The 57,671-nt window shown below is 44.5% G+C and carries 55 protein-coding genes (1 of these 55 running past the window's edge); 37 read left to right on the top strand and 18 right to left on the bottom strand.

Annotation, left to right across the window (positions count from 1 at the left end):
- From KIH41_RS14385 to KIH41_RS14350, 8 genes are all read left to right on the top strand, one after another.
- Positions 1–195, top strand: partial view of a pyridoxal phosphate-dependent decarboxylase family protein gene (locus KIH41_RS14385; protein WP_214162829.1) — the end only. Its footprint begins 1,233 nt before the window's first position; the window shows 195 of its 1,428 coding nt (coding positions 1,234–1,428); the start codon falls outside the window, past its left edge; it ends in the stop codon at positions 193–195.
- Entirely contained in the window at positions 182–784 is a 603-nt protein-coding gene (locus KIH41_RS14380) for a hypothetical protein (RefSeq protein WP_213944297.1), read from the top strand. Before KIH41_RS14385 ends, KIH41_RS14380 begins: the two co-directional genes overlap by 14 nt.
- A gap of 5 nt (positions 785–789) precedes the next feature.
- The gene (locus KIH41_RS14375; RefSeq protein WP_214162828.1) at positions 790–1,245 is read left to right on the top strand and encodes a hypothetical protein; all 456 of its coding nucleotides are present in this window, start codon (positions 790–792) and stop codon (positions 1,243–1,245) included.
- A complete protein-coding gene (locus KIH41_RS14370) occupies positions 1,206–1,670 on the top strand; it encodes a PaaI family thioesterase (RefSeq protein WP_214162827.1) in 465 nt (154 codons plus the stop codon). Before KIH41_RS14375 ends, KIH41_RS14370 begins: the two co-directional genes overlap by 40 nt.
- Positions 1,671–1,688: 18 nt before the next feature.
- On the top strand, positions 1,689–2,546 hold the full coding sequence (gene nadC, locus KIH41_RS14365) for a carboxylating nicotinate-nucleotide diphosphorylase (protein ID WP_214162826.1): 858 nt from the start codon (positions 1,689–1,691) through the stop codon (positions 2,544–2,546).
- A 32-nt stretch (positions 2,547–2,578) separates the two neighbouring features.
- A complete protein-coding gene (locus KIH41_RS14360; protein ID WP_214162825.1) occupies positions 2,579–3,355 on the top strand; it encodes a LytR/AlgR family response regulator transcription factor in 777 nt (258 codons plus the stop codon).
- A 58-nt stretch (positions 3,356–3,413) separates the two neighbouring features.
- Positions 3,414–4,970, top strand: a complete 1,557-nt coding sequence (locus KIH41_RS14355) for an AbgT family transporter (protein ID WP_214162824.1) — start codon at positions 3,414–3,416, stop codon at positions 4,968–4,970.
- A 208-nt stretch (positions 4,971–5,178) separates the two neighbouring features.
- Positions 5,179–5,598 (top strand): LSm family protein, encoded by a 420-nt coding sequence (locus tag KIH41_RS14350; protein ID WP_214162823.1) that lies wholly within the window; start codon positions 5,179–5,181, stop codon positions 5,596–5,598.
- A 4-nt stretch (positions 5,599–5,602) separates the two neighbouring features.
- On the opposite strand, the gene KIH41_RS14345 is transcribed toward KIH41_RS14350, so the two are convergent.
- The 3 genes from KIH41_RS14345 to KIH41_RS14335 form a co-directional block, all read right to left on the bottom strand.
- Positions 5,603–6,919, bottom strand: coding sequence for an amidohydrolase (locus tag KIH41_RS14345; protein ID WP_214162822.1), 1,317 nt, complete (start codon positions 6,917–6,919; stop codon positions 5,603–5,605).
- Positions 6,920–7,191: 272 nt separating this feature from the next.
- The gene (locus KIH41_RS14340) at positions 7,192–8,982 is read right to left on the bottom strand and encodes an ABC transporter ATP-binding protein (protein WP_214162821.1); all 1,791 of its coding nucleotides are present in this window, start codon (positions 8,980–8,982) and stop codon (positions 7,192–7,194) included.
- Positions 8,983–9,029: 47 nt separating this feature from the next.
- On the bottom strand, positions 9,030–9,893 hold the full coding sequence (locus KIH41_RS14335) for a LysR substrate-binding domain-containing protein (protein WP_214162820.1): 864 nt from the start codon (positions 9,891–9,893) through the stop codon (positions 9,030–9,032).
- A 202-nt stretch (positions 9,894–10,095) separates the two neighbouring features.
- On the opposite strand from KIH41_RS14335, the gene hutH reads away from it, so the two are divergent.
- The 4 genes from hutH to KIH41_RS14315 all read left to right on the top strand — a co-directional run bounded on the left by hutH (position 10,096) and on the right by KIH41_RS14315 (position 15,620).
- Positions 10,096–11,622, top strand: coding sequence for a histidine ammonia-lyase (gene hutH, locus KIH41_RS14330; protein WP_214162819.1), 1,527 nt, complete (start codon positions 10,096–10,098; stop codon positions 11,620–11,622).
- A gap of 19 nt (positions 11,623–11,641) precedes the next feature.
- Complete coding sequence (gene hutU / locus KIH41_RS14325) at positions 11,642–13,318, top strand: urocanate hydratase (protein WP_213944308.1); 1,677 nt, start codon at positions 11,642–11,644, stop codon at positions 13,316–13,318.
- A gap of 1 nt (position 13,319) precedes the next feature.
- Positions 13,320–14,543, top strand: a complete 1,224-nt coding sequence (gene hutI, locus KIH41_RS14320) for an imidazolonepropionase (protein ID WP_214162818.1) — start codon at positions 13,320–13,322, stop codon at positions 14,541–14,543.
- A 78-nt stretch (positions 14,544–14,621) separates the two neighbouring features.
- On the top strand, positions 14,622–15,620 hold the full coding sequence (locus tag KIH41_RS14315; RefSeq protein WP_214162817.1) for a formimidoylglutamase: 999 nt from the start codon (positions 14,622–14,624) through the stop codon (positions 15,618–15,620).
- Here KIH41_RS14315 and gldD read toward each other — a convergent pair.
- Positions 15,610–16,182 carry a gliding motility lipoprotein GldD gene (gldD, locus tag KIH41_RS14310; RefSeq protein WP_213944311.1) on the bottom strand — a complete coding sequence of 191 codons (573 nt, stop codon included), beginning with the start codon at positions 16,180–16,182 and terminating at the stop codon, positions 15,610–15,612. The two genes, KIH41_RS14315 and gldD, sit on opposite strands and share 11 nt — an antisense overlap.
- A 162-nt stretch (positions 16,183–16,344) precedes the next feature.
- Between gldD and KIH41_RS14305 the strand changes: the two genes are divergently transcribed.
- Positions 16,345–17,655 carry a ferredoxin reductase family protein gene (locus KIH41_RS14305; protein WP_214162816.1) on the top strand — a complete coding sequence of 437 codons (1,311 nt, stop codon included), beginning with the start codon at positions 16,345–16,347 and terminating at the stop codon, positions 17,653–17,655.
- Between the two features lie 319 nt (positions 17,656–17,974).
- Here the strand turns inward: KIH41_RS14305 and purE are convergent, their stop codons facing one another.
- The 6 genes from purE to KIH41_RS14275 all read right to left on the bottom strand — a co-directional run bounded on the left by purE (position 17,975) and on the right by KIH41_RS14275 (position 22,536).
- Positions 17,975–18,490 (bottom strand): 5-(carboxyamino)imidazole ribonucleotide mutase, encoded by a 516-nt coding sequence (purE, locus tag KIH41_RS14300; RefSeq protein WP_213944313.1) that lies wholly within the window; start codon positions 18,488–18,490, stop codon positions 17,975–17,977.
- A complete protein-coding gene (locus tag KIH41_RS14295) occupies positions 18,487–19,632 on the bottom strand; it encodes a 5-(carboxyamino)imidazole ribonucleotide synthase (protein ID WP_213944314.1) in 1,146 nt (381 codons plus the stop codon). Before KIH41_RS14295 ends, purE begins: the two co-directional genes overlap by 4 nt.
- A gap of 301 nt (positions 19,633–19,933) precedes the next feature.
- Complete coding sequence (locus tag KIH41_RS14290; RefSeq protein ID WP_143959298.1) at positions 19,934–20,086, bottom strand: lmo0937 family membrane protein; 153 nt, start codon at positions 20,084–20,086, stop codon at positions 19,934–19,936.
- A 178-nt stretch (positions 20,087–20,264) separates the two neighbouring features.
- Positions 20,265–20,417 (bottom strand): lmo0937 family membrane protein, encoded by a 153-nt coding sequence (locus tag KIH41_RS14285; RefSeq protein WP_143959299.1) that lies wholly within the window; start codon positions 20,415–20,417, stop codon positions 20,265–20,267.
- Positions 20,418–20,561: 144 nt separating this feature from the next.
- Complete coding sequence (locus KIH41_RS14280; protein WP_213944315.1) at positions 20,562–20,714, bottom strand: lmo0937 family membrane protein; 153 nt, start codon at positions 20,712–20,714, stop codon at positions 20,562–20,564.
- 67 nt (positions 20,715–20,781) lie between these two features.
- Positions 20,782–22,536, bottom strand: a complete 1,755-nt coding sequence (locus tag KIH41_RS14275; RefSeq protein ID WP_214162815.1) for a MutS-related protein — start codon at positions 22,534–22,536, stop codon at positions 20,782–20,784.
- Positions 22,537–22,593: 57 nt separating this feature from the next.
- Here KIH41_RS14275 and KIH41_RS14270 point away from each other — a divergent pair, with 57 nt between their 5' ends.
- Positions 22,594–22,767 (top strand): hypothetical protein, encoded by a 174-nt coding sequence (locus KIH41_RS14270; RefSeq protein WP_213944317.1) that lies wholly within the window; start codon positions 22,594–22,596, stop codon positions 22,765–22,767.
- A 143-nt stretch (positions 22,768–22,910) separates the two neighbouring features.
- Here KIH41_RS14270 and KIH41_RS14265 read toward each other — a convergent pair whose 3' ends face one another.
- The 3 genes from KIH41_RS14265 to KIH41_RS14255 form a co-directional block, all read right to left on the bottom strand.
- Positions 22,911–23,783 carry a mechanosensitive ion channel family protein gene (locus KIH41_RS14265; RefSeq protein WP_213944318.1) on the bottom strand — a complete coding sequence of 291 codons (873 nt, stop codon included), beginning with the start codon at positions 23,781–23,783 and terminating at the stop codon, positions 22,911–22,913.
- 74 nt (positions 23,784–23,857) lie between these two features.
- A complete protein-coding gene (locus KIH41_RS14260) occupies positions 23,858–24,562 on the bottom strand; it encodes a methyltransferase domain-containing protein (RefSeq protein ID WP_213944319.1) in 705 nt (234 codons plus the stop codon).
- Positions 24,559–25,638 (bottom strand): type III polyketide synthase, encoded by a 1,080-nt coding sequence (locus tag KIH41_RS14255; protein ID WP_213944320.1) that lies wholly within the window; start codon positions 25,636–25,638, stop codon positions 24,559–24,561. The genes KIH41_RS14260 and KIH41_RS14255 overlap by 4 nt, the downstream gene beginning before the upstream one ends.
- A gap of 77 nt (positions 25,639–25,715) precedes the next feature.
- On the opposite strand from KIH41_RS14255, the gene KIH41_RS14250 reads away from it, so the two are divergent.
- Positions 25,716–26,606, top strand: coding sequence for a UbiA family prenyltransferase (locus tag KIH41_RS14250; RefSeq protein WP_214162814.1), 891 nt, complete (start codon positions 25,716–25,718; stop codon positions 26,604–26,606).
- 4 nt (positions 26,607–26,610) lie between these two features.
- On the opposite strand, the gene KIH41_RS14245 is transcribed toward KIH41_RS14250, so the two are convergent.
- Positions 26,611–27,729: an NAD(P)/FAD-dependent oxidoreductase gene (locus tag KIH41_RS14245; protein WP_214162813.1), complete on the bottom strand. Its 1,119-nt coding sequence runs from the start codon at positions 27,727–27,729 to the stop codon at positions 26,611–26,613.
- A gap of 121 nt (positions 27,730–27,850) precedes the next feature.
- Here KIH41_RS14245 and KIH41_RS14240 point away from each other — a divergent pair, with 121 nt between their 5' ends.
- Together KIH41_RS14240 and KIH41_RS14235 are read left to right on the top strand one after the other, a co-directional pair.
- Entirely contained in the window at positions 27,851–30,367 is a 2,517-nt protein-coding gene (locus KIH41_RS14240) for a zinc-dependent metalloprotease (protein WP_213944648.1), read from the top strand.
- Between the two features lie 203 nt (positions 30,368–30,570).
- Positions 30,571–30,999: a Fur family transcriptional regulator gene (locus KIH41_RS14235; RefSeq protein WP_213944323.1), complete on the top strand. Its 429-nt coding sequence runs from the start codon at positions 30,571–30,573 to the stop codon at positions 30,997–30,999.
- Between the two features lie 89 nt (positions 31,000–31,088).
- On the opposite strand, the gene KIH41_RS14230 is transcribed toward KIH41_RS14235, so the two are convergent.
- Entirely contained in the window at positions 31,089–31,313 is a 225-nt protein-coding gene (locus tag KIH41_RS14230) for a hypothetical protein (RefSeq protein ID WP_213944324.1), read from the bottom strand.
- Between the two features lie 162 nt (positions 31,314–31,475).
- Here KIH41_RS14230 and KIH41_RS14225 point away from each other — a divergent pair, with 162 nt between their 5' ends.
- Positions 31,476–31,961, top strand: a complete 486-nt coding sequence (locus tag KIH41_RS14225; protein ID WP_213944325.1) for a YcxB family protein — start codon at positions 31,476–31,478, stop codon at positions 31,959–31,961.
- 85 nt (positions 31,962–32,046) lie between these two features.
- Here the strand turns inward: KIH41_RS14225 and KIH41_RS14220 are convergent, their stop codons facing one another.
- Together KIH41_RS14220 and uvrA are read right to left on the bottom strand one after the other, a co-directional pair.
- Positions 32,047–33,093 carry a WD40/YVTN/BNR-like repeat-containing protein gene (locus KIH41_RS14220; protein WP_246539146.1) on the bottom strand — a complete coding sequence of 349 codons (1,047 nt, stop codon included), beginning with the start codon at positions 33,091–33,093 and terminating at the stop codon, positions 32,047–32,049.
- A 17-nt stretch (positions 33,094–33,110) separates the two neighbouring features.
- Positions 33,111–35,933 carry an excinuclease ABC subunit UvrA gene (uvrA, locus tag KIH41_RS14215; RefSeq protein WP_214162812.1) on the bottom strand — a complete coding sequence of 941 codons (2,823 nt, stop codon included), beginning with the start codon at positions 35,931–35,933 and terminating at the stop codon, positions 33,111–33,113.
- A gap of 476 nt (positions 35,934–36,409) precedes the next feature.
- Between uvrA and KIH41_RS14210 the strand changes: the two genes are divergently transcribed.
- From KIH41_RS14210 to KIH41_RS14190, 5 genes are all read left to right on the top strand, one after another.
- Positions 36,410–37,012 (top strand): RNA polymerase sigma factor, encoded by a 603-nt coding sequence (locus KIH41_RS14210; protein ID WP_143959313.1) that lies wholly within the window; start codon positions 36,410–36,412, stop codon positions 37,010–37,012.
- The gene (locus KIH41_RS14205; protein ID WP_213944328.1) at positions 36,987–37,214 is read left to right on the top strand and encodes an anti-sigma factor; all 228 of its coding nucleotides are present in this window, start codon (positions 36,987–36,989) and stop codon (positions 37,212–37,214) included. The genes KIH41_RS14210 and KIH41_RS14205 overlap by 26 nt, the downstream gene beginning before the upstream one ends.
- 338 nt (positions 37,215–37,552) lie before the next feature.
- Positions 37,553–38,239, top strand: coding sequence for an endonuclease III (gene nth / locus KIH41_RS14200; RefSeq protein WP_213944329.1), 687 nt, complete (start codon positions 37,553–37,555; stop codon positions 38,237–38,239).
- Positions 38,240–40,042 carry an asparagine synthase (glutamine-hydrolyzing) gene (gene asnB, locus KIH41_RS14195; RefSeq protein WP_214162811.1) on the top strand — a complete coding sequence of 601 codons (1,803 nt, stop codon included), beginning with the start codon at positions 38,240–38,242 and terminating at the stop codon, positions 40,040–40,042.
- Positions 40,039–41,247 (top strand): glycosyltransferase family 4 protein, encoded by a 1,209-nt coding sequence (locus tag KIH41_RS14190; protein WP_214162810.1) that lies wholly within the window; start codon positions 40,039–40,041, stop codon positions 41,245–41,247. Before asnB ends, KIH41_RS14190 begins: the two co-directional genes overlap by 4 nt.
- Here the strand turns inward: KIH41_RS14190 and gldB are convergent.
- Positions 41,216–42,217: a gliding motility lipoprotein GldB gene (gene gldB, locus KIH41_RS14185; protein ID WP_213944332.1), complete on the bottom strand. Its 1,002-nt coding sequence runs from the start codon at positions 42,215–42,217 to the stop codon at positions 41,216–41,218. The two genes, KIH41_RS14190 and gldB, sit on opposite strands and share 32 nt — an antisense overlap.
- Positions 42,218–42,426: 209 nt before the next feature.
- Here gldB and KIH41_RS14180 point away from each other — a divergent pair, with 209 nt between their 5' ends.
- The 14 genes from KIH41_RS14180 to KIH41_RS14115 form a co-directional block, all read left to right on the top strand.
- Positions 42,427–42,951, top strand: a complete 525-nt coding sequence (locus KIH41_RS14180) for a fasciclin domain-containing protein (RefSeq protein WP_214162809.1) — start codon at positions 42,427–42,429, stop codon at positions 42,949–42,951.
- A gap of 144 nt (positions 42,952–43,095) precedes the next feature.
- Positions 43,096–43,263: a hypothetical protein gene (locus KIH41_RS14175; RefSeq protein ID WP_213944334.1), complete on the top strand. Its 168-nt coding sequence runs from the start codon at positions 43,096–43,098 to the stop codon at positions 43,261–43,263.
- A complete protein-coding gene (locus tag KIH41_RS14170) occupies positions 43,256–43,579 on the top strand; it encodes a hypothetical protein (protein ID WP_214162808.1) in 324 nt (107 codons plus the stop codon). Before KIH41_RS14175 ends, KIH41_RS14170 begins: the two co-directional genes overlap by 8 nt.
- A gap of 506 nt (positions 43,580–44,085) precedes the next feature.
- Positions 44,086–45,093 (top strand): radical SAM/SPASM domain-containing protein, encoded by a 1,008-nt coding sequence (locus KIH41_RS14165; protein WP_214162807.1) that lies wholly within the window; start codon positions 44,086–44,088, stop codon positions 45,091–45,093.
- Between the two features lie 187 nt (positions 45,094–45,280).
- Positions 45,281–47,890: an SLBB domain-containing protein gene (locus tag KIH41_RS14160; RefSeq protein ID WP_317194956.1), complete on the top strand. Its 2,610-nt coding sequence runs from the start codon at positions 45,281–45,283 to the stop codon at positions 47,888–47,890.
- Positions 47,891–47,893: 3 nt separating this feature from the next.
- Positions 47,894–48,973, top strand: coding sequence for a GumC domain-containing protein (locus tag KIH41_RS14155; protein WP_213944338.1), 1,080 nt, complete (start codon positions 47,894–47,896; stop codon positions 48,971–48,973).
- 7 nt (positions 48,974–48,980) lie between these two features.
- Complete coding sequence (locus KIH41_RS14150; protein ID WP_214162806.1) at positions 48,981–50,288, top strand: oligosaccharide flippase family protein; 1,308 nt, start codon at positions 48,981–48,983, stop codon at positions 50,286–50,288.
- Positions 50,288–51,046: a methyltransferase domain-containing protein gene (locus KIH41_RS14145; RefSeq protein WP_246539149.1), complete on the top strand. Its 759-nt coding sequence runs from the start codon at positions 50,288–50,290 to the stop codon at positions 51,044–51,046. The genes KIH41_RS14150 and KIH41_RS14145 overlap by 1 nt, the downstream gene beginning before the upstream one ends.
- The gene (locus KIH41_RS14140; protein ID WP_214162804.1) at positions 51,043–51,960 is read left to right on the top strand and encodes a glycosyltransferase family 2 protein; all 918 of its coding nucleotides are present in this window, start codon (positions 51,043–51,045) and stop codon (positions 51,958–51,960) included. The genes KIH41_RS14145 and KIH41_RS14140 overlap by 4 nt, the downstream gene beginning before the upstream one ends.
- Positions 51,957–53,348 carry an O-antigen ligase family protein gene (locus tag KIH41_RS14135; protein ID WP_246539145.1) on the top strand — a complete coding sequence of 464 codons (1,392 nt, stop codon included), beginning with the start codon at positions 51,957–51,959 and terminating at the stop codon, positions 53,346–53,348. The genes KIH41_RS14140 and KIH41_RS14135 overlap by 4 nt, the downstream gene beginning before the upstream one ends.
- A complete protein-coding gene (locus KIH41_RS14130; RefSeq protein ID WP_214162803.1) occupies positions 53,345–54,478 on the top strand; it encodes a glycosyltransferase family 4 protein in 1,134 nt (377 codons plus the stop codon). Before KIH41_RS14135 ends, KIH41_RS14130 begins: the two co-directional genes overlap by 4 nt.
- A complete protein-coding gene (locus KIH41_RS14125; RefSeq protein WP_214162802.1) occupies positions 54,459–55,649 on the top strand; it encodes a glycosyltransferase family 4 protein in 1,191 nt (396 codons plus the stop codon). The genes KIH41_RS14130 and KIH41_RS14125 overlap by 20 nt, the downstream gene beginning before the upstream one ends.
- 190 nt (positions 55,650–55,839) lie before the next feature.
- A complete protein-coding gene (locus KIH41_RS14120) occupies positions 55,840–57,018 on the top strand; it encodes a DUF1972 domain-containing protein (RefSeq protein ID WP_214162801.1) in 1,179 nt (392 codons plus the stop codon).
- Positions 57,019–57,133: 115 nt separating this feature from the next.
- Positions 57,134–57,671 (top strand): DUF4249 family protein (locus tag KIH41_RS14115; RefSeq protein ID WP_214162800.1); only part of this gene is annotated, 538 nt, incomplete at its 3' end.

Raw genomic sequence — 57,671 nt, 5'->3', positions numbered from 1 at the left:
CTCAATCAGCTCAATGAAAAATGGATGGCTGAAGTGAACCAAACCGGCCTTGCATTTTTTACACATACAAAGCTTGACGGAAAATTTGTGATCCGCTGGGTGATCGGGCAGACGGACGTGGAAGAAACCCATATCAAAAATGCCTGGGAGTTGTTGTTAGAAAAGATGCCAAAAAAGGAAAATGTCCAAGGATAAATCATTTGACCCAGAACTTATAAAACTGTTCAAAATCTTTGGGATCGGAACGTTGATCTGGGTCTTTGCTTTATCATTTTTCAACACCAAAACGGTGGAACTGGAGGAAGGAGAAATAAGGACCTCCATCACGGCTGCGAGCCGCCTGTATTTCATGAATGTGCGGCAGCCTTTCTATGACCGAGAAAACCGCAACGATGCCAAAATGAACGTTTTCAGGTTGTCCAAAAGGGTGGTGGATGACAGCAGGCCTGTGATCAACCTTTCGATTATTCTAAATCGGGTGAAGGAAGATGCCTATATTTATTTGGAGCCATCCGAGGCAATATTGGATGGCAGGATTAATTTGAAGTATAGTTTTGATGAAAGTGACAGCTCGGGCATTATTCAATTTGGTGGTGGTGACAGGTTTGATCATTTCAGGTTTGTGGATCAGGTTTATCCTTTATTGCTTCAGGATGCCCATTTTGAGATAGAGACTTCCGATGGCTGGGAGCCCATTTTGGTGGAAAGAAAGGAAAGAGATGCTTTTAAAACCACCTCATTTGATTATTTTAGATTATTGGAACAAGAGGACAGGAACAAATGATGGAATTGAAGCGGATAGAAAACTTATGGAATTTTTGTAAAATCAAGACCAATCTGCCTTTTCAGAAGGAAGTGGGAAGTAAGGTCACCTATCGCTTTATCAAGTCCGGCATTACTTTAATCCATTCCTTTAATCCTAAATTTCTCCAGGACTCCACTCTGGAAATTCAGGAGCGGGGTTTTAATGACAGAATCGTTGGCCAAACCTATGGAAAGGTCAAAAAACAGTTTGGAATGAAAAACAGTCCAGTCAAAATGCCCCAACAGGTTTTTTTCCCGGAGGAAATTCTCAAACTGAAGGATAAGTACAGCCTCATTATCCAGCAGGACAAAAACCGGCATTATAAGGTTACCCTCTCCCCTTTTGTGCCCAAAAACATTTATGAAATTTTCGATACCGTCAATCTGATCAGCCTTTACCTATGGAAGACAATATATTTCTCAGAAATTACAAAAAACTAATCGGTACCACCATCAATCAATCCCCTTCCAAGGCCGGCAACTGGCTGGAAGGAGTCCTCAGAGAGGTAGAATACGGCTTATTGGTCATGGAGTACACCGTGAGGGAAGAATTTTGCAATCCCGGCAACATCTTGCATGGCGGGGTGGCCTCTCTTATGTTGGACGACGTGATCGGCGGGGCCAACTACGTGACCGGAAATGAATACCTGATGACTAGCATCAACCTGAACATCGACTTTTTGGCTGCGGCCCATGTAGGCGAAAAACTCACCGTAGAAGCCAAACTGGTGAGGGGTGGACGAAATGTGAACCACTGGAAAGCCAAAATCACCAATGCGGAAGGCAAGCTCATAGCCAAAGGAAGCAGCAACCTTATCGTGACGCAAGTGCCCATTTCCTCACTTAGTGACAATTCTTCCCGATAAAATTAGTAATATTGCAGGGTGAAAAATTCGTATTTGACCCAAGATAATTTACAAAAATTCATCAAATCTGCCCTGCTGGAAGACGTGGGGACAGGTGATCACTCTACTTTGGCCACCTTGCCTGAAAATGTGCAGGGTGCCGCCCAGCTATTGATCAAGGAAGAGGGCATCATTGCCGGTTTGGACTTGGCCAAGATGATTTTTGAGCATTATGATCCACATTTGCAGGTGGAGCTTTTACTCAAAGATGGCGACAAAGTCAAAGCTGGCGATATAGGTCTTAAAGTATCTGGAAGTGCAGCCTCGATTTTGACTACCGAGCGCCTGGTGCTCAACTGCATGCAGCGTATGAGCGCCATTGCCACCAAAACGTACAAGCTAAACCAGCTGATCAAGCACACCCGCACCAAATTATTGGATACCCGCAAAACCACACCAAATTTCCGCATGCTGGAAAAATGGGCCGTGGCGATCGGGGGTGGCCAAAATCATAGGTTTGCCCTTTATGACATGATCATGCTGAAGGATAACCATGTGGACTTTGCCGGTGGGATAGCCGCAGCCATTAAGGCCACTCAGGAATACCTGAAAGCCAATAAGCTGAAACTCAAGATTGAGGTGGAAACCCGAAATCTCGATGAAGTGAAGCAGGTGTTGAAAACTGGGGGTGTGGATGTGATCATGTTGGACAACATGGATTGTCCAACTATGAAGGAGGCTGTAAGACTCATCGGTGGAAAATATAAAACCGAGGCCTCTGGTGGAATTACAGAAGAAACGCTAAAAGATGTCGCAGAATGCGGCGTAGACTTTATTTCAGTGGGTGCTTTGACACATCATGTAAAAAGTCTTGATATTAGCCTGAAAGCTGTTTAGTTTTCGGACGGAAATTATCCAAGAGTAGCAAAATGGGAGTAGAAAACCAGTTCATTAATTGCATCATCGTACACCGGAGTGAGGATGGCTATAAATGGAGCCATAAATTCCAGAATGTTAACCCTTTTTTGAAAACTGTAGAAGTATTGGCCTCCTGGGAGGAAGCCTACAACTATGTAGAAAAGGGCAATAAGGTGGACCTGATTGTGGGGAGTTATGACCTGACAGATATGCATCCCTTTATATTTGAGAAACTGGACATGAGGATTCCGGTGATCTTCACTTCCCCAAAGCCTTTTATCACCGAAAAGGCTTTAAGTCTTAATTGCCTGGATTTCATCAATGAGAATGCGGATCAGGAAAGGATCCGAAAGAGCTTTGAAAAGTTTCAGGTGCTATATTCGATACAGACTGGCAGTTCCCCATCCGGTCCCTTCTCGAGTGAGCCCCAACTAAACAGCAACCAGAAATCTAGGTTTATGGTGAAATCCGGGGATTCCTTTTTGGCCAAAATGCCCTCAGAAGTGGCGTTTTTCCTTGCCGATAACGGTCAGACCTATCTGTACGAAATGGGCACGGGCGAAAGATTCACCATCAACCAAAAACTCATGGATCTGGAGGCCGATGTGCTCGATCCGAGAGAATTTTTTAGGATCAACCGCAGTGTGTTGATCAATATCAATGCTATAGGTCCCATTCAAAAACACATCAACAGCAGACTTAAAATTACCCCCAAAATCCAATTTCATGAAGAGCTTGTGGTAAGCAGGGAAAAGGTAACTGCTTTCAAGAAGTGGGTGAATCAATAGAGATTCCTTTTATATTTTAGTAGGGCTGCTTACATTTGGTTTTCCCAAATTTAAGCCCATGATTCCCACACAAGAAAAAAAGCAAAAATCCCTTCTAGACAGGTTTCTAGATGTAATCGAATATGCAGGCAATAAACTCCCTGACCCTGCTATCCTTTTCCTGATTCTAATGCTAGCCACCTGGGTGCTTTCCGCCATGTTGGCCCCCATCGACTTTGGTGAAATCGACCCCAGAACAGGCGAAGAACTTCGAGTTTTAAATTTACTTACCGGCACCCAGCTGGCTGCTTTCCTTTCTAACATGGTCAATGTGTTCATCACCTTCCCTCCTATGGGCGTAGTGTTGGTGGCCATGTTGGGTGTTGGTGTGGCGGAACATTCGGGTTACATCAATGCAGGGCTTAAATATTTGCTCAATTTTACCCCCCAAATGCTGCTCACGCCTATTTTGGTGTTGGTGGCCATTGTCAGCCATACCGCTGCTGATGCAGGGTATGTGTTGGTAATTCCCTTGGGAGGCGTGATATTTTATGCAGCAGGTCGTCACCCCTTGGCGGGAATTGCAGCGGCTTTTGCCGGGGTTTCCGGTGGTTTTAGCGCCAATTTTATTCCTTCAGGCATAGATCCCTTAATTCAAAGCTTCACCCAATCAGCAGCAAGAATTATTGACCCTACTATTAGCCTAAACCCATTAAATAACTGGTTTTTCACCGGTTCATCCAGTATTGTGGTGGTGGCGGTTGCTTGGTTTTTGACCGATAGGGTGATCGAGCCTAGGCTGAATAAAACAGCCAAAGTGGATGAAGACATGACCGATGCCCCCAAGATGGAAGAAATCGGCTCAAAGGAAAAGAAAGCTTTTTGGCTGGCTTCCCTAGTGATGATTTTGGGTTTGACAGGATTGGTAGTGTGGGCTTATCCACTGGATTCCGCGCTTAGGGATGCAGATGGAGAAATAACTTCTCTAGCCGCACCACTGATGAAATCTATCGTGCCCTTGATTTTCTTCCTTTTCTGGTTGCCAGGGCTTGTGTATGGGTTCGCTTCCGGTACTTATAAGGAAATGAAAGACGCCATAGCCTCCATGAGCAAAGCCATGGGAAGTATGGCCCACTATATCGTGATGGCATTTTTCTGCGCTTTATTTATAGATGCCTTTGCGAAGTCAAATATCGGCGCGATGACAGCCTTAAAAGGAGCTAATTTCTTAGAAAGCATGAATTTGCCTGGTCAGGTTACCATAGTGGGAATCGTATTTCTGACTGCATTTGTGAACCTTTTGGTGGGCTCGGCTTCCGCTAAATGGGCGCTGATTAGCCCCATATTTGTTCCGATGCTGATGCAGTTGGGTATTTCTCCAGATTTAACTCAAGCCGCCTATCGTGTTGGGGATTCCGTCTCGAATATCATCACACCTCTGTTGCCTTATTTCCCATTGGTGGTGGTCTTCTGCCAGCGTTATGTCAAGTCCACTGGTATCGGAACCCTCGTATCGATAATGATCCCATATTCAGTGGTTCTACTTATCGTCTGGACAATCTTCCTGCTTGGCTACTGGGCTGTGGGATACCCGCTGGGACTGCAGTCCTCGTATGAATATATCATGGTGAGATAAGCATTTAATCCTGCCAGGTTTTGAAAAAAATAGATCAAACCTGGCAGGTTTTCAAATTCAATTTGAAATTTGCAATCCTTATTTTTATCAAAATTAAATTCTATATAATAAAATCAAATACAGAAATAAATTTGTAAATTTAGATATAAAGTAGAGTATGAAGTGATAATCGTATTAATACCATTTACTTCACTTTGAAACTTTTATCGTGAAAAATGCTCTGTTTTGCTCGATCTTTAGCCTCATTTTGATTTTGAACTTGGGGTGTTCTGCTTATCAGAATGTCGGACCTCATAAGAGATCTGATCCTGAACATATTGATTGGACGGATAGGAGAAATTTGGATTTTTTAGAGATTGGGAAAAGGTATAAGATCACTATGAACAGTGGTAATACCATTCAAGCCAAAATCCTTTCCTTTGAAGAAAATTCTTTAAAGGTTGAAAGTGCGGATAACAAAGACCGCGCTTCACGTGGAATGGTTATAGACATTCCTTTCGAAAGAATTGTTGAAATACAGCAAAATAAAGTATCTCCAGGATTAACGATCGGGATACTTGGTGGCACAGCACTCTTGATTTATTTGGCTGGCAGAAACTTCAACTTAGCTTCAGGGTTCTCTTTTTAAGAAATTATCTTGTTGAATTGAAAATCTCCATCGCAAACAAACTCATTGCCTTAATCCCTGTTTTCAATGTGGGCTCTACTTCTGGAGCGAAAAGCGGACTGTGTAAGCCAGGGATTTCCTTGCCGTTTTCTTTAGCCTGCTTGAAAAGGTCATTTGGCGTAGCCCCCAAAAAAAACATAGATATCGGAACCGCTGGCTCTTGAATGCCATAGCGGCTAAAGTCCTCCCCTATCATTTCGGCTTCAATTTCCACTATCTTATTTTCTTCAAAATTGGCCTTAAATACCCCAACCATCAGCTCAGTGAGTTCATCATCGTTTATCAAAGGCGGTGTGTAGGGCTCCCTGATCCAGTAGGTGGGGAGTTTGTCCTCTGGCATTCCTGCTGATCGGGCTACATGTTCGCTGATTTTTTTGATGTTTTCAATTAAAGTTTCCCTGATTTCAGGATTGTAATACCTTAAGGTCAGCTGCATTTCCACTTCATCAGGAATAATGTTGTGCACATGGCCCCCGCGGATGGAGCCAACTGATACCACTGCTGGCTCAGTAGGAGCGATTCTTCGGCTTACGATGGATTGGTAAGCCTGAATCATCTGGGCACTCATCACCACAGGATCTATGGTCATATGGGGAGCTGCCCCATGGCCACCCTCACCGTGAACCTTCACATTCATCATATCCACACCCGCCATGAGCGGCCCGGCCTTGTATCCGATGCTTCCCGCAGGCAAATGGGGCGTATCATGCAGGGCGATGGCGTAATCGGGGTAAGGAAAACGCTCAAATAAACCGTCATTTAACATATTGTATGCACCCAATCCATTTTCCTCAGCTGGTTGGCCGATCATCATTAGCGTTCCCTGCCACTCGTTCTTGAAATTCATCAGCATGCGGGCCGTGCCCAAAAACACACTCATATGCACATCGTGACCGCAGGCCTGCATGATAAAGGTTTCCTTCCCATCACCGGTCACTCCCTTTTGCTTGCTAGCATAGGGAAGGCCGGTCTTTTCTTCCAAAGGCAAGGCGTCCATATCTGTCCTGACAAGCAGGGTTGGGCCTTCACCGTTTTCAAATATCCCCACTACACCATGACCGCCAATGCCCTCAGTGACCTCAAAACCTAAATTTTTCAGCTCCTCAGCTATCTTTGCGGCAGTTTTTTCCTCTTGTAGGGATAGCTCCGGATATTGGTGGAAATGCTTATAAAGCTCTTCTATTTCTGGAAAAATTTCTTCCAAATAAGACTCCTGTGTTTGGGCTTGGGTTTGATAACCGACCATTGTCAAACAGCCTATCAGAATGAAAAGATATTTCATGAGTGGATAAAGTTTGGTAGAACAAAGTAATAAATATAGCCTATTTACAATTGTAAGTAGAAGCTAATGCCCAAAAGTTGGAAAGGGTATGCTATTGCCAAATGAGGAATAGGCATTTGGGCACAATTTACTCAGGCTTCAGTTCGCCTGAAATATGTAAAAACCCATAGGGGACCCGACGAGGACCCGAAGGGGAGGCGACGAGGACCCGTGTTGGATGTATAATAAAAGTAAGGAATCCCATGCATTTGGGATTCGTTGTTCTGGGGATGCTATTCGGCAAACTGCAACCTTACCAAGTTGGCATAGAAGCCTTCATCCTTGTGCGCTAGAGAGTCATGGGTGCCTTCTTCCACGATCTGGCCTTCCTTCAATACATAAATTCGGTCTACCTTTCTGATGGTGGACAATCTGTGGGCGATAATGATGGTGGTCCGGCCTTTCATCAGTTCATCCATGGCTTCTTGAACCAGGGATTCGGATTCGGCATCCAGGGAGCTGGTGGCCTCGTCTAGGATCAATATGCTGGGATTTTTGAGAATGGCCCTGGCAATGGCAACTCTTTGACGCTGGCCTCCTGACAATTTTACGCCTCTTTCCCCTACCAATGTGTCCAAACCATCGGGGAAGCTTTGGATAAACTGCCAAGCGTTGGCTTTTTTGGCGGCAAGCATGATGTCTTCCTCTGTGGCGTCAGGTTTTGCATAGGCAATGTTTTCACGGATGCTCCCGCCAAAGAGCAATACCTCCTGGGGCACGATCCCCACGTTGGACCTCAACTGTTTCAAGTTCCACTTATCCACATTTTGGCCGTCAATCTTGATCGCACCGGCACCTACTTGGTAAAATTTGAGCAAAAGCTGAATGATAGTAGACTTACCCGCTCCACTGTGGCCTGCAAGGGCGATTTTCTGACCCGGAGCAATGTGGAAAGATATATTCCGAAGGACCTGCACATCAGGCCGGGTTGGATAATTAAAGGCAACATTCTGAAAGGCCACCTCACCCTTGAGCTTGGTATGCTGAAAATCGGCCAAGGATTCCTCAGGCTTCTCATCCAAAATCTCCAATACCCTCTCTGAAGAACCAATTGCCTTTTGTACCTGGCCATAAATATCCCCCAACCCAGCTATTGAGCCTCCGATGAAGGTGGTGTAAAGCACAAAAGAAACCAAGTCACCGATGCTCATGGCTCCTGTAGCCACCAATGTTGCCCCGTACCACATCACCGCCACGATCCCGCCAAAAAGGGCAAAGATGATGAAGGATATGAATGCGCCTCGGAAACTGGCCGCCTTTAGGGCTACTTTTACCACCCTGTTGAGTCCGGTTCCGTATCTTCGTGTTTCATAATCTTCTCCAGCAAAGGATTTTACCGTCATGATGGACTGCAGGGTTTCTTCCACGATCACATTGGCAGAAGCAAGCTCATCCTGGGTAGCCTTGCTCAATTTTCGGATATATTTTCCAAAAACCATGGCAATCAGTACCAACACCGGGAAGGTGGCCAACATGAATAAGGTGAGTTTCGGGGTGGTGTAAAAAAGAAAAACCGTACCTGCTAGAAGGGTGATCAATTGCCTGATCAGCTCCGCCAAAGTCACCGAAAAGGTGTCCTGCAAAAGTGAAATATCAGCCGTGATTCTACTGATCAATTCTCCGGTTCTCCTCTTGTCGAAAAATGACATAGGAAGATGGACTAACCGGTCATAAAGGGCCACTCGGATATCACGCATGGATTTTTCGCTCACTTGAGCGAAAAGCCACACGCGGAAAAATGAAAATACACTTTGGACAAAGAGGATTCCGACAAGAATCAGCGCAATGCTGTTGATATCATTCACAATCCAGGCTTGCCCGGAAGCCGTGTCGATAAGTTTGCCTGCTACAAAGGGGAAAGCGAGCAAGGTCAGGCTGGATAGGACCAAAAAGAGAAGGCCCAGGATGAAAGGTGCCTTGTAGGGCATCATGAAGCCGAAAATTCCACCTAATTTGCGAAAATTATCTTTGTTTAGCTTCCTTTTCTCGTGTTCTTCCAGCGCGGTTCCTCTTTTCTTAGCCATAGAATATACTAACCCAATTTAAATCGGGGACAAAGGTAAGGCTTTTTTTATATTAATAACTCCACAAACTTCTTTAGGCTGGGGTTGGGGTTGTTTTTAAACCAAACCGCCGTGATTTCGGCCCTTTGCGGAATCTGCTTAAGCTCAATGAATTTGACATTCACATTGGTGACTTTTTGAAATGAGGTAGGCAAAAACGTAATCCCCAACCCATGGTCCACAAGACTTAACACCGTATGTCCATGGACGGTTTCATGGGCAATGTCCGGCAAAAATCCCGCATCCTCACATATGCTCAATTGCACCTTATAATATAGGTCCCCATCCGTTTTTGGAGGAAGTATAAACTTTTCAGTCTTGAGCTCCGAAAGGTTAGGTGGGTCAGGGGCGGGATGATGGTGGGGTAAAACAAGTGAAAAGGTTTCACTAAAGACAAGCCTCTCCCCCATTTCTGGACTTGGAATCGGATTCCGTACGAAGGCCACATCCAAGTCCCCGTTTTCTAGGGCGGCCAACTGGGCAGAGGAGGTCATTTCGTTGAGATAGGTCTGGATTTGGGGAAAATTGGCATTTAAGGAAGTAAGCAAGTCAGGTAAAAACGTGTGGATACAGGATCCTACATATCCAATTTTAAGCTCACCCTTTTCCCCAGACTGTACAAGATGAGTTTGGTTTTTCAGCTTGTCCAATCTGTGCAGGATATCTTTAGCTTCATGGAAAAAATACACCCCAGCCTCAGTAAGCTCGACTTTCCGCTTAGTCCGATTCATCAATCGCACCCCCAACTCCTGCTCTAGCTGCTGCAATTGCTTGGAAAGCGCAGGTTGCACGATGTGAAGCTTTTCTGCTGCCCGGTTGAAGTGCAGCTCCTCAGCCAACACCACGAAATACTGTAACTGTCTTATCTCCATTGATCACTTAAAGTTATTAATGGGTTAAGATAATACTATTTTTTATTATTAATGGAATTGGGGAAATTTGGAGTGAGACAGAAGACGGAAGAGGGGAGACCGAAGACAGAAGACCGGAGAGAGCTGCTATTTAGCATCTAGCCTTGATTCGAGTAAAACATAGTACATAGTACTTAGTACCTAGTACAATACATAAAACAACATGGATAAAATTTCGCAGAAGAAAACCCACCAAATTGGCTCACAGTGGCTGAGTTTGCAGGAGATTGAGCATATAGTAGAGAAAAAAATGGGCATTGAGCTTTCAGAGGAGGCTATTGAAAAGATTACTGCTTGTCGGGATTACTTGGACAGGAAGATTGCCGAGGATGACGATGCACTTTTTTATGGGATCAACACTGGATTTGGATATCTTCAAAATGTAAGGATCGAAAAAGACCAGATCAGTGAGCTCCAGTATAACCTGTTAAAGTCTCACGCCTGTGGGGTGGGCGAAAAGGTGCCAAAAGCGATTGTCAAGCTCATGCTCCTGACAAAAATCCAGTCTCTGGCTTATGGCAACAGTGGTGTACAACTGATTACCGTTCAGCGATTGGTGGACTTTTATAATCATGATGTTTTGCCGGTGGTCTATCGACAGGGCTCCTTGGGGGCATCCGGTGATTTGGCCCCGCTTTCTCACCTGAGTTTGCCACTGATTGGCTTGGGCGAGGTTTATTTTGAAGGGAAAATTGTAGAGGCAGGCGAAGTTTTGAAGAATTTCAGCTGGACTCCGATTACGTTAAAGTCCAAAGAGGGCCTTTCCCTGATCAACGGGACGCAGTTTATGCTTGCCTATGGTATTCATTGTCTCATGAGCAGCAAGCGCCTTTTGGAATGGGCCGATATTATAGCAGCCATTTGTATCGATGGATTTAATTGCACCATGCAGCCATTCAACCCAAATATCCATGCCATAAGACCTCATCCGGGTCAGGTGGAGACGGCCGCCAAAATGAGAAGGCTGCTGAAAGGAAGTGAAATTGCCGAATCTAAAAGCAAGGCGGTTCAGGATCCTTATTCCTTCCGCTGCATCCCGCAAGTTCATGGGGCTTCCCGCGATACGTTTAATTATGTTTTGGGGGTTTTTGAAAGGGAAATCAATGCGGTGACCGATAACCCGAATATTTTCCCTGAGGAAGATCAAATTGTGTCAGGTGGAAATTTCCACGGACAGCCCTTGGCCTTGGGTTTTGACTTTTTGGCCATAGCCATGGCAGAAATCGGAAATATTGCTGAAAGAAGAACCTATCAGCTCCTATCAGGGCAGAGGGGTTTGCCCCTGTTTTTGATCAAAAATCCCGGTTTGCACTCTGGGATGATGATTCCCCAATATACCGCAGCCAGCGTGGTGAGTGAAAACAAGCAACTTTGCACCCCATCATCGGTGGATTCCATCACTTCCTCCAATGGGCAGGAAGACCATGTGAGCATGGGTGCCAATGGGGCAACCAAATGCTTTAGGGTGATAGAAAATGTGGAGAAGGTTTTGGCCATTGAGCTATTCTCCGCGACACAGGCTTTGGAATTCCGACGCCCGTCCAAGAGCTCAGATTTTATTGAAGGTATCGTGTCCAGCTACCGCAAGGAAGTTCCTTTCAACGATGTGGACAGGGTTTTATCCACTGACATTGCCAAGTCGATCGCCTTTATCAAAAACAAACCCGCTTTACTACAGTCATCATATTAACCATTAATTATCAACATTTATGGAAACGCTCAATAAGAAATATACCAAAGAAAAATATGCAACCCCTACCGGTACTGAGCTAACCTGCAAAGGCTGGGTTCAGGAGGCTGCCCTTAGAATGCTGCTCAACAACCTTGATCCGGAAGTGGCGGAATTGCCAGAGGAACTGATCGTATATGGTGGCCGAGGAAAGGCCGCCCGTAACTTTGAGGCTTTGGACAAAATCATCCAAGGTTTGAAGATCCTTGAGGATGACGAAACCCTTTTGATTCAATCCGGAAAGCCAGTTGGGATCGTGCCTACCCATAAAGATGCTCCAAAGGTGTTGATCTCCAATTCACAATTGGTGCCGAATTGGGCCAATTGGGAGCATTTTGATAAGTTGGAAAAGGCCGGTTTGATGATGTATGGGCAGATGACCGCGGGTTCCTGGATTTACATCGGCTCGCAGGGAATTGTACAAGGGACTTATGAAACTTTTGGAGAGTTGGCTAGGCAGCATTTCGGTGGGTCGTTGAAGGGCACTTTGAACGTTACTGCCGGTCTTGGCGGCATGGGTGGCGCGCAGCCACTGGCCATTACGATGAATGATGGGGTTTGTTTGGTCGCTGAGGTTGAAAACTGGAGAATCGAGAAGAGGCTTCAGACCAGGTATCTGGATGAAAAAATCGATGATTTGGATGAGGCCATTGACCGGGCTTTGGAGGCGAAAAAGAAAGGTGAGAGGGTTTCGATCGGTGTGCCATGCAATGCGGTTCACCTTTTGGAGAGGCTAAAGACCAGAAATGTGGTGCCTGATACCCTAACGGACCAGACTTCTGCCCACGATCCATTGACCGGATATATTCCCCACATGATTTCTCTAGAGGAATCCCTCGAATTGAGAAAAAGCAATCCGGAAAAATATGTGGAACTGGCTTATGAGTCCATGGTGGAGCATGTGAAACTTATGCTGGAACTTCAGTCCAAGGGGGCAATTACTTTTGATTACGGCAATAACCTGCGTGCCAGAGCGCATGAAAAAGGTGTGGAAAACGCTTTTGATTTTCCTGGTTTTGTGCCCGCTTACATCCGACCGCTATTTTGCGAGGGCAAGGGGCCATTCCGTTGGGCAGCTCTTTCTGGAGATCCGGCGGATATCAAGGCAACAGATGACCTGATTTTGGAACTTTTCCCTGAAAATGAAGGACTGAAAAAGTGGATAACCATGGCTCAGGACAGGATTGCTTTCCAGGGACTTCCTGCCAGAATCTGCTGGTTGGGTCAGGGAGAAAGGGAAAAAGCCGGCTTGGCTTTCAATGAATTGGTGAAAAGCGGCAAGGTAAAAGCGCCAATCGTGATCGGTCGTGACCATTTGGACACCGGTTCTGTGGCATCCCCAAACCGTGAAACCGAGGGCATGATGGATGGTTCTGATGCAGTAGCTGACTGGCCAATTTTGAATGCCTTGATGAATACCGCAGGTGGGGCTAGCTGGGTTTCTCTTCACCATGGTGGCGGGGTTGGAATGGGTTATTCCATCCATGCGGGCATGGTGATCGTGGCTGATGGTACTGATGAGGCGGCTGCCAGATTAAGGCGGGTACTGAGAAATGATCCGGGAATAGGGGTAATCCGCCATGCAGATGCGGGTTATGAAATCGCTCAAAATACGGCCAAAGAACACGGTTTGGATATGGATTCTAGATTAGGTTAATATGCTGATAAAGAATATAAAAGAATTATTTGGGGTCAGGGAAGAAACAGTTTTTCTCAAAGGAAAAGAGATGGATTCCCTGCCTTCTATAAAGAATGCATTTTTGAGGATTGAGGGAGATACCATTGTGGATTATGGCCAGATGGAAGATCTGGGCCCTCAAAACGGTGAGGAGGAAATAAATGCCGAGGGCCAGTTTATTTTGCCGGCTTGGTGCGATTCCCATACCCACCTGGTTTTTGACGGAAGTAGAGAAGAGGAATTTGTGGATAAAATCAAGGGGGTGAGCTATGAGGAAATCGCCAGAAAAGGCGGTGGAATCTTGAATTCGGCCAAAAGACTGCAAGAAGCCTCCGAAGATTCTCTATACGAACAGGCCTGGAAGAGGCTTCAGGAGGTGAAAAAACTGGGAACCGGTGCTATTGAAATCAAAAGCGGTTATGGACTGACCGTTGATGCAGAGCTTAAAATGCTGAGGGTGATCAAGAGGCTGAAGGAAAATGCCGATGTGGAAATCAAGGCGACTTTCTTGGGTGCCCATGCTTATCCAATGGAATATAAAGACAACCATCAAGGCTATTTGGATTTGGTTTGTAAGGAAATGATGCCCAAAGTGGCCCAGGAAGGTCTAGCGGAATATGTGGACATGTTTTGTGAGGCAGGGTTTTTCGGTTTGGAGGAATCCCAGCAGGTTATCGATGCGGCCAAAAAGTATGGTCTGAAGGTAAAATTGCATGCTAACCAACTTCAAAATAGCGGAGGCGTGCAGTTGGGTGTGAAAAACGGTGCGGTTTCCGTGGATCATTTGGAATGTATGGGGGAAGAGGAGATTGAGGTACTAAGAAATAGCGATACCATCCCTACCCTATTGCCATTTGCGGCGTTTTTTCTGAGATTCCCTTTCCAGCCTGCAAGGAAAATGATAGATGCCGGACTTGGGGTGGCCTTGGCGACCGATTACAATCCGGGCTCTGCGCCAAGTGGGAATATTCCGCTGATGATTGCCATGAGCTGTATCCAGATGAAGATGACGCCAGAAGAGGCCATCAATGCCGCTACAATAAATGGGGCTTTTGCCATGGGCGTGGAAAAAGAGATGGGAAGCATCACCAAAGGCAAAAAAGCCAATCTGATCTTCACCAAACCCATCCCTTCACTCGCCTATCTACCCTACGCATTCGGCAGCAATTCCATAGATAAAGTCATGATAAAAGGAAGGTTTTAAAAGCCTTCCTCCTATTTCAGTTTTCGGTCTCCGGTCTCCGGTCTTCCGTCCATCAAACGTCCAAAAACTCCCCTCCCCATGAACCACTTCCATCACTTCACTTCAGAAAATCTAAAAGAAATCGTAAACCCACGAGCAAACGAAACCAAACTCGGCGAGAAAATCAAAACCGGTTTTGAGGGTGAAAAATATGTGCTGCTCGGAATTCCGGAATCCTTCGGAGTAAAAGGAAATCTTGGCGTGGGCGGAACAGAATCCCTGTGGCCGGATTTTCTGAAGGCATTCCTCAACATCCAAAGCACCGACAAATTCCGAGGTGACGAAATTTCCATTGTGGGGCACTTCGATTTCAAGGGTTTGCTCGAGGGCCAAAAACTGCCTGTGGATAACTATCGAAAAGCGGTCGAAATTATCGATGCCGAAGTGAGTTCCTTAATTAAGGAAATAGTATTAAAAGGGAAAATTCCAATTGTCGTTGGCGGCGGTCACAACAATTGTTTCCCGATTTTGAAAGGTATAAATGAAGGGCTTACTTCCACTGGCACTTTATCCACAGTAGGTATAAATGCGATAAACCTAGATGCGCATTCTGATTTCAGGCAGATGGAAGGAAGACATAGCGGCAACGGTTTTCGCTATGCCTATGAGGCTGGATATCTGAAAAAATATGCGATTGTAGGATTACACGAAAATTACAACAGCCAAACCCTGATAAATGAGCTCACTGAAAACCAAAATGTGCATTTCAGCCTGTTTGAAGACATTTTTTTGAGAGAGGTGCAAAGTTATCCACAAGCTTTAGAGCAAGCTATTTCCTTTACCCAGAATGAAATCACGGGAATAGAACTGGATCTGGACTGTATTGAAGGGGTGCTGTCAAGTGCTGCTACTCCTTCGGGAATCAGCAGCATACAGGCAAGAAAATACCTGTTTCAGACGGCCAAAAAATGCAAAGTAGGTTACGTACATATTTGTGAAGGTGCAACCCAATTAGAAAATGGACAAAAAAAACCAGGTGCCGCCAAATTGGTCAGTTACCTGGTAAGTGATTTTATTAAGGCAAACCTTACTGTTTAAATTCCAAGGTGTTCATCAGGTGCATCATGTCTACCTTGATGTATTCAATCACCGGGGCCAGGGAGTCATTTTTGTGTGCCACATTGAAGTACAGGGCTCCCCGCAGGAAATGCTGGGTGGAATCGGTGACAAAAAACTGAAACTGCGTCGGAACTTCTCCGGAAAGCTCTGCTACCACCCCTGTGTATCCATTTGGGGTTCTGAGAATCGATTCATCGATTCCGTAGGCCTTCACTTGGTGCTTGGATGTAAGGTTAATGGCATCGGCAAGGTAACTTTTCAATTTCTCCTCCTCCCCATCAATTGGCTTGTAGGTCAAATGCACTTTGGCCTCCATATCCTTATAATTTAGATTTATCCAAGCTTCTTCATTGGGATTAAATTCGTCCGACTCGACCAGACTATGGGCAGAATGTTCAAAACTATAGGGAAAACGTGCCTCCAGCTTTTCAAATTCACGTTCTGGCAAATCGATCCGATTAAATCCCTTGGGTTTGGGAAGGTAATCCGATCCACAGGCCATGCACATCGAAACACAGGTAAGAAGGAGTAATTTTTTCATAGGCTTTCAAAGATAGGAAAACCATTGCGAAAGGCGGAAAATTCCGTTTGATAACATAAATCTTTACGCCTGTATTCATAATTTTTAACAGTTTGCGAGTTTGGCAGTTTATTGGAGAGTATGGTTAATCACTTTTAAACCTAAACCTACCCGCAGCAAGAAATGAAGTATAGCTTAAAAAAAGCATTTTTATGGTTGGGCCTCTATACGGTCCTCGCTCTCATCCCTTTGGGTATCGCCTTAATGGGCGATAGACCGGAATACAGGTCATTTTGGATTGAATTTGGGGTGGCATTAGGCTTTATTGGGCTTTCTACCATGGGGCTTCAGGCGATTTTCAGCGGCAGATATAAGTTTATCGCTCCTACATTTGGGATGGACAATATATTGCAGTTTCACCGCGAAATTGGAATCATATCTTTTTTCTTTGTATTGGCCCACCCCATTATTCTGATCCTAGCCGATCCCGAATTTATCAAATATTATGACCCAACCGTAAACTTTCCCCGGGCCATGGCGCTAAGTTTTGCCACTGTTGGCATAGTAGGCATCACCGTGACGAGTTTGTGGAGGCAGGCGTTTAAGTTAAATTATGAATGGTGGAGGCTGATACATAGCGGGGTGGGTGCTTTGTTGGTTTTTGTGGGCATCACCCATTCTGTACAGGTGGCCCATTATCTGGATGAACTTTGGAAACAAATAGCGATTGTGGTCCTTATGGGGGGATGTGTTTACGCAGTGATCCATACCAGACTGGTAAGGCTTTATCTCAACGGCAAGAAACCCTATAGAATCGTGGATATCAAAGCTGAGCGAGGCGATAGCTATACGATGACTCTGGAGGCGGATGGGTTCAAAAGAGAAGACTTTATTTCTGGGCAGTTTTTTTGGATGACCGTTGGGGACAAGGTTTTCACCCTTCAGCAGCATCCTTTTTCAATTGTTTCCAGTGATGAAAGTGATAATATCTGCTTTACTGCCAAGGTCCTGGGGGATTTTACCGCCACTTGGAAAGACATGAAACCTGGAACAAAGGTAGTTTTGGAAGGTCCGTTTGGCTCTTTTACACCTAAGGGCAATGATCCGCTATTTATGATCATGGGGGGAATCGGTGTAACGCCGGGGGTGAGTATGATCAGAAGCATGGTGGACAGAGATGACAACCGGGAAATCATTTTGGTGTATGCCAACGAACATTGGGAAGAAACCCCCTTCAGGGAGGAACTGGAGGAGCTTGACAAATTGCCCAATATTGAAGTGATCAATGTGGTGGAAAGTCCGCCTGAAGGATATGTAGGTGAGACGGGTTTTGTGGATGAAGATTTCTTCAAAAAGCACCTGCCGAAGGATAAAAACGATTTTGTCTATTACATCTGTGGGCCTGAGCCGCTCATGGATGTGAGCGAAAAGAGCCTGAGAAAGTTAGGCGTAGACTGGAGGAGAATCTATTCTGAGCGATTTGAGATTGTTTAATGAAAAAGGACACGGAGTTTCGCTGAGTTTTAAACGGAGTTTCACAGAGTTCCCTCTTCGCGGAGCACTATATTAAAATAGAAATTTAATGACGCGGTGGTCTGTCCAAAAGGTCAAAAATAATAATTAACGTATAATAGCATGTATAAAATTCTCTATAAAAATATCAGGGCGATAGCCTATTTGGTCGGAGCCATACTCGTGGGTTTTTGTGTGTGGTTTGCAATGGGGTGAAAAAATAACCGCAGAGGCCCGGAGTGCGCTGAGAAAATATGACTCTCTCTGTTACCTCTGAGTCTCTACGGGTAAGAAACCTAGTTTAATCTTCGAGTCGGTCTCTCCAGCCTTTCATTTCTACTTCACGTGCGCTTTCCTCGACTTTCTCCTTAAGATCTTTCTTATACTTGTCCAGGTTTTCGGCGATTCTTGCATCAAAAGCCCCAATCATGGAGGCGGCAAGGATTCCTGCGTTTTTGGCTCCGTCAAGGGCAACTGTGGCCACGGGTATTCCGCCTGGCATTTGCAAAATGGAAAGAATGCTGTCCCAACCATCTATGGAATTGGATGATTTTACGGGAACGCCGATTACGGGAAGTGATGTCAGGGAAGCGACCATTCCCGGAAGGTGAGCTGCCCCGCCTGCCCCGGCGATAATCACCTTGATACCTCTTTTACGTGCGTTTTCCGCATAATTGACCATCCTCATGGGTGTGCGGTGGGCTGACACAATGGTCAATTCATAACTTACCCCTAATTCATCCAATGCCTTTGCGGCCTCTGACATTATGGGCAAATCGGATTTGCTCCCCATGATGATGCCTACTTGTTTGCTCATGCTTCTGCTTTTATTTTAATCAAATTCTTAATTCTCAAAGCTTTAATTTTCAGCTCCTCAATATTTTCCTCCAAAATAGTCACGTGACCCATCTTTCGGAAAGGTTTTGTGATTTTCTTGCCGTATAGGTGGACATACACGCCCTTTTGGGTAAGCACTTCATCCAGGCCCTCAATAATGGCATCACCCTCGTGCCCGTCCTCACCGAGCAGGTTGACCATTGCCGCCGGCATTCTCAAGGTGGTGTCGCCAAGCGGCATATTTAGCACCGAGCGCAGATGCTGCTCAAATTGGGAAGTGAAATTAGCCTCAATGGTATGGTGCCCACTGTTGTGAGGTCGTGGGGCGATTTCGTTTACCAAAACCTCCCCAGTTTTGGTCACAAACATTTCCACAGCCAAAAGGCCCACCATATCCAGCTTTTCAATTACATTTTGCGCGATAGCCACTGCTCTCTCGCTAATAGCCACTGGGATATTAGCTGGGGCAAATAGAAACTCAACCAGATTAGCCGTGGGATGAAACGCGCAGGCCACCGGCGGGTAGGCAAAAAGCTCCCCTCTTTCATTGCGCGACACGATTACGGCGATTTCAGTTTCAAAGTCAACCAGCTTTTCCAAGAGCCCTTGGGAATCAAAAGCTTTATCAAAGTCAGACTCATCTCTCAAAATCTGTACACCACGGCCATCGTAGCCATCTTTGCCCAGTTTGTTTACCGCCGGAAGAAAATCCTTGAAGGATACCACATCCTCTTTATCCTCTACCAGCACAAATTCCGCCGTGGGAATATCATGTTCCTGATAGAATTGCTTCTGGGTACGTTTGTCCTGAATTAGTCTAATGATGTGGGGTTGGGGAAACACTTTTTTACCCTCTTCCTGCAGCTTTTCCAGTGCCTCCGTGTTGACGCTTTCAATTTCGATGGTGATCACATCGCATTCTTTACCGAAATTATATACCGTATCAAAGTCGGTAAGCTTTCCCTGGGTAAACTTCTGGCAAATGGTTTTGCAGGGCGCATTTGCATCAGGATCTAGGATATGGATATCGATGTTATAATTGATGGCTGATTGGATAAGCATTCTGCCCAGCTGGCCGCCACCCAATACACCTAGTGTCTGCTTTTGATAGTTGGTCTGCACGATGGTTGTTGTTTTGTTCTTTGAAGAATAAAATAATAATAAATGATGCCTGTGGCCTATTTTCCTATAATTGGGAGGACGGAAGACCGAAGACCGAAGAAAGCTCCAACCTAGCATCAAACCTAGATTCTGGCAGTTTCAATGGTTTAAAAGCTATGCGGAAATAGATATAAAATTAAGACAATTATTAGCAATGGGGAAATTTTGCCATTTAAAATGGAAATTAAGCCCTTGGGGCTCGGTTTGAAGCAAAAAAAAGGAAGCCTAAGCTTCCTTGAATTATGCACTCGTACCAGAAGGGCTACACCCTTCCACCACTTATTACTCGGAACAAAACAGCAATTACTGCCAATACTAGCAAGATGTGAATCAATCCGCCAACGCTATAAACAAAGGCGCCGAAGATCCATCCAATCACTAGGATTACGGCGATGATATAAAGTATAGATCCCATAATAAAAATGTTTAGGTGAATGAATAATTTACTTTATATTCTCAAATTTTACGCCAAATAAGAAAATTCTGTTTTTTATTTTATTGATTTTCAATATTTTGGGCAGATTTTACAGATAATACCATAAAAAAAGCACCGCTTTAATGAACGGTGCTTTTTGTTGGAATCCATCGAGTGGCTATACCCTACGACCTCCTATGATATTAAATAGTACTGCGATTACTGCTAAGACTAATAGAATGTGTATCAGCCCGCCGGCACTATAAACAAATGCCCCGAAAATCCATCCTATTACAAGGATTACTGCGATGATATAAAGAATAGATCCCATAAGTTTAATGGTTTTAGTGGTTAAAATAAGTTATTGATATTGAACAAAATTTGCGCCAAATGCATAAATAAATCAAAAAATAATTAAAATATTTATATAACTGGTAATAAAAAAACTGCTGTGAAGCGGCTTTCCAATCTATAACTATACCCTGCTTCCCCCTATGATCCGGAACAGGACTGCAATTACTGCCAACACTAAGAGTATGTGAATCAGGCCACCCACACTGTAAACGAAGGCGCCAAAGATCCATCCGATAACTAGAATCAATGCGATTATATAAAGTAATGAACTCATCTTTTTAAATATTATGTGGTTAAATGATAATTTATTTATAAAAATGACAAGTTCAGTGCCAAAATGATTAATTGAATTTTATTCCCATCAATTCCATCAATTTATGGGCGTTGAAGCTTGGACAAGGACCTTTTTTAATTTTATAATCAAATATTATTTCGTCCTGCTGTATGGTAGAATGGAAGCTGAAATTCAGAACACCTGCTATTTCCAAGTCCGCCAGCTCAATGTCATGGGTAGAGATTATACCTTTGCTTTGGGTGCTTCGAAGCTGGTTGATTAGGGCTTCACTTCCCATCACCCGATCGGTGGTATTGGTACCTTTCAGGATTTCATCCAAAAGGAAAAAGATCGGTAAACCGCTTTCGGCCTGGTCGAGCAGCTTTTTGATTCTTGCCAGCTCTGCATAAAATGAACTTACGCTTTCTCCCAAACTATCCGTATTGCGCATGCTTGTAAACAACTGGAATGGCCCTGTGGCAAAGCTCTTTGCAAATGGGCTCAGCCCCATCCCGGCAAGAACCAAGTTGATACCAATCGTACGCATGAAGGTGGTTTTGCCTGACATGTTGCTCCCGGTGAGCAGCACGATTTTTTCTCCATCCTTGAGTTCAAAATCATTGGCCACACATTTATCTGGATGAATGAGGGGGTGCTTGACTTCTTGGGCTTTTAAGTTGAATTGGGAAGTCCATTCCACCGGTGTGTGGGTGCCTTCCTGCTCGGTAAATGCTGCCAAGGACACGAGTACCTGCCATTCGTTAAAACATGTTTCCCAAAAGTGCACATGGCTTTTATTTCTTTTTTTCCACCTTTCCAATCTCCAAAGCACCACGTAATCCGTCCAGAAAAGGAAATTAAAAATCATATACACCAGGTTAGCCCTGTTTTGGACCATGAAACTTTGCTGCTCCAGGCTTTTCAGGGAATTGGAGGCCTTAAACTGATCGTCATAAATAGGCTTTTGCAGGGTTTGGAGCATCTCATCCTGAAAACTGATGCCTTCCAGGAGTCTGGCCCAAGCAGTGTAAGTTTTAAGGTCCCCTTCATCTGGCATTACCTTGCTGGCCGCCATTAGAGGACGGAGAACCCAGCTTAATACTATCGCACCGATTAGAAGCCAAAGTGAAAACCACCCTGGTGTAATGTAACCCACTATGGTAGCCAATAGGACGGCCAGACCTACGATAGGGCCAATCACCATGGGAAGGAAAAAGATATCCTTCCATTTGTTGCCGGTGTTGATCCACTCATAAAAGCCTGTCTTGGCTTTTTCCTCCTTCAGAAATGCTTTTCCAAAGGCCTCAAAATGAAGCAAAAAATCCTTTTTTGTGGATAACTCTTGGATGGCCGAATGCCTCAACTGTGATTTTTCCACAGCATGATAGGCTTTCATCTCCTGTGCCAGCAGGTATCTTCCCTCCCCACTCACGGTATGGTTGAGCAATTGAAAAAGGGAATGCTCCCCAAAAAGGTCCAGGTCGTTGGAAAATGGGTGCTTCTTATCTATGAATTCCGTCCCCTGATCAAATCTGGAAAGGTCCCTGACCTTGCGGAAATGGTTTTCATCGTTTACGGCCAAGATGCCTTTCAAAAAGGCCTGTCTGTCTTTAAGCTTGTTAAACCTTTTGATCGAAAGGACGAATAGGATGCTGACGGGGAAAAACAGAAAGAGTACCCAGCGGATTTCGCTTAGCCCCACGATGATGATGGCAAGCATGGAAAAAAATAAGACCAGTCTTGATATGGATAAGCCAGCGATTCTTTTGCTTGTTTTTTTGAGCGTAACTTCCGGCTCTTTGTAGTTAAAATCTAAGATCATAGGCCAAATATAACTAATCTGTCAAATTTTATGTTTGAAAGTAAAAACAAGCGCAAAATGGATAAGAAAAATGTAAAGCAGGATATGCCCAAGGAGGATCTTGCCGAGGAATGGGATTTCTCCGAAGGTTTCGGTGGCCTGCCTGATGATGCGGATTTGACTGGAAATATTGGATGTGCTTCTGGGAGACGGAAGGGGAAGGCAGAAAAAGATTCCGAGGATAAGGTTTAAAGGTTGAAGGGACTGATTAATGGATTAGAGTAAATACAGGGGATCTCACGTTTAATCATTAATCATCCGAAGGCGCTCAGTTCCTACCGAATATAAACTTTTAAACCGAAAAAGGCCCGCTTAATAAGCAGGCCTTTGATAGTTTAATTGGAATTCTTCTCGGGAGAGAGCGTAAGTTCCGGTTTTCCTTCGGGGAAATAGTGGTTGACATCTCGCTGTGGGAACGGTACTTCTATATCATTGGCTTCAAAAGCTTCCTTGATGGCTTCCATATTGTCCCAATATACCGGCCAAAGGTCTGCGGCATTGGCCCAGCATCTGACGGAAAGATCCAGAGAGCTGTCGCCGAAATTGGTGAAGTAAACCACCGGGGCGGGGTCTTCCAATACCCTTTCATCCTTTTTGAGCACGTCGAGGATTATCTCCCTGGTCTTTTTGAGGTCTGTGCCATAAGCCACTCCCAAACTTAACTCCACCCTACGGGTAGGCTTCATGGAGAGGTTAATGATGCTGGAATTGGCCAATCCCCCATTAGGGATGATGACTACTCGGTTATCAAAATTGCGCACCGTTGTGTAAAGGATATCGATTCTTTCCACACTGCCCAAAGTCCCTTGCGCTTCAATGGTGTGGCCAACTTTGAAAGGCTTGAAGATCAAGATCAACACCCCTCCGGCAAAATTGGACAGGGAGCCCTGCAAGGCCAGACCGACTGCCAAACCCGCGGCACCCAAAATGGCGATAAAGGAAGTAATCGGGAAGCCCAGGGTCGATGCAACGGCCAATATCAGCACCACATAAAGAATGACACGAATGAAGCTGCTTAAGAATATGGCCAGAGAAACCTCTATTTCATATTTGGTAAAGATATTATTGACGGTTTTGACCAAAAACCGGATGATATACATACCAATAAAATAATATATTAAAGCTAAAATGATGCTCGGAACGACAATCCAGGCGGCATCTATAGCCCTTCTGGTGAAATGTTCAATCGTTGCAATATCTAAGTCCATAAGTTTATTGTTGATGAAGGAAGCCCAAAATTAAAAAGATTAGGCAGATAATTAAAGGAATCGGAAGGTTTTGCTTAATGCAGACCCAGAACCTGCCAGCGAAATGCCCAGTTCCATTTAATACTGTATCTTTCCCATCCTGAAAGGTTTAAGATTTCCTCCAGCTCTTTTTCTTTGAAGCTCCTCAATACCGATATGGGCCCGTCATTTTTGACCATGGGGGATTTGGAAAACAGTTTTGTGAGCAGTTTTATACTATAGTAAGCCAAGGGGTGTCTGTGGAGGTCGTTGATCACAAAACCCAGTTGGGTATTTGCCTTGAAATTCTTGAGCATGGTGATCAATTCAGTGTCTGTAAAATGGTGGGTGAATAATGTGCATGTAATGATATCCAGCGGTCGGTCGAGAAGGTTGGTATCAAATACATCGGCCACGTGAAACTCCACATTGGGATACTCCTCCAGGTTTTTTTTTGCCAACGCAATTATGTTGGGATTGGCATCAATGGCATGAAAAGTGACATGGATCCGGTTTTTCTCCGCCCAGCGCGCCATCACTTTGATCATGTCCCCTTGTCCGCAACCAATGTCGGCGATCTGGTAATGAGGCTGTGGATAACTTCCGATAAGCTGCTCCAGACCATCGGTAGAGACCTGGTTTCCACCTAGAAGGTGATTGATGGTTTTAAGCTCTTTAAGCGTCTGGACAAGTTCCTGACCACCACAATTGAGGTCATCCATCTGCTCCCTTTCAAAACTCCGCTTCTTAAACTTGCTCATTGCTTATCCAATAAAAGTGTTTCTAGCGTCAAGCCTGGTCCAAATCCCATGGCCAGGATTTCTCCGGGATTGCCATCTTGCTTCAATATCTTTTCCAAAACAAATAGAATGGTAGCCGAGGACATGTTTCCAAAATCCCTAAGCACCTGATGGGCAAAGCAATTCTGCTCTGAATCGATTCCAAAGCTCTCCTCGACTTTTTTGAGGATCATCTTGCCTCCTGGGTGTATAGCAAAGTTCTTAATTGTGGATAACTTAAATTTTTCCTCCAATTTTTTCCCCAAAGCCTCTATTCCCTTCTCCAAAAGGCCAGGGATATATTTACTCAGTTTCATTTCAAAGCCGAAATCCCCGATATGCCAAGCCATATCCCCTTCACCTTCTCTTACCAAGTTGCTTTGGTAATCCTTGATGCCTATGCCCTGTTTGGAATTGGCCACCAAGGCCGCTGCTGCCCCGTCACCAAAAAGGGCATTGGCCAATAAGTTATCCTCGTTGTAATCTTTTTGAAAATGTATGGTGCAGAGTTCCACGCAAGCCAGCACCACTTTGGCTTCCGGATCGCTGGTGCAGATTCTATCGGCCATCTTGATAGCGGTAAATGCCGCATAGCAACCCATAAAATGGATGCAATACCGCTCGACGGTGTCCTTAAACCCCATTTTTCCCATAATTTCCAATTCCAGTCCCGGTGCATACATGCCCGTGCAGCTTACCAGGATAAGGTGGGTGACCTCTTCAGCTTTTACCTCTGAATTGGAAAGGCAATTGCTGATAGCCTTAATGGCAAGGGAAGGAGCCTCTTGCTGAAATACCCGCATCCGGTCACGGGTGGAGGGAAAGGGTTCTAGGTTTTCAGATTGGGGGAAAAAACGAAAATCTTTAAAGTCGTTTTTTTCAAAGTCCTTCAGCACACTGTATCTGTTATCAATGCCGGACTGGCTATAGACAAACTGCAGCTTTCGGGCGTCCAAAGGTCCCAAGGAGTGGGCCATCTTCATAAATTCGCCAATGGATTTTTGTTGGATGGCCGCCCCGGGGTTTGCCGTACCGATAGAAATAATGGAGTTATTCATTAATTTGATTTAAATGCCTATATTGATTACAGAAAAATACTACTAACAGCCCCCACTTAACTTTGGCATAAGCTTATATGTTTAAACTATCCAACTGGAAGCTTTTAAGAATATCATTTTCCTTTTATCTGTTGCCTGTTTTTCTGTTTGCCTTAGCCCATTCCCCCAATTTGGACGGCTTTAGGTTATTAATAGTCTTTTTAGCCTTGCATCTTTTTCTTTACCCGTCCAGCAATGCCTACAACAGCTTTTTTGACAAGGATGAGCTGAGTATTGCCGGTATCAAGCATCCACCAAAAGTAACCCCTGGGCTGCTTTACCTTTCATTTATCTTTTTGTTTACTGCACTTGTTTTGGGCGTGTGGATAAACTTAGCCTTTGCCGGCATGGTGCTTTTGTATGCCTTAGTTTCAATGGCCTACAGCCATCCTGCCATCCGGTTAAAAAAATACCCCTTTATCGGCTGGATTACGGCTGGGTTTTTTCAGGGATTGTTCACATTTGCCATGGCCTATGCTGGGCTCAACGGTTTTGGGTGGAATGTCTTTGAAAAGCCCCATGTACTGATTCCGGGGCTGCTGACCAGCTTGATGATTTTGGGAAATTATCCCCTAACTCAGGTTTATCAACATGAGGAAGATGGGCGGAGGGGTGACCGCACCATGAGTTTATACCTCGGTTACACAGGCACATTCGTATTTTCCTCCATCTGGTTTTTGATAGCCGGGGCCGGGTTTATTTATTATTTTCTGGGCCAATCGCAAATATGGGCAGTTTGGGCCTTTCTTGCCGGCGTGGCTCCCGCCATATTGTTTTTCTACACCTGGTTCTATTTTGTGAGGCAAAATGCGGAGAAATATGCCACTTACCCCTGGGCCATGTGGATGATCCGGCTTTCGGCTTTGGGACTGAATGTCTTTTTTGCCTATTACTTTCTGGAAAGGACGCAAGTTTTGCAGGTAATTTGATCCCCTAGTGAAAGGGGGCTCCGTGGGTCCTTTTCATGATGGAGTGGCCCACAGAGGGAAAGGTTTTCAATATCCCGACAGCAAGGCTTGCTGAAAAAGCAGAACCAAACAATTTTTGCACCTTGCGGCCTATCCACAATCTCCGCTTAAACCGCAGAGACCAGTGGTGGCTGTACCAGTTTTCAATAGCAGACCTCTCCTTATTGTGGATAATTGCCTCGGCGGCTAATTTGCCGGAGTGAATGGCGATGGCCATCCCATTTCCACAAAGCGGGGTAATAAGGCCTGCCGCATCCCCAGCCATCAGGATATGGTCCACCACTGGTGCCTTTTGGGAAAAATCAACTTCATTGATCACTACGGGCCTCTCCAAAAGCTGTTCGCTGTTGTGGAAAAGCTCCTTTATAAAAGGATTTTCATACAGGTACTTTTTCTCCATTTCTTCTATAGAGCCTGTCTCCCTCAGCTGTTTTTTATTGCCCAAATAGCATACATTATAAGCGCCATTTTCAATTTTGTTGATCCCAAGATATCCGCCGTTGTAATTGTGGAGGGCAACAGTATCGTGGGGGAAGTCGGTTTTCATATGGTATTTGATGCCGATGAAGGGGCTGCGGTTTTCCATAAAGGGCCGCTTGAGCGACTTGTCCATGCGGGATCTTTTGCCGAAGGCCCCTATGACCTGATCCGCCTGTAGTTCCTGTCCATTCTTTAGGAATATGGAATAAGAGTTTTCATTTGGCACATAAGCGGTTTCCAAAACCTCGGTATTCAGAAGGAATTCTACGCCTGCCTGGGTACATTTCTCAAAGAGAAACTGGTCAAAGACATACCTACTCAGGCCAAACCCGCCCAGGTCCAAGGGCATTTCTATTTTGCCGCCGCTTGGGGAGGTGAGCATAAAGCGGGTGATTTCACTTGGCTCAAGATGGCTGGGAAACAGGTCGTGTTTTTGGAGGAAAGGCCTGACTTCATTGGAGATATACTCGCCGCATACTCGGTGGAAAGGATAGGATTGCTTTTCAACCAGGGTGGTTTTATGGCCTTGGCGGGCCAGCATATGTGCGGCCGTTAGGCCTGCCAGCCCACCCCCGATGATTACAATCTTCTGTTTTTGAGCCATGCAGACCTTTTAAGAGTTTGACAAACCGTTTATCAAAAATGACAAACTGTATGGATAGGGTTTTTAATTAAAATCATATTTTGTGCCCTACAACGAAATTATCAACCCAATAAATAATAAGATGTTTTCATCCCAAAACTTAAAACATGTAATCCTCGGCTCCTTGCTGGTGGGTGCAGTCTTCGCTACCGAAGATGTGCAAGCGCAGCGCAAGAAGAAAAAAGAGGCAGAGGCCCCAGCAGCCCAGCAGGCCAAGCCAGCCGCAAGCAAAAACGGCATCAAACCTTATAGCGAAGTCATCACTGCCAAGGCCAATACAAAAGATGGCCTTTTCAAAGTACATGAAATTGACGGCAAGTATTTCTATGAAATTGCCGACTCCCTGATCGGCAGAGAAATGCTGATCGTGACCACCATCGCCAAAACAGCCGAAGGTATAGGCTATGGCGGGGAGCGCACCAACACCCAAATGGTCAGATGGGACCGTGGAAACGGCAACCGCATCAACCTGAAAATGGTCAGCTATCGCAACACAGCCGCAGACTCATTGCCAATTTACCAAGCTGTAAAGAACTCCAACTTGGAGCCAATCATCCATTCTTTTGACATCAAAGCCAAATCTGAAGACGGTGATGGCGTGGTGATCGAGGCCACAGATCTTTTCAGCAAGGATGTACAGGCTCTTGGTTTGCCAAAAAACAGAAGAGAAAGCTATAAAGTAACCCGTCTGGATAATGACCGCTCTTACATCGAGCATATCCACACTTACCCGATCAACATCGAAAGTAGGTATATCATGACCTATTTGGCGAACAACCCGCCATCCAATGCAAGCACTGGTTCTATCACGGTGGAAATGAACAGCTCCATGCTTTTGCTTCCTAAAGAGCCTATGAAGCAGCGTCTGGCCGACCGCAGAGTAGGTTGGTTCAATACATCTGTGACTGATTATGGTTTGGATGAGCAAAAGGCTACGAGAAGAACCTATTTGGATCGTTGGAGACTTGAGGTGAAGGATGAGGACATCGAGAAGTTCAAGGCAGGCGAATTGGTAGAGCCAAAGAAGCCTATTGTTTACTACATTGATCCAGCTACACCGGATAAATGGAGACCTTATCTAAAACAAGGTGTGGAGGATTGGAACAGGGCTTTTGAGGCTGCAGGTTTTAAAAATGCCATACAGGCCAAAGATGCCCCTACCCCAGAAGAAGATCCAGGATGGAGCCCAGAGGATGCGCGTTATTCCGTGATCCGCTATTTTGCTTCTGATATTCAGAATGCTTATGGTCCCCACGTATCCGATCCACGTTCTGGAGAGATTCTGGAATCTGATATCGGATGGTATCACAATGTGATGAATTTGTTGAGAAACTGGTATTTTATCCAAACCGCTGCGGTAAATCCTGATGCCAGAAATGTGAAATTCAAGGATGATGTGATGGGTAGATTGATCCGATTTGTGTCCGCTCACGAAGTTGGGCATACATTAGGTCTTCCACACAACTTTGCCTCTTCCAATGCTATTCCTGTGGATTCTCTGCGTTCTGCTGAGTTTACCCAAAAGTATGGAACGGCCCCATCCATCATGGATTACGCCAGATTCAATTACGTAGCACAGCCAGAAGACAAGGGCGTGAGCCTTTTCCCTGATGTGGGGGTTTATGATAAATATGCCATCTCTTGGGGTTACAGACCAATTTTGGAAGCTGAAACTCCTGAGGACGAGCAGCCGATCCTGAACGAGTGGATAACTTCTAAAAACGGTGACCCACTATACAGATATGGCCGTCAAGGCAATTCATATGATCCAAGTGCCCAAAGTGAGGATTTGGGTGATAATGCCATGTTGGCCTCCGATTATGGGATCAAAAACCTTAAGCGGATTATGCCTAATTTGATCGAATGGACTTTCGAAGAAGATAAGCCTTTCAAAGATTATTCAGATCTAAATGAAATGTACGGTCAGGTAATCGGTCAGTTTAACCGCTACATGGGCCATGTTAAAACCAATGTAGGCGGTGTATATGAGCGCTACAGGTCTACCGGTGACGGTGAAGGCGTTTATACCCACACTGATAAAGCTACCCAAAAAGAAGCTGTGAAATTCCTGAATAAGGAATTGTTCAATACTCCTTCTTGGTTGATCGATAATGAGATCACTGCCAGGACCGCCGATTTTGGTGCTTTGGAAAAGATCAGAAGTATTCAGGTAGGTACCCTAAACAGCATTTTGGATCATGGCAGGTTAGGACGTGTAATTGAAAATGAAGCCATCAACGGTAGCAATGCCTATAACATGGTGGAACTGTTTGATGATTTGAGAGGCGGAATCTGGACAGAGCTTAGCAATGGCGCCCAGATCGACGTTTATAAAAGAGCGCTTCAGAGAGCTCACCTGGAAAGGTTGCAGGAGTTGATGACCAAAGATGAGCCGAATGTTCCTGCTAACTTCAGAAGGTTTGTAGGCCCGCAGATCAACGCTTCGCAGTCTGATATTCGTCCGATAGTAAGAGGAGAGCTGAAAACGCTGCAAAGACAGGTAAAAGCGGCCATTCCAAGAACTTCCGACAGGGTGTCTAAGCTCCACTTGGAGGATACCTTGGAAAGGATAAATGATATTTTAAACCCGAAAGCCTAATTAATTGGGGAGTCCTTGGCTCCCCAATTTTTTTATATTTCTCGCAAAGGGGCGGAGAAAATCGGAAAGGATGCAAAGAGTTTTTAGAGAAAGTTGCAATTGAGGAGTTATCTCATATTTTTCCACCTTTCTTTTTAAAGTCATACATTAGAATTATTTTTACTGCATTACCGTTGATCAGGTAGGACAGCAAATCACAGGACATGACTTTGAAAACTTCAGATATTCTAAAAGAAAACAAACTGAGAGTTACCAGTTGCAGAAGAGATGTGTTGAAAACATTTCTTAAGCGTCAGGAAGCCCTTTCCCATGCCGATCTTGAGGAAGAGCTGAAGGAAAACTTTGACCGGGTGACCATCTATAGGACTCTGAAGACTTTCCTGGAAAATGACATGGTCCATAAAGTCCTCGATGACAGTGGTGCTACCAAATACGCTTTATGTATGCACGAGCATCATGACAGCAGCGTTCACCATAATCATAGTCACGACCACGTGCATTTCAAATGCGAAAAATGTGGAAAAACCAATTGTATAGAAGAGCTCACCCTTCCGGCCATTAGCTTACCCAAAGGCTATATTGGCAAAGAGATGAACTTGCTTGTACAGGGGGTATGTGATAAATGTAGTTAAGAGACGGAAGACGGAAGACCGAAGACGGAAGATCGAAGACGTGACACCGAAACTAGCCTGACTCGGTAGAGGCAGGACATACATGAATATCAAACCATAGGGGTGGTTTTTTTCCGTTTTGGGGCGTCTTTGGGCCAGATTACCCCTGGAGGTAAATCAATTTTTGGCGGGGTCATATCTTCTACGCCTCCATCTCCATCATCTGCGTCGTTGTTGCGGTTATTGAAGCGAGCTTTTGTCATGGTTGCTACAAAATAGATCAACACCACATAGGCAAGCGCACACAAAACCAAATCGATAAATAAGCTGCTCATGGTTAAAAGTTATTTTATTTCTACGCGAATAAGTTTTAATCCTCAAAAACCTAACCATAAGCACTTTGCCTTTGTTGCGATTTGACTAAAATATCCCAGCAATTGGGAGATAATTTGGTTTATAGCCGATATCGTTAGATATTTGCGTCAAATTTTATCGCCATGATTATCAAAACCAAAAAATATAAATTAGAAACTGGTACTTATATCAAATTGGGGCTTAGAAATGTCTTCAAGGAACAGTGGTGGGTGATCCTGATCGCTTTGGCTATTGCTTCGGGGTATTTTTGGATAGCTTCATGGTGGTGGATAAGTATGGCGATATTAGCCTATGTGCTATATTTATTGTTTTGGGTTATCCAGTTTGCGGGTGTGACGCAAATGGAGCAAAATAAAGTTATGTTCGAAAAGCTGGCCTATGAGATTGACAGCCGCCAGGTGTTGATGAAAGTCAATCCCAAGCAGGGTATGCCCATCAACTGGGACATGATCAAACAGGCCTATGTGGATAAAGATGCTTATGTGCTCATCATGTCCAAAGCCCAATTCCTTCACCTCCCCTTCCGCATTTTCAACACCGAAAACGAGAAGAAGTTTATGGAGACTATTTTGAGGAGAAAAGGATTGATTAAGGCAAGCGAAAAGTAAAGAAGTCGGGAGACCGAAGACAGGAGACGGAAATTTTTACATCCGACATCCAACATCCGACATCGGTCATCCAACATCCTACATCTTACAATATTTCCAACGTCGCTATCTTGCCATCCGCTCCGGAGGCCCAGATGGAGCCGTTGGATTTGGACCTTTTTACGGTGTGAAAACCCTCTGTTCCCAGATTTTCCCAGCTTTCGCCCCCGTTGGCGCTGAAATCCGTACCCGTAGGACCTACTGCTATCACCCAATGCAAACGGGGATAGTAGGCCACTCCTGATCGGTAGCCAGAAGGGGTATTTCCTTTATTCGGTTCCCAAGTCAACCCGTTGTCGTGAGATAGCACTACGTTGGCTGAATGGTTGGATGGATCCTGAAAATCACCACCCACTGCTATAATATTGCTGTTGTCAATAATAGTTAAGCTGAAAATTCCTTGTGAGGCCTCACCCTGCACCATAGGCGTGCTAGTAACAGCCCATTTATCGCCCCTATTGTGGGAATAATAGATGTTGCTCTCTTTTCCTCCGCTGGCTAAATAAAGATTATCCTGGTCTACCACCATAATTGACCCACTTGCCGCAAAACCGGCTTCCCCATCCACGGCCTTGGGAGGATTTTCTGAACGTATCCATGTTTCTCCTCCATCTATAGTTTTGATGATGGTCCACTTGCCATTTATGGGATCGCCATAAGCATAGCCTATTTTATCATCTTTGAAGGCCATGCCGTTCAAGAAATCCTCTTCCCTTCCCTGATAGACTTTCTGCCAATTATCCCCCCCGTCGGTGGTTCGGTAAATCACCGCTGGCTGCCCGGCTGATACGACAATAGCCGTGCTGGCGCTAAAGGCTTCAATATCCCGAAAATCAACCGTATCCATACCGTCAATCACTCCGTGTTTCCAGCTTTTGCCCCCATCTGTAGTTCGCAGCCAAGTTCCATTGGCCCCGCTGGCCCACACGATATGCTCGGTCACGGGGGAAAGCCCTCGTAAAGAGGCCTCCACAGGTGTGTCTATCATCAGCCAATTTCCCGGCTCTGGATTCTCCACAGCCACTCGGGTATGACAGGATTGGAAATGGAGAGCCCCCCATATGATGGCCATAGTGAATAATAATCGTCTCATATGTTTCTAAAAAATTCCTATTGGTTCATGGATGATTCACTCAGGTATTTACCTGTATAGTTTTCTTTTTCTTGCAAAAGTTCCTCAGGAGTACCTTCAAATGTGACAAAGCCTCCTTTTTCACCCCCCTCAGGGCCAAGGTCAATCACCCAGTCTGCTGATTTGATCACTTCCGTATTATGCTCAATTATGATTACCGAATGCCCCTGGTCAATGAGGGCATTGATGGAATGGAGCAGTTTTTTGATGTCGTGAAAATGTAGTCCAGTGGTGGGCTCATCAAAAATGAACAAAATATGCTCATCCATCTTGGAAGTATTCTTCCCCAAATAGGAAGCCAATTTTACCCGTTGTGCCTCTCCTCCACTCAACGTGTTGGAGGACTGGCCCAAGCCGATGTACCCGAGTCCCACTTCCCATAGTGGCTCAAGCTTTCCAATAATGGCCTGCTTGTCTTTGAAGAAATCCATTGCCTCCTCTATGGTCAAATCCAGCACTTCGGAAATATCCTTATCCTTGAATTTGACATCGAGGATTTCATTCTTGAATCTTTTGCCTTTACAGGATTCGCAAGTCAGGTAGATGTCGGCCATAAACTGCATCTCTATCTTTTGGGTTCCTTCCCCCTGGCAGGCTTCACAGCGCCCACCATCCACATTGAAGCTGAAAAATGCCGGTTTGTACCCACGCTGCTTGGCGGTAGGCTGGTCTGCATAGAGGTTACGGATGGCATCATAGGCCTTCACGTAAGTCACAGGATTTGAGCGTGAAGATTTTCCTATGGGATTTTGATCCACAAATTCAATCTGTGTGATTTTTTTGTATTCCCCTTCCAGTTTGTCAAATTTTCCCGTTTCCTCATTTACCGTACCCAGAATTTTGCCAATAGCAGGGTAAAGCACTTTTTTGATCAAGGTGGATTTTCCTGATCCGCTGACCCCGGTAACTACCGTAAGTACTCCCAAGGGAAAGCTTACCGTCAGGTTTTTCAGGTTGTTTTCCCTTGCTCCCTTGATGGTAAATTTGTTTTTCCAAGGGCGGGTTGACTTATTAAAGGCAATCGTTTCCTCTCCTTTCAGGTATTTGGCCGTGTAGGTGTTCCCTTTGGTCAAGAGAGATTGAAGGTCACCCTGGAAAACAAGTTCCCCGCCGTGAGTACCGGCATCTGGGCCTATATCGATGATTTCATCAGCGGCTTTCATGATCTTTTCCTCATGCTCTACCACGATCACCGTATTTCCCATATCCCGCAAACTTTCCAGAACCGTAATGAGGCGGTCCGTATCCCTGGGGTGAAGTCCTATGCTTGGCTCATCCAAGATGTACATGGAACCCACCAAGGCACTACCCAGAGAGGTAGCCAATTTGATACGCTGATATTCTCCACCGGAAAGCGTGGAGGTAAGCCGATTAAGTGTCAGGTACACCAATCCTACCTTGTTTATATATTCGAGCCTGTTGATGATTTCCTTCAACAGACGGTTGGCCACCTTTTCTTCCTGTGGGGTCAATTTTAGGTTGAGAAAGTGCTCGTAGGCCTTTTCGGTTGGCATGAGTACCACGTCTATGATGCTGTGGTTGTCGATTTTTACATAGGAAGCATCCTTTCTCAATCTCGTGCCCTTACAATCCGGGCAGGTGGTTCTTCCCCTAAATCGGGAAAGCATCACCCTGTATTGGATCTTATGGGTCTTGCTTTGCAGGTGGTCAAAGAAGTCATTCAACCCCTGAAAATATTTATTTCCAGTCCAGAGGAGCTGTTTGTGTTCCTCATCCAGGTCTTCATAGGCCCTGTGAATGGGGAAATCAAAGTTGATCCCATTTTTAATCAAGGGTTCCGCCCATTTCTTGGAGCTTTCCCCTCGCCAGGGTGCTATGGCGCCTTCGTACACCGAAAGGCTTTTATCCGGAATCACCAAGTCCTCATTGATGCCCAAAACTGAACCAAATCCCTCACAGGTTTTACAGGCGCCGTAAGGGTTGTTGAAGCTGAAAAAGTTGACGGATGGATGCTCAAACGTCATCCCGTCAAGCTCAAACCTGTCGTTAAAGGATTTTTGGTCTTTTCCGGGAATCACCACATTACATTCTCCATGGCCCTCATAAAATGCCGTCTGCACACTGTCGGAAATCCTAAATTGGTTATCCTCATCATCATGCTGAACGGTCACCCGGTCGATAAGGATTTCGTAATCCCCTTTGGGAAAATCATTGTTTTCAAGAAGGTCTTCGACATAGAAAGCCTCACCGTTGATAAGGATCCGGCTGAAGCCTTTTTGGAGCAGGATTTCCAATTCTTTTTTAACTGTCCGGTCCGTTGCGATCTGAAGAGGACAGCTGATCATCACTTTGTCGCCCTCATCGAAGCTGTGGATATAATCAACCACATCGGTGACTGTGTTATGCTTTACCTCTTCCCCGGAAATGGGTGAAATGGTCCGCCCAATTCGGCTGTAGAGGAGTTTGAGGTAATCGTATATCTCCGTGGTGGTTCCTACAGTGGATCTGGGGTTTCGGGTATTTACTTTTTGCTGGATGGCAATGGCGGGAGATACACCTTTAATGTATTCCACCTCGGGTTTTTCCATGCGGCCTAGGAACTGCCGGGCGTAGGAGCTCAAGCTTTCCACATACATCCTTTGACCTTCGGCAAAAAGCGTATCGAAAGCCAAAGAGGACTTGCCTGAGCCAGATAGACCGGTCACCACTACCAGCTTGTTGCGGGGGATGGCGACACTCAAACTCTTCAGGTTGTTGACTTTGGCGTTTTTGATGATAATGTAGGAACGGGGGTCAAGCTCTTCCAAAGCTCCGTGGTGGTGTTGCATGCTTTTGTCCATAATTACAAATATACCTACCAAACACGGCAAATGGTAATTTTGTTGAAAAGCCTATTCTTGAAGAAAGGCAATTTTTCTTAGTATATTCATAATGTTAAAATTCGTTAAATGCAAAATATAATTTTATAGTACAAATAGTTCCTCACTATTGATTTTCAACTAGTTAATTGGTAAATTTATCTATCAACTAAAAGAAAGCTCTTTTGAATTGCATTTTTTTGAGTTTGGTGGCACTGGGTTTGTGACTTTAAAAGGTTTTGTCAAAAATCTGGCGATTTAGATAATTTTGTAGGTTTAGGATATTCCGACGATAATTTTGTGATAAATTATTTTATCATTTATTTGGATAGAAAAAAATTGGATATTTGATTGCGTTGTATTTTTCTAATATATACATTTGGATTCTTAGATATTTGTTTCAAACATAAAATCACAATATGGGATAAACCTCTACGTTATTTTAAAAGTTAGAATTTATGAGTAAAAGGTTAGGGCCTAAGGACAGTGAACTTATCGCACAGTATAGAAATGGTAGCGAAGTTGCTTTTGAGTTGTTGGTAGATAAGTATAAATCCAGGGTATTTACGACTATTTACATGATCGTAAAGGATCAGGGTGTGGCAGAGGATTTACTACAGGACGTATTTGTCAAGGTAGTACAGACATTAAATTCCGATCGTTATAACGAGGAAGGGAAATTCCAACCATGGTTGATGAGGATAGCTCACAACTTGGCTATTGATTATTTTAGAAAGATGAAAAGGTACCCATCCATAGTCATGGAGGACGGTTCCAATCTATTTAATACGCTGAAGTTTGCTGATGAGTCTGTGGAAGACCTCCAGGTAAAGGATGAAACCCACAAATTGGTAAGGCAACTTGTTGACGAACTGCCGGAAACGCAGAAACAGGTGCTGATTATGAGGCATTACATGGATCTGAGCTTCCAGGAGATAGCTGAGCAGACAGGGGTAAGCATTAATACTGCTCTTGGCCGCATGCGCTATGCATTGATCAACATGCGGAAGAAGATGAAACAGATAAATTTTGCCTATGACAAAATCTTTTACCCCAAATGATCTGGTAAGTTACATTTACCAAGAGTTGAGTGAAACCGAGAGTGATCAACTGACCCAGGCACTTCATGCCAATGAAGCCCTAATGGAACAGTACATTGAACTCAGAAGCGCCATTGATCAGCTCGACCAAGTTTTTATGGAGCCCTCAGAAAAAGTAGTGGACGCCATCAAAAGAAAGTGTCTGACCAAAGAAAACGTCTGATTTTAAAATAAGATATTATATTAGCCACTCTAGCGTAATGCTGGAGTGGTTTTTTTGTGAAGTAGAAAGGAAGTACGAAATACGAAGTAAAAAAAAACCACAGAGCCTTAAAGAACACAGAGAAAAAGTGTGAAGTAAAATTAGGACGTGACATGTAGTATACTTAGACCCCAGCCTTATGTGGAGCGAAGCGAGATGAAAGGCCGGGAGGGGCATACTCAGTCCCTCAAAAGGCCAACTGACAAAACATGGTCTCAAGGGCAGAACAAAACAGTCGTCCTAGAGGTACCTTGTACTTGGTACCTAGTACTTTGTACTCACAAACCCCCGTAAATAAAATGCTTAAAAAACAACGCTACCAAGCTTTCATCGATCATTTTTCCCAGCATATGCCCGAGGCAGAGACGGAACTGGAGTTTGAGACACCCTTTCAGTTGCTGATTGCCGTGGTGCTGAGTGCACAGTGCACCGACAAGCGGATCAACATGGTGACTCCGGCCATTTTCAGGGACTTTCCTACCCCCGAGCACCTGGCTGCCTCCAATTTTGATGAGCTATTCCCCTATATCAAATCGGTATCCTACCCCAACAACAAAACCAAGCACCTCCTGGGTTTGGGCAAAATGCTCGTGGAGGATTTCAACAGCGAGATTCCTTCCACGGTCAACGAATTGGTCAAATTGCCCGGAGTAGGCCGGAAAACCGCCAATGTGATCACCAGCGTAGTATGGAATCAGCCCAATATGGCTGTGGATACGCACGTTTTCCGGGTTTCAAAGCGATTGGGATTGGTACCTCAGAATGCGAAAACACCCTTGGAAGTTGAAAAACATCTGATCAAGCACATTCCCAAAGAGCATATACATGTGGCCCATCACTGGCTGATCCTGCATGGTCGATATATTTGCTTGGCCCGAAAGCCCAAATGTCAAGAATGCACCATCACCCATTTCTGTAGGTATTTCGAAAAAAACCAAAAAAACATGCAGCTGGAAGCCGATCTTATCCCTAAATCGAAGAAGTAAATGTGCGGCATCAACTTCTTGGTCAATCCGGGCAATGATGGCCAACAGAAAATTCGAGCCATGATGGAAGCAACCCAGCATAGGGGACCTGATCATTCCGACTGGGTGGGGGTGGATATTCACCTTTTTGTGGCCGGGAACCGGCTCAAGATTTTGGACTTGGGTGATTTGGCCAATCAGCCCATCATCACTTCCGACGGGAATGGCATTCTGGTGTGGAATGGCGCCCTATATAATTACCAGGATTTGAGAAATGAGCTGCTGGATCATGGGGTTAGCTTTTCTACCCAGTCTGATTCTGAGGTGCTGATCCAGTGGCTGAAACTTTTTGGTGCCGAAGGAGCCCTCAAGCTGGAAGGTATGTTTTCTTTTGTTTTTGTGGATAAGTCCAAAAAATCCATCCTAGTAGCCCGGGATGTCACGGGGAAAAAGCCGCTCTATTATTTTCATAAACAAAACCAATGGGCATTTTCATCGGAAACCGTGGGTATAATGGCATCAGAGTTAATAAATGCCCAATTGGATACCGAGCAATTGTTGCCCTATTTTTATTCAAGACATCCATTTCCGGAGAATAGTCTATATAAAGATGTCAAGCAGCTGCGTCCTGGGAAACTTCTTGAGTTGAATTTTGAGGGAGAAATTGTTTCAGATATCAGTCTGGAGCAGGGTCTCGTGCAGACCGAAAAATTGCCCAATCTGGAGGAATTTGAAAACCTGCTACTTGATGCTGTCTTGAAGCATTTTCATGCCGAAGTTCCAGTGGGGGTGATCCTAAGCGGCGGGGCGGATAGCAGTTTGCTGCTAAAAACCTGGCATAGAGAGACCGGTACACCACTGCATACCTACACGGCTGTTTTTGAAAAGAAATACCAAAATCTCTATCCAGACGCCCAGTTTGCCAGAGAAGTGGCCACTGCCATGCATTGCGGGCATCATGAGGTGTTGATAACCCAGCAATCGCTCCTGGATAATTGGCCGGCATATATAGCAAGTTTGGATCAGCCTATTGGGGATAGTGCTGGCTTTTTGACCTGGATGATTGGCAAGGAGGCCCAAAATCAGGTTAAGGTGTTGATAAGTGGTGCAGGAGCGGACGAACTCTTTAGCGGTTACAACCGACATAAGGCCTTCCGAAAATATATAAAGCAACCAGGTTTTTACCATAATTTGGCCTCATTTGTCAATAAACTGGGGCTTGGATCACGGTATATGAAAAAGTTTGCCGCATCCATTGATTCTGATCCGATGGCTACCTACATGAATTTTTCTTCCCTTCAAAACATTCCACCTGAACACCAAAATCAGTTTAGAAAGTACTATCCCAATGACTACAAAGAGCCTTACAAAAATGCTTTAGAATGGGATAGAGGCTATTATTTGGTTAATGATATTCTAAAGGTTCATGACAACGCCACCATGGCCCACGGCATTGAAGGCAGGGCCCCCTATCTTGATAAGGGCATTTTGAACCTAAGCAGATCCTTGAGCGGGGAGCTTCACCTGGGACTGGAACCGAAATTGTGGATAAAACAATTGTTGATAAAATATGGTCTTCAAAGGGTGGCCGGCCGTAAAAAACATGGTTTTGGCTTGCCATTGAAGGAATGGTTGTCGGAAGAGGGGGTTTTCAGGGCAACTGTTTTTCAAGAAATTGAGGATTTTCACAGGACCCACGGCAGTCTTATGCCTACGGAAATGAGAAAAATAGCTGAAAATCCAGCCCTTTTTGTGAAATCAGGATTTCTACAATTATTCAATCTATATATATTGGCCAGTTGGGTTAAGCATCGGGGATTATGAGAGTCATTTACATCCATCAATATTTTGTCACCCCCCAAGAAGGGGGTGCTGTGCGGTCTTATTACCTAGCCAAGGGCATGGTGGAGGACGGTATAGAGGTGGATATGATTACGGCCCACAATAAGGATTATTATGACCTCAAAATTATCGATGGGATAAGGGTTCATTATCTTCCCGTGTTTTACTATAACCATTATGGCTTTGGAAGAAGGGTGCGGGCATTTGTCCGATTTATGCGGAAAGCCAAAGCACTTATCAAGAAATTGCCGCGGCCGGACCTGATGTACATCACCTCTACCCCACTTACCACGGGACTGATCGGTGTGTGGGCCAAAATGAAATATGCACTTCCTTATATATTTGAAGTGAGGGATCTATGGCCGGAGGCACCCATACAGATGGGGGTGGTCAGAAATCCCCTGTTGATAAAGTTTTTGTACAAGCTGGAAAAGGGGATTTATAGACATGCGCTGAAAGTGGTCGCCCTTTCGCCGGGCATAAAGCATCACATAGAAAAAAGCTCACCCGATACCAGAGTATTTTTAGTACCCAATTTTGCCGATACTGAATTTTTTGAACCCTATGAACAGAGCAACATCAAATCTCTTAGGCCTTTGACAATTAGTTATGCGGGGGCTATTGGGCGAGTGAATGCGCTTCATGAATTGGTAAACTTGGCCGTGCAGGCCCAGTATCATCAGAAAAACTGGCATTTCAAAATCATGGGTGCAGGCGCCGACCTGCCTAGAATTCACCGCTTGGCCGAAGAAAAGGGATTGAGGAACCTGACCTTTTTACCATTTGGCAACAAAGAGGCGGTAAGGGATTTGATGGAAAGAAGCGATGTGATGTTTATAAGTTTTGCCCACCATCCTGTGCTGAAAACCAACAGCCCAAACAAGTTTTTTGATGCGTTAGCCATGGGTAAGCCGATTATTGTCAATCATGAGGGATGGGTGGAGGAACTTATCCACAACCATAAACTAGGGGTGCTTTTTGATGCCTTGGAGCCTGAAAAGTCCTGGAGCCTTTTGGAAAGCTTTATTGAGGATAAGCAAGCCATGGCTAATGCCAGAAGAAATGCCAGGGCGTTGGCCGAGAATAATTTTTCCTCGACAATTGCGGTAAAACGAGTGTTGAATATCATCAATCCCGCCAAGCACCCGCTGAAGGTTAACGACGGGGTTTATATCCAGACTGCCTAAAAATGTGCTCCGACCGGCTTTCCTCCATCAATTCAGGTAGGCTCACGTTATTCTTATCCACATAATCATCGACGATGTTCCAGCCCACCCATCGGCCAATCCTTCCAGGAGCATCCGGGCTGATTTCATCTGTAGCAGGGGCTTCACCTGTATATTTTCGGATTTCGAAAGGGTTGGTTTCAAACAACAACTCGTTTTCAATAAAATGGCTCCAAATCAACCCTTCATTGGCATAGCTGGCCACAATCTGGTCCTGTGAATAACCCAGGATAAGGGAGTCAGGCGTGCAGGGCATAATGGCTTTGGTGAAATGGTAGCTTTTGCCATAAAAAATCATCTCCGCCAGCAAGGTGTTGTCACGCATATTGGTCTTGTTGTATCTGGCAGACATCGCGGTAATCAAGGTAGGAACCAAGTAATCCTTTTGGTATCTATTGCTGATGTATTGGGGAAGCTCATCTGGCTGAAACTGGTGGTCGGCCGGCAGAAAATAATCCAGACCAATAACGATGATGTCATCGCCTAAGTAAAAATCCGCACTGAACCCGCTGACAAATGTGTAGACCTTGGGGGCCTGAAAATCGGGGTAATAATACTTTATGTATTTAAAGGCATTTTCCAGATCCTGCTCGATTTGGTCAAAGTCCTCAAAATGTTTTAACACCTCGCTATTTAGCTCCTGCATGAGGGTATCCTCAATGATAAACATCAATTCTTCTTCCAGCTCTTCCCTATTTGAATAGGCCTCCTCCTGCAGAAATTCATATGTGAAGTCGGGATGCTGGTCCAGAAATGTGGATAACTCTTGCCTGTTTTGGATGTTGAAAAACTGTTTTTCCAGCCTTTCTACCTGAAAATCAAGCGGCACATTCAGAATTTTATCCGAAAGGGTGCATTCATCCGCTGTTTTCCCGCATGAAGCAAAAATTGAAATCATCAAAAAAGGTATTAATAAGCGGAAGTATCTCATGACAAATCAATGTTTGCGTGCAAAAATAAGGTTTTCTCACAAACAACCTTTTGCGGGGGCGTTAAAAAGTCCAAACACTTGGATAGAAATGGGGGTTTTCATTGAGGCTTAAATTGGCCACAAAGGCCACAAATTTCATTCTTTTTTAATTTCTAATTATTAATTCAGAATTCAGAATTCCATTTATAATACTATAAAATAAACCAACTATGAGATCAATAGCTTTATTAATGTGCCTGGCAATACTAGGCCTGATGTCCTGTCATCAGGATATAGATGAGGTGCTGGAAGAACGCACTATTATTCAGATCCTACAGGAAAACGCCAATTTCAGCTTGCTAGAGGAGGCCTTGATTGCCGCAGATCTGGCCGATGACCTGATGTCTGATGGGCCGTTTACTCTTTTTGCCCCTAGCAATGATGCCTTTAACAGTTACCTTAGTGCTCATGGGGAGGATATGGAAATGTTTCTCGCCCGGCCGGGTGTAAGGGACCTGTTGTTGTACCACCTATTGAGTGGCGAGCTGCTTTCAGCTCAAATCCCCAATGCGGCGATTGAATCCCTACTCCCAAACAAAGCGCTGACATTCCAGTCCAGCGGCACAAATATCACCATCAACGACTCCGCCTCTATACTGACCCCGGATGTGGAAGCAAGCAATGGGGTAATCCACGGAATCGATCAAATATTGATCCCGCCGGTGGATAGTGTGGAGGTGAATTTTGAGCGCTGAGCACTTAGCCCTGTGCTATGCAAAGATAGCAGTTTCTTTCCTAAAGGTTGTAGATTGGGGTTTTACTAGGTTTGGGACTAAAGGTCTAATTAATAGTCAATTAGAATGGTATTACGTTTGAAGAAATTTTACTATCTTTAGGTTATGGAAGCGAAAGTAAAAAATATTCATAGACAGATTCAGATTTATAAATCAAAGCTTAAAGCTGAAATGCCAAGAATTAAAAAAGAAATCCAGATATACGAAGAAAAAGTTGCCAAGGGATTGACTACAAAAAGCCCGCCTCCTTCCCCTCAGTTCAATAATGGATAAACCCCAACTTTTAATTGTTGCAGGATGTAATGGATCTGGAAAGTCATCATATTCTAATGCATTTACTCCAGAGGGAGTTGTTCCATTCGATTACGATCAGCATTTTTTAGGCATATACAATTCATTAGTTCCTACTGAGTTTCAAGATACCATGGCTCACAATAAGGCTTTTGCTGAGCTGGAGCGCCAAAACAGAATGCTTGGTCAAATAAAAGTCCATTCTGCTACGAAACCAACTTTAACTCCACCTCATTATACTGGCCAGCTAGGTTTAAGCAGAAGGGTTATGAAATTAATATGGTTTACTTTTGCCTAAATTCAAGTGCGGAGGCGAAAAGAAGAGTCGCTATAAGAGTAGAAAATGGGGGCCATTTTGTTCCAGAGAAGGAAATAGAACAAAGGTTTTATGATGGTTATAGTAACCTGAATATTAACCTTAGTTTTTTTGATAATTTACACCTATTTGATTCCTCAAGATATAAAAAAGAGCCCCAGTATTGCCTTTCACTGGCAAATGGTAAGCTTGCTAAGCTTGAAACCTGTCCTGATCACATTATCAAATATATTCCTAAACTGAAAGAATTAGGCCTTAGGTAGTCAAGTATATTTTTTCTAGATCCATACCCATCTAAATCTGTACGCTTACCGAGAGCATTAGAAGCAGGAACGCGAGTGAAAACGCCAAAAGACAGGCCAGCGTCAAAAGGGCTTAAGAAAACCCTTTGTACTGCGGTGTAATTTGTACCTGGTTCTTCGTACTTAGTACCCATAAATTTCCCCTGAATCTTACTCCTGCTCATCCTAACTTCCTATCTTTAGCAGATGAATTCCAAAATTTGGATTGGACGGGCATTTTTGGGCTACCTCACTTGGGGTAAGGTCTACAATTACCTGTTGCTTGTTAGTTCGTTTCAATTATCCAGGAGACTAGGCAAACCCAAAATCATGGGTCTGCCCACCAGCCTTTCCATTGAACCCACTACCTCCTGCAACCTCCGCTGTCCGGAATGCCCGAGTGGATTGAGGAGCTTTTCCAGGGCTACGGGGATGTTGGATGAGGAGCTTTTCAAATCGGCCATTGACCAAATGAAAGGGCATCTCTCCTATTTACACCTTTACTTTCAAGGGGAACCCTACCTGCATCCTAATTTTCTTGATTTGGTAAAGTATGCCGACAGCCATAAAATCTTTACCGCCACTTCCACCAACGCACATTACCTTACGCCCAAAAATATCCAAAACACGGTGGAGTTTGGACTGAAGCAACTCATTGTATCGGTAGATGGAACCTCGCAGGAAATTTATCAGAATTATAGGATAGGGGGAAAACTCGCCAAAGTCACGGAGGGAATTCAAAACCTTATCGCATACCGAAACAAAGCAGGAAGCGCTTTTCCGCAGGTTATCCTTCAGTTTTTGGTCACAGGAGTGAATGAACACCAGCTACCGGATATCAAAAAACTTGCGGCACAGCTCCAGGTTGATGAGCTCCAACTGAAGACCACCCAGATCTACGATTATGAAAACGGTTCTCCCTTGATTCCGGTCAATAACCTCAACTATTCCCGATATGTACCCACAGGTGGCGGTACCTGGCAGCTCAAAAACAAAATGGAAAACAAATGCTGGCGGATGTGGCAGGGGGCGGTTATGACTTGGGACGGAAATATTGTGCCCTGCTGCTTTGATAAGGATGCTAAGTATGTGATGGGCAGTCTAAAGACCGAAAAAATGTCCTCCATTTGGAATAAACCCCTATATAATTCGTTTAGAAAACAGCTTTTGCGGGACAGGAGCCAAATCGACATCTGTCAAAACTGCACGGAATAGCCTGCAAATGTGGAATAAATCCCAAAGAACCTCTCCCAATAGAATGGAATAATTATCTTTACGGTGATTTTTGGCATACCCTGCCCAAAGCCGGGATTTCGCTGCTCAATGCCTTGTTGGGATTGAGGTGGCGAAGCTGTATCAAATATCAAATTTTACTCAGTCCAACATCTGTTCAAATCATAAAGTGAAAATACGTTTTATCTTTTTGCTGGCTCTAGTGGCTAGCCTGATTATTCAAATTCCAGAGTCTTTTGCCCAAGCCATGCCTGATATAGCGACGGTGCGGGTTGATGACCTTTCCGATAATGAAGTAAGGGAACTGATAGCAAGAGGAAAAGCGGCCGGATTATCCGACCAAGAGCTTCTCCAGATGGCAGAATCCAGGGGCCTTCCGAAAGCTGAGGTGGAAAAGCTCCGCTTGAGAATGGAGCAACTGGACCTGATCGGTGACAGCTCCACCCGCACCACCACCAGGACGGCGAGAAGAGAGCCCCGCAAGCAGGTGGACCTTGAAAAGATCAGCCAAGGCCTACTTAACCAGCAAGGGCAGGTAGTGCGGGACCAAGCCGACCTACCCATCTTTGGAATGGATCTTTTTTACAATAAGGAAAGAAACCTGACTTTTGAGCCGAACCTCAACTTGGCTACGCCAAAAAACTATATTCTAGGCCCTGGGGATAAACTTTTCATTGATATTTATGGGGAATCAGAGCAAAACTACGAAGCCAATGTGACCCCTGAAGGTAACCTTATGCTGGATAATGTTGGGCCTGTAAGCGTTTCCGGCCTATCTATAGAGGAGGCTACCCGTAGGATAAAAGGCAGGCTTCAGACTTATTACCCTGGCATGGGAGGCAGCAATCCAACTACTTTTGTGCAAGTATCTCTAGGGGATGTGCGCACCATCAAAGTACATATGGTGGGGGAATTGAGATTGCCTGGCACCTTTACTTTGAGCGCATTCAGTACGGTTTTCAATGCCCTGTATGCTGCTGGAGGCCCAAATGAGAGGGGCTCTATGAGAAACGTAAAATTGATAAGAAATAACAGGGAGATTGCCCGAATTGATATTTACGACTTTTTGATGAGGGGAACGGCAGACCTTAATTCCCAACTGCAGGATCAGGATGTCATCATGGTGGAGCCCTTTGAAGCTCGGGTGCAGGTAGCTGGAGAGGTCAAAAGACCCGGTATTTTTGAAGTGAAGGAGGGTGAAAATCTTCAATCAGTCATGCGTTACGCAGGTGGATTTACGGATGATGCCTTTACCGATAGGGTGAGTGTGGTCAGAAATACACCGAAAGAAAAAACCGTTTCCGACATTTATAGAGAGCAATTCGAAATGTTTACCGTCAAAGGGGGAGACAGGTATTATGCAGGCCAACTGCTGGATAGATTCACCAACAGGGTTCAGATCAAAGGGGCGGTATTCCGTGAGGGCAATTATGCCATCTCGGATGGCATGAAGCTTTCGGACTTGATCAAAAGGGCCGAAGGTCTGCGTGGAGAGGCTTTTTTGGAAAGGGCTACAGTTTTGCGGACGCATGAAGATTTATCCACAGAAGTGCTGCAGGTCAATCTCTCGGAGGTAATGGCTGGTCAAAATGATTTGACACTTCAGCGGGAAGACATAGTGAGGGTGGCCTCCATCTATGACCTTACAGAAGAATTTTATGTGAAGATTACCGGGGAGGTGAGAAATCCGGGTATTTTTCCTTTCTCCAAAAACATGACCGTGGAGGATTTGCTGATATTTGCCGGAGGGGTAAAAGAAGCCGCCTCCTTATCAGATGTGGAAATTGCCAGACGGGCCGCCCAGGACAATGCACGGGATATTTCCGACATCATCGCTACCAGTGTCAATAGAGACCTCAGCCCATCTGCCTCGCCGGTAGTGCTTCAACCATTTGATCATGTGATCATCAGAAGAAAGCCCAACTTCGTGCTGGAGAAAGTGATCAGAATCGAAGGACAGGTAGCGGCTCCAGGTGAATTTGCAGTGAAGAATGCGGAGGAAAAAATCTCAGACGTGATCCGCAGGGCCGGCGGGCTGACGGAGTTTGCCTATCCCAAAGGGGCAACCTTGATACGTAGGACAGAGTTTTACGAAACGGAGTCGGAAAGGGTCAGGAAGCAAAAGAATTACGAAAACCTATTGGCGAGAATTTCATCCGAAAGCGATGATTTGACCGAGTCCCAGAGAAGATTATTGACCCGTATCGGGGAAGACATCAAGAATTACCAGGAATTCACCACAGAACTTGAGGAGGATCTGGTGGTGAAGTCGAAAGTAGATGTATTGAGTGGGATCACGGAGCGTAAGGCAGAAATTGCCCCGCTGAAGATCAGGGAGACCGAGGCCATTGCCATTGATTTGGAGAAAATATTGGCCAACCCGGGTTCCAGACATGATCTGATTTTGGAAGAGGGAGACATCATCAGCATACCCAAGCGCTTGCAGACGGTTCGCCTGCGGGGAGATGTGATCTATCCGACCACGGTGAAGTATGAAGATAACCGATCCATGAGTTACTTTATCAACAGGGCGGGCGGCTTTGACAACAGGGCCAAGAGAAGAAGGACTTATGTAGTGTATGCAAATGGAGAGGTGGCCAGGACCAAGAGTTTTCTTGGCTTGAGGTTCTATCCAAGTGTGGAACCGGGCGCCGAGGTAATTGTGCCCACCAAAGGGCCAAGAATTCCTTTCCGACCGGGAGAGATTATCAGTGTTACGACAGGTTTGGCAACATTAGCCTTGTTGCTGAGCCAAATCAACTTTGGAGGAGGAGAATAAGCGATGGCAGAGTACCAACATATAAAAGACGATAAAATCACCTTCCGCGAACTCGTGCTGAGAATGCGCGGATGGGGGAAAACCTTCCGCTCCAAGTGGAAAATACTGGCCATATTTCTGGTGGTCGGAATGCTATTGGGGGCGGCGGCATCCTTTCTGAAAAAGCCGGTTTATACAGCAGAAACCTCTTTTGTACTGGAGGAGGCCGATATGTCGGGAATGGGTGGAGGCATGTCTGGCATTGCTTCCCTCGTGGGAATCAACCTGGGTTCACTGGGTGGGGGAAACGGGCTGTTTTCCGGTGATAACATCATGGAGCTGTACCGCTCTGACAATATGCTCAGCAAAACCCTGCTTAGCCCCATGGCCGGCGATAGTACCACGAGGCTTATTGACAGGTATATTGCTTTCAATAAGCTGGAGAAGAAGTGGAAAAGAAAAGTAGACTTATCCACCATGAACTTCAGCCTTCCGAGAGATCAATTTACGGTTAAACAGGATAGTGTGGTCAAGGAAATCATGAAGGATATCCGCAGGGACAACCTATCGGTGCAAAAGCCTGACAGAAAGCTTAGCATTATCAATGTGACCATCAATTCTAAAGACCAGGTGTTTGCGAAGTATTTCAATGAGCAGCTGGTGGATAATGTGAATAACTTCTACCACGAGACCAAGACCAAGAAAACGGCCGAGAACCTGGCTATTTTGCAGTCCCAGGCGGATTCGGTGAGAAGGATTTTGGACAAAAGCCTTACGGATTTTGCCTCTGCTACTGATAATGTGCCCAATCCGAACCCGCTCGTGCAGCGGGCCATGGTGGAAACCAAAAAGCGCCAAGTAGATGTGCAGGCTTCTACCACGGTATATGGTGAGATTGTCAAAAACCTGGAAATTGCCAAAGTCAACCATCGCAACAATTCTCCCTTGATCCAGATCATCGATTCTCCCAGGTTTCCATTGGAGGAAAACCGGATCAAGTTATCCAAGGGGATAGTATTTGGTGGTATGATCATGCTGGTGCTAGGCATTTTCTATGTTTACCTTTCTACCCTTTACAGGGCTAATATAAGGCAGGCAGCGTAAAGGTCCGATGATAGAAAAGCTTTCCTCATTGCCCTTTATCCATTGGATAAAGCACAAATCTTTTCAGAACTTTATTTTTCTGGCTGTCATACAGTCCTCCAATGTTCTGATTTCCCTCATTTCCATGCCCCTATTGATCACCTCCATTGGCGTGGATCAATTTGGTTTGGTCAACCTGGCCCTTTCGGTAATTATTTTAGCGAATATTTGGGTGGGGTTTGGCTATAACCTCAGCGGCCCTAGGGAAGTGGCGATCAACCAAAAAAACAAGCTGGCCCTCTCCCACTCTGTCAGCAACATCATTTTCAGCAAAGTTTTCTTAGCCACCCTTGCCACCGTGGTGCTGTTGATCAGCATCTTCGGTTTTGGCCTCTTCAAAGAGTACCAGGTGATCTTGGCGTTTTCGGTGATGCTGCTTTTCTCCGAGGCGACCTTGCCCCTATGGTTTTTCCAAGGCATGGAGAAAATGAAGCTGATTTCCATCTCCAACGTCTTCAGCAAGCTACTTTATTTGATGGGCATCGTATTGTTTATCCACAATCCGGTCCAAGCCAAATGGGTAAATTTTCTGCTGGGTATCTCGGCCTTCTCGATCAATATCCTCTTGCTCCTGTATATCCACTTTCAGATGCAGATCAGATTTTACAAGCCGGATTTCCGTCAGATATATAAATCCATAAGAAACAATCTTTTGTTGTTTCTTTCAAATTTTGTCTCCCATATAGCTATAAATGGAGGGTTAATTGTCCTATCTTTTTTTGCCTCTGCTGAGATTTTAGGAAATTTCAGTTTGGCGGAAAGAGTGACGATGGTCTTAAGGATTTTTCCAGCATTAGTTATACAAGCTATTTATCCGAATGCATCGAGACTGATGCAACAAGGAGAGGACAAGGTTATAATCTTTGTAAGGAAAATTTATTTTTTAGCTTTAGTTGGAGGGCTTGTTTTATCAATAGTTTTTTCATTAAATGCTCCTTTTATCATTAAGATTCTATCCAAAAGTGAGCTGCCCAATGCAGTTGCATACCTTGAATTATTGGCATTTGTTCCATTACTTGCCTGTTTTAATATTGTAAACAGCCTATTTATGTTGATAACAGACCAAAAGAAACTCTTCTTCAAGTCAAGCTATTTAGTGTGTATATATATGCTTTGCTCTTCAATTTTTTTAACCCATTTATATGGTGCAATTGGACTGTGCATAGCATTGCTAAGTACTGAAACGATAGCATTTGTAGTCAGTCTCATTTTATTGTTTGAGGCAAATCGCAGTATGGTCAAGAAGTTTTACAAATCCTTAATGCCCTCATTTTGATGAAGTTTAAATCTTTTCAGGATTGGAATACATATGGTGATTCGGATCCTTTTTTCGGGGTTTTATCAAGTGAAAAATTTAAAGTCCAAAATCTAACAGAAAAAGCTTTAGAAGAATTTTATTCTTCGGGAGTGGAATATGTTGATGAAACAATCGAACGCATATCTACATGTTTTGATGCTTCCTTGTCTGAATTGGATATTTTGGATTTTGGCTGTGGTGTGGGAAGATTAGCCGTGCCTTTTGCCAAAAGGACCTCTAAGGAAGTGATTGGTTTGGATATTTCTGAAGGGATGGTGAATCAAGCTAAAATATTATCCCAAAAACAAAAACTCGACAATATAAACTTCATAGCTTATTCTGGGCTTCAAATTCCCGAAATTGGGCAGTTCGATTTGGTTAATAGCTACATTGTAATTCAGCACATAGAAAAGCAGATAGGTTTTGATTTAATAGATCAGCTATGTCAAAAGGCTAAAATTGGAGGATATGTTCAATTGCAAATTCCATTTGGACATAATATTCAGTTTTGGACTTATTTAAAATTCTCTATGAAAGTCCATTCTGGGTTCTATAACAAATTGACCAATTTAATTAAGCACGGTAAGTTTCAAAGAGAACCAGTTATGCAGATGAATTATTATAAGGAGGAAAAACTTCGTGTATTATTTTCTAAATATGCTGATAAGGTCCATACTTTTCCGACGGATCATGGAGGACATTTGGGAAATATTTATTTATTTCAGAGGGTTAGATGATTTCCCCCAAAGTTGCCATAATTCTTGTCAATTGGAACACCTATGATTATTCCAGGCAATGTATGGAGCAGCTGCAACAGCAGCATTATTCCAATGTGGATATCTTATTGGTAGATAACGGTTCCACCGATGGGTCGGGAGAAAAGCTGCGAAAGGAGTATCCTAAGGCTGTTTATTTTCAAAATGTGGATAACTTGGGCTTTACCGGGGGCAATAATATAGCCTTGGATTATGCCAAGGCCCAAGGCTATGATTATGTGCTCCTTTTGAATAACGATACTTTTTTGGAGCCGGACTTTTTGGAAAAACTAGTTTTGGCCATGGAAGCAGACAGCCGGTTGGGTGCTGTTCAGCCTTTAATATTTAACCATCCCGACCGGGAAAAGGTATGGAAATCTGGAGGGGATTTTATTACCACTATAGCCTCTACCATATCATCCTCCTCAATTGGATCGGGAGTCTTCAAAACCCAATGGCTCACCGGCTGTGCCTTGATGATCCGGGGTGAAGTGTTGGAGAAAATCGGTGCGCTTACTCCCTCCTACTTCGCTTACTTTGAGGATGTGGATTATTCTTTCCGGATCAGGAAAGCCGGCTATGATCTTGGTGTGGTGACTGAAAGCAAAATTTATCATATAGCCAGTGGATCTACCAAGTCCAAAACCAAGCAAAAAGAGGGTTTCCTATCCCCTGCAGCCCATTACCTGAATGTGCGAAATCAGATCTTCCTCATGCGGCAGCATCAAGACTTGTTTAGCCGATATTCTGCCTTTCCGTTTCAAACTGCCAAGATGTTTGCCTACATGGGCTATTTCCTGTTGAGAAACCGGAAGGAGAAATTTAAGTCGGTGTGGAGAGGATTGCTCGATGGTTACAAGTTGGACCCCAATAGCCCCGTTCCCTTAAAACCTTGATTGCATTATTTATCATAATCATTGCCTGGGCTGTATTGATGCAGTTTACCTTGAAGCAGATGATCTTCAAAGGAAAATACGAATACGCTATTTTCTTCTTGATGCTGTTTCTTCCTTTTTACACCACCATTTTAAGCTTGACTTACCAGGTAACGGGTTCACCCCTAGCGGTCAATTTCTTTCAGTTTCAAAAGGAAATTATTGTTTTGCTTGGGCTTGTTGGCTTTGTGGCCTATCAAAAAAACCTGAACGATTATCCATGGAGGTTGCATATAGTGGACAAGTTGTTCTTGGCATTTGTGGGGCTTTCCTTCCTTTTTATGCTCCTGCCCCTCGGCGAGGCCTCTTTTGTCAATAGGGCCCTGTATTTTAAAAACCTGCTGATTCCTGGGATTGTGTATTTCATTGGGCGGAATTGCAATTTCTCCCAAGAGGATTACAAAAAGTTTTTTACCATAGTTTTCTTCATAGCCATTTCGGCCTTTTTTGTCAATGTATTTGAAACGGCCATTGATACCCATTTGCAATCCCTCACCGGATACGCCCGCTACATGCTGGATATACAGGATATTGAGGCCTCGGGGCATTTTGGCCTGACTTGGACCTTTGAAACTTCCGCGGTTACCAAGCGCTTGGCTTCCTTTTTCTCCGACCCTCTTGAATTGGCGAGCTCGATCTTACTGGGTTTCTCTGCTGGATTGATCTTTTTTCTTACATCTGACCGAAAAGATTGGCTTCTGCCAACAATCGTGATGTTTACCTCTTTCGCCAGCCTGTTATTTGCAGCTTCGAGGGCAGCGTTTCTAGCCTTCTTTGTGATGATATTTTTCATCGCCCTGGTTTTCAAACTTTACAAATTAATTTTAACAGGGGCTGCCGGCTTGGTGGCCTTTGTAATATATGTGCTGTTTTTTGCTTCCGAGGACTTCTACTATTTCGTAGTAGACACCCTTACCTTTCAAAGCACATCCAGTGTGGGGCACGTGATCGAATGGGTGTTGGCCCTTGACTCCATGATAGCCCATCCTCTTGGCATAGGCTTAGGTATGAGTGGAAATGTAGGAGCTGTGGATGAAGAATTGAGGGTTGGAGGAGAAAACCAGTTTCTCATCTATGGGGTGCAGTTGGGATGGCTGGGAATGATACTCTATATTTTGATGCTTTATTATGCCGTGAGGGTGTCGCTGCGAGTATTCAGGCAGAGCGAAAACGTGATGGTAGCCCGGATCGGTTTTGTGGCAGCAGCTGTCAAAGTCGGGATGTTGCTTCCCCTATTCACGGCAAATGCAGAAGTTTATGCCTATGTAGCCTGGACCAGCTGGTGGATGGTCGGCCACAGTGTGATGGCCTATCAGAAAATTGCTTACCCAAAACTTGCTCTTTCATGAAAAAGCGGGTTTATGTAGATTTATTTTACCTTAATACAGCACTGACAGGGATCAAAACCTATATGCTGGAGTTTGTGGAGGCGGTAAATGAGCATTCCTATGATGATTTCGAGTATATTTTTTCACATGATCCAGAGAAACAATCAACTCAAACCTTTTTCCGAGGCGATGTGCCTTATTGGAGAAAGCTGCTTTACCATCTTTATTACTTTTATTACAAGCAGTTAGTCCTACCTCTCAAATTGAAATTCCATAAAGCAGATCAATTGATCTGCTTTGATTTTGTAGCTCCAGCGCTCAATTCAAAGCCAAATATTGTGGTCGTTCATGATGCCTTTTTCTGGCAAATGCCCCAAAATTACAATTCACATTGGCGTAAATACTTCCTCAAGGCTATTTATTGGGGTTTGAAGGAAAATACCACTGTGGTGACTACCAGCCGATATGCGAAAGCATCCATCGAGCAGGCTACTCCAATCAAGCACCCCATTGAGGTGATTTACCAGTGCCCTAGATTACTGCCAGACCAAGCGGATGACTGCATTTTGGAAGAATTAGAGGTGTGGGCTCAGGGGTATTTTCTCCATATTGGAAGCTTTGACAAAAGGAAGGATCTAACTGTTTTGGTCAAAGCCTTTGCAAAGTTTGACCAAAAGTATCCGGGCGAAAAGAAATTGGTTTTGGTAGGTGAAAGGGGCTTAAGTGTTGCACTAGATGATTATCCTGCTGTGGTGGGTGCCATCAGGGAATATAGACTTGAAGAAAAAGTTGTCCTACCCGGTTTTCTGCCCGACAAAAAGGTGAAGTCCCTTTACAGAAATGCTTTCGCCTATATTTTTCCATCCTCCAATGAAGGTTTTGGGATTCCCGTCATTGAAGCCATGCACAATCAGATTCCTGTACTTATTTCAGACCAGGCGGCGCTGGCCGAAGTGGCCGGGGGAGCTGCCTTGGTTTCCCCTATCGGAGATGTGGATAACTTTGCCAAACAGATGGAAAAACTGCATTTGGAGCCCCAATTAAGAGAAAACCTGATACAAAAAGGCTTAATAAGAACCAAGGTTTTCTCCCGCCAGAATTTTTATGAATCCTTCCACCAATTGATCTCTAATGGTTCAAAAAACAACTGAAGGTAAAACTGTGCTTTTTCTTCACGGCTCGGCAGACCTCTACGGATCATCATTGATTCTACTGTTTGTGATAGAATCAGCCATGAAAATTGGCGTAGACCCAGTAGTGGTGCTTCCCTACCGTGGCCAATTGTCTGTAGAACTTGAAAAGCGAGGCGTCAAGGTGAAGATTCAGAACCTTGGGGTTTTAAGAAGAAAATATTTCAACCCATTAGGCCTGGCCAACCGCATACTAAAGCTTTTTGCAGCCTATAGATTTTTGAACAAACTTCATAGGGAAAACCGCTTTAGCTTGATTTACACCAACACTTTAGCGGTGTTGGTGGGGGCATTTTTTGCAAGAAATAAAGGTATTGCACATGTATGGCATGTGCATGAAATTATCCCATCTCCATCCTTTTTAGTAAAGTTCCTAGCTGGGCAAATGAAAAGTTCTGATCATGTTTTAGCGGTTTCAAAAGCTGTTTCTGATCACTGGAAAAGTTTTGGAGTACAGGGAAATGTGAAAGTTATCCACAATGGGATTCCCATCCGTGATACTCACAAACCAGAATGGGACTTAAAGGCTGGATTGGGTATAAAAGCCTCCCAGATTGTGGTGACCATGGTGGGCAGGGTAAATCCTGGCAAAGGGCAATTTTTTTATTTGGACATGGCCAAAGAGATTCTCAAAACTAGGCAGGATGTGGTTTTTCTAATGGCCGGAGACCCCTATCCAGGATATGAATTTATTTTGGATGAAATGAAAGAGTTTATCCGGAAACACGAAATGGAGGATAATGTGATCGATTTGGGTTTCCGCTCCGATATTGCTGATATTCTAGACATAAGCGATATCTTTGTGCTGCCTTCCATCATGCCGGATTCCTTTCCCACGGTCATTTTAGAGGCCATGGGAGCCGGACTACCTGTTGTGGCAACACGCTCGGGTGGCGCTGCAGAAATGGTAGAGGATGGCATTAATGGATATTTGATTACAGTTTCCGATGTCAAAGCCGGAACCAAATGTTTATTTGGGCTGATTGAGGACAAGGAGCTTAGAAAGGAAATGGGCCGGAAATCACAAAACAGGGCCAAAGCATTATTTGGTTTAGAGAGGTTTGATCAAGAAATAAAATCGTATTTGGGTCAGGTGCTTCAGCAACGTAAACCTGAGACTCACCCCAGCTAGAAAATACACTTTTCTATTATCTACATCCCTTAATTAAACGAATTGACACCTGGAACGCTTTTCGTTGAAATTGGGTTTTTCTAGGTTGAATTATAGAAAATAATCGGTGAGGTGGTTAATAATTGAATTTGAGGCCTTTACTTTGTAGTGTGGAAAACAGGAGACCGAAGACCGAAAAAAATCACGAAATATGCCAAATACTTCAGGAGAAGATAAGTTGAAAGTAGCCATATTGGGAGCCAAGGGGTATCCTTATGTGTATGGGGGCTATGATACCATGGTGAAGGAGCTGGGGGAAAGGCTGCAGGAGCGTGGGGTGGAAGTGACCGTATATTGCCATAGTGCTTTATTTGATGAGCAACCAGAAGAGGTGAACGGCATCAAGCTTAAGTATCTTCCGGCCATTGAGACCAAGAGCCTCACACAGCTTACCCATTCTTTTCTCTCCATGGTGCACGCCTGTTTTACCGATGTGGATGTGATTTTTGTAGTGAATAGTGGAAATGGCCCCTTTGGGATGATTTCACGGATTTTTAGAAAACCCACTGCTATCAATGTGGACGGTCTGGAGTGGCTCAGACCCAAATGGAAGGGCTTGGGCTCCAGGTATTTCAAATTTGCCAGCCGTCTGGCCACCAAGCTTTATGACCAAGTAATCAACGATTCCGATGAGATGCAGCGCGTGTACAAGGAAATGTTCAACGCCCAATCGGAAGTGATTGCCTATGGAGCAAATCCCTCGCTGATGGCCGACCCCAATAGAATTGAAAAGTGGAATTTATATCCGGAAGGGTATTTTCTAATTGTGGGCAGGTTGGTGCCTGATAATAATGCCGATCTGCTGATAGAGGGCTTTGTTAAATCAAATTCCAAGCGCAAACTGGTCATTGTGGGAGATGTTCCCTTTCAGGATGACTATGTGGATAAGTTAAAAAGCATTGATGACAAGCGCCTGCTGTTTACCGGATACGTAAGGGATGCTGAGGATCTGGCTGCCCTGTACCAAAACAGTTATGCCTATATACACGGCCATGAATATGGAGGCACCAATCCTGCGATGCTTAAAGCGCTGGGTTTTGGTTGTGCTATTTTGGCCCTAGATACACCGTTTAATAGAGAGATGCTGCAGGATGGAGAGCATGGCTGGTTTATTAAGAAAAACACACTGGCCGTGGCCGAATGCATAGCCAACTCCGAATCAGCCCATGCCGCTATGGAGCAGCTGAGAAAAACCTCCCGCAATGGGCTTACCGAAAAGTATGATTGGGAAATCGTGACGGATAAGTATTTGGAGGTATTCCAGCGACTATCAGGAAAAAGGGTTACTGTCCCACGAAAGGTAAGCCAAGTGGATCAGGTGGAAAAATGATTATCGTATAAACTTGAATATTGAAAGCTCCCGGGAAACTGGGAGTTTTTTTTGTTTTTAATCATAATTCCTCCATCTTTAGTTAATGTTTAGAAACGGGAAGATCTATATTTTTTTGGTTGTATTGTTACAGGTTTCCTGTATAGACGAAATCCGCATCAATGTGCCCGAGCAGGAAAGGAAAATAGCCGTGGATGGCTGGGTGTCCAATGACCCCAACATGACCTATGTGAAGGTATACTACCCTGCTGCCTTTCAGTCCGGCTCATTTAACCGCTATACCGACAGGCCCGAGATCAGGCGGATGTATGTGGAAACCGAAACTGCGGGGCGAAATATCGAGTTTGAATTTTCCCTGGCCCTGGATTCCCTTGTAGGAGCTTATCTGCCCGTGGGTGAATTTGAATTGGATGAAAACGAAAGGTACAGATTGAATTTTATCCTTCAGGACAGAACGCACTACCAGTCCACCTGGCAGGATGTGGCGCCGGCGCCCAAAATTAAAGAATATCATTATGAGGTAGAGGAAAAGCTGGTATTTATAAACCCCGTATTTGGTGAGCCTTTTGGTCAGACTCAGGTTTTCTTGAATGTCAATGTTGAGCTCGAAAGACAGTCAGAGAATGCGTATGGTTATTATTTTAAGACAAAGG

The organism is Litoribacter ruber (genome assembly GCF_018500185.1).
Taxonomy (GTDB): domain Bacteria; phylum Bacteroidota; class Bacteroidia; order Cytophagales; family Cyclobacteriaceae; genus Litoribacter; species Litoribacter ruber.
The sequence above is the reverse complement of the archived record's forward strand: the minus strand, read 5'-3'. Positions and strand labels throughout refer to the sequence as shown.

What these genes read in the sequence shown, in the direction of transcription:
- KIH41_RS14380 (WP_213944297.1), top strand. Translation starts at nt 182, where the DNA reads ATGTCCAAGGATAAATCATTTGACCCAGAACTTATAAAACTGTTCAAA.
- KIH41_RS14370 (WP_214162827.1), top strand. Translation starts at nt 1,206, where the DNA reads ATGGAAGACAATATATTTCTCAGAAATTACAAAAAACTAATCGGTACC.
- KIH41_RS14360 (WP_214162825.1), top strand. Translation starts at nt 2,579, where the DNA reads ATGGGAGTAGAAAACCAGTTCATTAATTGCATCATCGTACACCGGAGT.
- KIH41_RS14355 (WP_214162824.1), top strand. Translation starts at nt 3,414, where the DNA reads ATGATTCCCACACAAGAAAAAAAGCAAAAATCCCTTCTAGACAGGTTT.
- KIH41_RS14345 (WP_214162822.1), bottom strand. Translation starts at nt 6,919, where the DNA reads ATGAAATATCTTTTCATTCTGATAGGCTGTTTGACAATGGTCGGTTAT.
- KIH41_RS14340 (WP_214162821.1), bottom strand. Translation starts at nt 8,982, where the DNA reads ATGGCTAAGAAAAGAGGAACCGCGCTGGAAGAACACGAGAAAAGGAAG.
- KIH41_RS14335 (WP_214162820.1), bottom strand. Translation starts at nt 9,893, where the DNA reads ATGGAGATAAGACAGTTACAGTATTTCGTGGTGTTGGCTGAGGAGCTG.
- hutH (WP_214162819.1), top strand. Translation starts at nt 10,096, where the DNA reads ATGGATAAAATTTCGCAGAAGAAAACCCACCAAATTGGCTCACAGTGG.
- hutU (WP_213944308.1), top strand. Translation starts at nt 11,642, where the DNA reads ATGGAAACGCTCAATAAGAAATATACCAAAGAAAAATATGCAACCCCT.
- hutI (WP_214162818.1), top strand. Translation starts at nt 13,320, where the DNA reads ATGCTGATAAAGAATATAAAAGAATTATTTGGGGTCAGGGAAGAAACA.
- KIH41_RS14315 (WP_214162817.1), top strand. Translation starts at nt 14,622, where the DNA reads ATGAACCACTTCCATCACTTCACTTCAGAAAATCTAAAAGAAATCGTA.
- gldD (WP_213944311.1), bottom strand. Translation starts at nt 16,182, where the DNA reads ATGAAAAAATTACTCCTTCTTACCTGTGTTTCGATGTGCATGGCCTGT.
- KIH41_RS14305 (WP_214162816.1), top strand. Translation starts at nt 16,345, where the DNA reads ATGAAGTATAGCTTAAAAAAAGCATTTTTATGGTTGGGCCTCTATACG.
- purE (WP_213944313.1), bottom strand. Translation starts at nt 18,490, where the DNA reads ATGAGCAAACAAGTAGGCATCATCATGGGGAGCAAATCCGATTTGCCC.
- KIH41_RS14290 (WP_143959298.1), bottom strand. Translation starts at nt 20,086, where the DNA reads ATGGGATCTATACTTTATATCATCGCCGTAATCCTAGTGATTGGATGG.
- KIH41_RS14285 (WP_143959299.1), bottom strand. Translation starts at nt 20,417, where the DNA reads ATGGGATCTATTCTTTATATCATCGCAGTAATCCTTGTAATAGGATGG.
- KIH41_RS14280 (WP_213944315.1), bottom strand. Translation starts at nt 20,714, where the DNA reads ATGAGTTCATTACTTTATATAATCGCATTGATTCTAGTTATCGGATGG.
- KIH41_RS14275 (WP_214162815.1), bottom strand. Translation starts at nt 22,536, where the DNA reads ATGATCTTAGATTTTAACTACAAAGAGCCGGAAGTTACGCTCAAAAAA.
- KIH41_RS14270 (WP_213944317.1), top strand. Translation starts at nt 22,594, where the DNA reads ATGGATAAGAAAAATGTAAAGCAGGATATGCCCAAGGAGGATCTTGCC.
- KIH41_RS14265 (WP_213944318.1), bottom strand. Translation starts at nt 23,783, where the DNA reads ATGGACTTAGATATTGCAACGATTGAACATTTCACCAGAAGGGCTATA.
- KIH41_RS14260 (WP_213944319.1), bottom strand. Translation starts at nt 24,562, where the DNA reads ATGAGCAAGTTTAAGAAGCGGAGTTTTGAAAGGGAGCAGATGGATGAC.
- KIH41_RS14255 (WP_213944320.1), bottom strand. Translation starts at nt 25,638, where the DNA reads ATGAATAACTCCATTATTTCTATCGGTACGGCAAACCCCGGGGCGGCC.
- KIH41_RS14250 (WP_214162814.1), top strand. Translation starts at nt 25,716, where the DNA reads ATGTTTAAACTATCCAACTGGAAGCTTTTAAGAATATCATTTTCCTTT.
- KIH41_RS14245 (WP_214162813.1), bottom strand. Translation starts at nt 27,729, where the DNA reads ATGGCTCAAAAACAGAAGATTGTAATCATCGGGGGTGGGCTGGCAGGC.
- KIH41_RS14240 (WP_213944648.1), top strand. Translation starts at nt 27,851, where the DNA reads ATGTTTTCATCCCAAAACTTAAAACATGTAATCCTCGGCTCCTTGCTG.
- KIH41_RS14235 (WP_213944323.1), top strand. Translation starts at nt 30,571, where the DNA reads ATGACTTTGAAAACTTCAGATATTCTAAAAGAAAACAAACTGAGAGTT.
- KIH41_RS14230 (WP_213944324.1), bottom strand. Translation starts at nt 31,313, where the DNA reads ATGAGCAGCTTATTTATCGATTTGGTTTTGTGTGCGCTTGCCTATGTG.
- KIH41_RS14225 (WP_213944325.1), top strand. Translation starts at nt 31,476, where the DNA reads ATGATTATCAAAACCAAAAAATATAAATTAGAAACTGGTACTTATATC.
- KIH41_RS14220 (WP_246539146.1), bottom strand. Translation starts at nt 33,093, where the DNA reads ATGAGACGATTATTATTCACTATGGCCATCATATGGGGGGCTCTCCAT.
- uvrA (WP_214162812.1), bottom strand. Translation starts at nt 35,933, where the DNA reads ATGGACAAAAGCATGCAACACCACCACGGAGCTTTGGAAGAGCTTGAC.
- KIH41_RS14210 (WP_143959313.1), top strand. Translation starts at nt 36,410, where the DNA reads ATGAGTAAAAGGTTAGGGCCTAAGGACAGTGAACTTATCGCACAGTAT.
- KIH41_RS14205 (WP_213944328.1), top strand. Translation starts at nt 36,987, where the DNA reads ATGACAAAATCTTTTACCCCAAATGATCTGGTAAGTTACATTTACCAA.
- nth (WP_213944329.1), top strand. Translation starts at nt 37,553, where the DNA reads ATGCTTAAAAAACAACGCTACCAAGCTTTCATCGATCATTTTTCCCAG.
- asnB (WP_214162811.1), top strand. Translation starts at nt 38,240, where the DNA reads ATGTGCGGCATCAACTTCTTGGTCAATCCGGGCAATGATGGCCAACAG.
- KIH41_RS14190 (WP_214162810.1), top strand. Translation starts at nt 40,039, where the DNA reads ATGAGAGTCATTTACATCCATCAATATTTTGTCACCCCCCAAGAAGGG.
- gldB (WP_213944332.1), bottom strand. Translation starts at nt 42,217, where the DNA reads ATGAGATACTTCCGCTTATTAATACCTTTTTTGATGATTTCAATTTTT.
- KIH41_RS14180 (WP_214162809.1), top strand. Translation starts at nt 42,427, where the DNA reads ATGAGATCAATAGCTTTATTAATGTGCCTGGCAATACTAGGCCTGATG.
- KIH41_RS14175 (WP_213944334.1), top strand. Translation starts at nt 43,096, where the DNA reads ATGGAAGCGAAAGTAAAAAATATTCATAGACAGATTCAGATTTATAAA.
- KIH41_RS14170 (WP_214162808.1), top strand. Translation starts at nt 43,256, where the DNA reads ATGGATAAACCCCAACTTTTAATTGTTGCAGGATGTAATGGATCTGGA.
- KIH41_RS14165 (WP_214162807.1), top strand. Translation starts at nt 44,086, where the DNA reads ATGAATTCCAAAATTTGGATTGGACGGGCATTTTTGGGCTACCTCACT.
- KIH41_RS14155 (WP_213944338.1), top strand. Translation starts at nt 47,894, where the DNA reads ATGGCAGAGTACCAACATATAAAAGACGATAAAATCACCTTCCGCGAA.
- KIH41_RS14150 (WP_214162806.1), top strand. Translation starts at nt 48,981, where the DNA reads ATGATAGAAAAGCTTTCCTCATTGCCCTTTATCCATTGGATAAAGCAC.
- KIH41_RS14145 (WP_246539149.1), top strand. Translation starts at nt 50,288, where the DNA reads ATGAAGTTTAAATCTTTTCAGGATTGGAATACATATGGTGATTCGGAT.
- KIH41_RS14140 (WP_214162804.1), top strand. Translation starts at nt 51,043, where the DNA reads ATGATTTCCCCCAAAGTTGCCATAATTCTTGTCAATTGGAACACCTAT.
- KIH41_RS14130 (WP_214162803.1), top strand. Translation starts at nt 53,345, where the DNA reads ATGAAAAAGCGGGTTTATGTAGATTTATTTTACCTTAATACAGCACTG.
- KIH41_RS14125 (WP_214162802.1), top strand. Translation starts at nt 54,459, where the DNA reads ATGGTTCAAAAAACAACTGAAGGTAAAACTGTGCTTTTTCTTCACGGC.
- KIH41_RS14120 (WP_214162801.1), top strand. Translation starts at nt 55,840, where the DNA reads ATGCCAAATACTTCAGGAGAAGATAAGTTGAAAGTAGCCATATTGGGA.